This window comes from Paenibacillus contaminans (assembly GCF_003285015.1).
Taxonomy (GTDB): Bacteria; Bacillota; Bacilli; order Paenibacillales; family NBRC-103111; genus Paenibacillus_V; species Paenibacillus_V contaminans.
In genome coordinates this window covers 1-57,671 of the sequence record NZ_QMFB01000015.1, presented here as the reverse complement: position 1 = coordinate 57,671, position 57,671 = coordinate 1, and the positions used below count along the sequence as shown (strand labels likewise).

The 57,671-nt window shown below is 52.1% G+C and carries 50 protein-coding genes and 1 pseudogene; 7 read left to right on the top strand and 44 right to left on the bottom strand.

The window, feature by feature from the left end; translation table 11 throughout:
- Positions 1-68: 68 nt before the first annotated feature.
- Complete coding sequence (locus DQG23_RS23585; protein ID WP_113033345.1) at positions 69-266, top strand: hypothetical protein; 198 nt, start codon at positions 69-71, stop codon at positions 264-266.
- A 58-nt stretch (positions 267-324) separates the two neighbouring features.
- Positions 325-648: a cyclic-phosphate processing receiver domain-containing protein gene (locus DQG23_RS23580; protein WP_113033344.1), complete on the top strand. Its 324-nt coding sequence runs from the start codon at positions 325-327 to the stop codon at positions 646-648.
- Positions 649-765: 117 nt separating this feature from the next.
- On the opposite strand, the gene DQG23_RS23575 is transcribed toward DQG23_RS23580, so the two are convergent.
- The 16 genes and pseudogenes from DQG23_RS23575 to DQG23_RS23500 all read right to left on the bottom strand — a co-directional run bounded on the left by DQG23_RS23575 (position 766) and on the right by DQG23_RS23500 (position 18,330).
- Entirely contained in the window at positions 766-966 is a 201-nt protein-coding gene (locus DQG23_RS23575; protein ID WP_146762362.1) for a hypothetical protein, read from the bottom strand.
- 251 nt (positions 967-1,217) lie between these two features.
- On the bottom strand, positions 1,218-2,165 hold the full coding sequence (locus tag DQG23_RS23570; protein ID WP_113033342.1) for a dihydrodipicolinate synthase family protein: 948 nt from the start codon (positions 2,163-2,165) through the stop codon (positions 1,218-1,220).
- An 84-nt stretch (positions 2,166-2,249) separates the two neighbouring features.
- Positions 2,250-2,690 carry a NanQ anomerase/TabA/YiaL family protein gene (locus DQG23_RS23565; protein WP_113033341.1) on the bottom strand — a complete coding sequence of 147 codons (441 nt, stop codon included), beginning with the start codon at positions 2,688-2,690 and terminating at the stop codon, positions 2,250-2,252.
- Positions 2,687-3,817: a Gfo/Idh/MocA family protein gene (locus DQG23_RS23560; protein ID WP_113033340.1), complete on the bottom strand. Its 1,131-nt coding sequence runs from the start codon at positions 3,815-3,817 to the stop codon at positions 2,687-2,689. Before DQG23_RS23560 ends, DQG23_RS23565 begins: the two co-directional genes overlap by 4 nt.
- A 36-nt stretch (positions 3,818-3,853) precedes the next feature.
- Entirely contained in the window at positions 3,854-4,687 is an 834-nt protein-coding gene (locus DQG23_RS23555; RefSeq protein WP_202865949.1) for a carbohydrate ABC transporter permease, read from the bottom strand.
- Positions 4,687-5,586, bottom strand: a complete 900-nt coding sequence (locus tag DQG23_RS23550; RefSeq protein WP_113033338.1) for a carbohydrate ABC transporter permease — start codon at positions 5,584-5,586, stop codon at positions 4,687-4,689. Before DQG23_RS23550 ends, DQG23_RS23555 begins: the two co-directional genes overlap by 1 nt.
- Positions 5,587-5,647: 61 nt before the next feature.
- Positions 5,648-7,003 (bottom strand): ABC transporter substrate-binding protein, encoded by a 1,356-nt coding sequence (locus tag DQG23_RS23545; protein WP_202865947.1) that lies wholly within the window; start codon positions 7,001-7,003, stop codon positions 5,648-5,650.
- Positions 7,004-7,260: 257 nt separating this feature from the next.
- Positions 7,261-8,100, bottom strand: coding sequence for an AraC family transcriptional regulator (locus tag DQG23_RS23540; protein ID WP_113033337.1), 840 nt, complete (start codon positions 8,098-8,100; stop codon positions 7,261-7,263).
- A gap of 179 nt (positions 8,101-8,279) precedes the next feature.
- Positions 8,280-9,386, bottom strand: a complete 1,107-nt coding sequence (locus tag DQG23_RS23535; protein ID WP_113033336.1) for a WD40 repeat domain-containing protein — start codon at positions 9,384-9,386, stop codon at positions 8,280-8,282.
- Positions 9,387-9,632: 246 nt separating this feature from the next.
- Positions 9,633-11,234, bottom strand: a complete 1,602-nt coding sequence (locus tag DQG23_RS23530; RefSeq protein ID WP_238178001.1) for a helix-turn-helix domain-containing protein — start codon at positions 11,232-11,234, stop codon at positions 9,633-9,635.
- Between the two features lie 108 nt (positions 11,235-11,342).
- Positions 11,343-12,368: an ABC transporter substrate-binding protein gene (locus tag DQG23_RS23525; RefSeq protein WP_113033335.1), complete on the bottom strand. Its 1,026-nt coding sequence runs from the start codon at positions 12,366-12,368 to the stop codon at positions 11,343-11,345.
- A 211-nt stretch (positions 12,369-12,579) separates the two neighbouring features.
- Positions 12,580-14,076, bottom strand: coding sequence for an MFS transporter (locus DQG23_RS23520; protein WP_238178000.1), 1,497 nt, complete (start codon positions 14,074-14,076; stop codon positions 12,580-12,582).
- Between the two features lie 22 nt (positions 14,077-14,098).
- Positions 14,099-14,872 (bottom strand): ABC transporter ATP-binding protein, encoded by a 774-nt coding sequence (locus tag DQG23_RS23515; protein ID WP_113033334.1) that lies wholly within the window; start codon positions 14,870-14,872, stop codon positions 14,099-14,101.
- 1 nt (position 14,873) lies between these two features.
- A pseudogene (locus tag DQG23_RS23510) lies at positions 14,874-15,887 on the bottom strand (FecCD family ABC transporter permease).
- Between the two features lie 107 nt (positions 15,888-15,994).
- On the bottom strand, positions 15,995-17,029 hold the full coding sequence (locus DQG23_RS23505) for an ABC transporter substrate-binding protein (RefSeq protein WP_113033333.1): 1,035 nt from the start codon (positions 17,027-17,029) through the stop codon (positions 15,995-15,997).
- Positions 17,030-17,250: 221 nt separating this feature from the next.
- A complete protein-coding gene (locus tag DQG23_RS23500) occupies positions 17,251-18,330 on the bottom strand; it encodes an AraC family transcriptional regulator (protein WP_238177999.1) in 1,080 nt (359 codons plus the stop codon).
- Between the two features lie 164 nt (positions 18,331-18,494).
- On the opposite strand from DQG23_RS23500, the gene DQG23_RS23495 reads away from it, so the two are divergent.
- A complete protein-coding gene (locus DQG23_RS23495) occupies positions 18,495-18,920 on the top strand; it encodes a VOC family protein (protein WP_113033331.1) in 426 nt (141 codons plus the stop codon).
- Between the two features lie 224 nt (positions 18,921-19,144).
- Here the strand turns inward: DQG23_RS23495 and DQG23_RS23490 are convergent, their stop codons facing one another.
- The 8 genes from DQG23_RS23490 to DQG23_RS41875 all read right to left on the bottom strand — a co-directional run bounded on the left by DQG23_RS23490 (position 19,145) and on the right by DQG23_RS41875 (position 25,361).
- On the bottom strand, positions 19,145-19,441 hold the full coding sequence (locus DQG23_RS23490) for a hypothetical protein (protein WP_238177998.1): 297 nt from the start codon (positions 19,439-19,441) through the stop codon (positions 19,145-19,147).
- A 128-nt stretch (positions 19,442-19,569) separates the two neighbouring features.
- Entirely contained in the window at positions 19,570-19,773 is a 204-nt protein-coding gene (locus DQG23_RS23485) for a CLC_0170 family protein (protein WP_113033330.1), read from the bottom strand.
- A gap of 46 nt (positions 19,774-19,819) precedes the next feature.
- Positions 19,820-21,061 (bottom strand): Ger(x)C family spore germination protein, encoded by a 1,242-nt coding sequence (locus DQG23_RS23480; RefSeq protein ID WP_113033329.1) that lies wholly within the window; start codon positions 21,059-21,061, stop codon positions 19,820-19,822.
- Positions 21,062-21,113: 52 nt separating this feature from the next.
- Complete coding sequence (locus DQG23_RS23475) at positions 21,114-22,229, bottom strand: GerAB/ArcD/ProY family transporter (RefSeq protein WP_113033328.1); 1,116 nt, start codon at positions 22,227-22,229, stop codon at positions 21,114-21,116.
- The gene (locus DQG23_RS23470; protein WP_113033327.1) at positions 22,177-23,874 is read right to left on the bottom strand and encodes a spore germination protein; all 1,698 of its coding nucleotides are present in this window, start codon (positions 23,872-23,874) and stop codon (positions 22,177-22,179) included. Before DQG23_RS23470 ends, DQG23_RS23475 begins: the two co-directional genes overlap by 53 nt.
- Before the next feature lie 167 nt (positions 23,875-24,041).
- Positions 24,042-24,350 (bottom strand): hypothetical protein, encoded by a 309-nt coding sequence (locus tag DQG23_RS23465; protein WP_113033326.1) that lies wholly within the window; start codon positions 24,348-24,350, stop codon positions 24,042-24,044.
- 296 nt (positions 24,351-24,646) lie between these two features.
- Positions 24,647-25,117, bottom strand: coding sequence for a hypothetical protein (locus tag DQG23_RS23460; RefSeq protein ID WP_113033325.1), 471 nt, complete (start codon positions 25,115-25,117; stop codon positions 24,647-24,649).
- 28 nt (positions 25,118-25,145) lie between these two features.
- Positions 25,146-25,361, bottom strand: coding sequence for a hypothetical protein (locus tag DQG23_RS41875; RefSeq protein ID WP_146762361.1), 216 nt, complete (start codon positions 25,359-25,361; stop codon positions 25,146-25,148).
- A gap of 250 nt (positions 25,362-25,611) precedes the next feature.
- Here DQG23_RS41875 and DQG23_RS23450 point away from each other — a divergent pair, with 250 nt between their 5' ends.
- Together DQG23_RS23450 and DQG23_RS23445 are read left to right on the top strand one after the other, a co-directional pair.
- Complete coding sequence (locus tag DQG23_RS23450) at positions 25,612-27,762, top strand: YhgE/Pip domain-containing protein (RefSeq protein ID WP_113033323.1); 2,151 nt, start codon at positions 25,612-25,614, stop codon at positions 27,760-27,762.
- Between the two features lie 121 nt (positions 27,763-27,883).
- Positions 27,884-28,309: a universal stress protein gene (locus DQG23_RS23445; RefSeq protein ID WP_113033322.1), complete on the top strand. Its 426-nt coding sequence runs from the start codon at positions 27,884-27,886 to the stop codon at positions 28,307-28,309.
- Positions 28,310-28,380: 71 nt separating this feature from the next.
- On the opposite strand, the gene DQG23_RS23440 is transcribed toward DQG23_RS23445, so the two are convergent.
- From DQG23_RS23440 to DQG23_RS23425, 3 genes are all read right to left on the bottom strand, one after another.
- The gene (locus tag DQG23_RS23440; protein ID WP_113033321.1) at positions 28,381-29,223 is read right to left on the bottom strand and encodes a prohibitin family protein; all 843 of its coding nucleotides are present in this window, start codon (positions 29,221-29,223) and stop codon (positions 28,381-28,383) included.
- 411 nt (positions 29,224-29,634) lie between these two features.
- The gene (locus DQG23_RS42235) at positions 29,635-29,862 is read right to left on the bottom strand and encodes a hypothetical protein (RefSeq protein WP_158560661.1); all 228 of its coding nucleotides are present in this window, start codon (positions 29,860-29,862) and stop codon (positions 29,635-29,637) included.
- 631 nt (positions 29,863-30,493) lie between these two features.
- Positions 30,494-31,666, bottom strand: coding sequence for a PQQ-dependent sugar dehydrogenase (locus tag DQG23_RS23425; protein WP_113033319.1), 1,173 nt, complete (start codon positions 31,664-31,666; stop codon positions 30,494-30,496).
- Between the two features lie 172 nt (positions 31,667-31,838).
- Here DQG23_RS23425 and DQG23_RS23420 point away from each other — a divergent pair, with 172 nt between their 5' ends.
- Entirely contained in the window at positions 31,839-32,297 is a 459-nt protein-coding gene (locus DQG23_RS23420) for a hypothetical protein (RefSeq protein WP_113033318.1), read from the top strand.
- 10 nt (positions 32,298-32,307) lie between these two features.
- Here DQG23_RS23420 and DQG23_RS23415 read toward each other — a convergent pair whose 3' ends face one another.
- From DQG23_RS23415 to DQG23_RS23370, 7 genes are all read right to left on the bottom strand, one after another.
- Positions 32,308-33,078 carry an NUDIX hydrolase gene (locus tag DQG23_RS23415; RefSeq protein ID WP_238177997.1) on the bottom strand — a complete coding sequence of 257 codons (771 nt, stop codon included), beginning with the start codon at positions 33,076-33,078 and terminating at the stop codon, positions 32,308-32,310.
- 87 nt (positions 33,079-33,165) lie between these two features.
- On the bottom strand, positions 33,166-33,414 hold the full coding sequence (locus DQG23_RS23410) for a hypothetical protein (protein ID WP_113033317.1): 249 nt from the start codon (positions 33,412-33,414) through the stop codon (positions 33,166-33,168).
- Positions 33,415-33,659: 245 nt separating this feature from the next.
- A complete protein-coding gene (locus tag DQG23_RS23405; protein ID WP_420330254.1) occupies positions 33,660-34,637 on the bottom strand; it encodes a glutaminase in 978 nt (325 codons plus the stop codon).
- A gap of 219 nt (positions 34,638-34,856) precedes the next feature.
- Positions 34,857-35,339, bottom strand: a complete 483-nt coding sequence (locus DQG23_RS23400) for a YhjD family protein (protein WP_113033316.1) — start codon at positions 35,337-35,339, stop codon at positions 34,857-34,859.
- On the bottom strand, positions 35,336-36,595 hold the full coding sequence (locus DQG23_RS23395; RefSeq protein ID WP_238177996.1) for a DNA polymerase IV: 1,260 nt from the start codon (positions 36,593-36,595) through the stop codon (positions 35,336-35,338). Before DQG23_RS23395 ends, DQG23_RS23400 begins: the two co-directional genes overlap by 4 nt.
- A gap of 1,008 nt (positions 36,596-37,603) precedes the next feature.
- The gene (locus tag DQG23_RS23380) at positions 37,604-38,431 is read right to left on the bottom strand and encodes a DUF2935 domain-containing protein (protein WP_192894624.1); all 828 of its coding nucleotides are present in this window, start codon (positions 38,429-38,431) and stop codon (positions 37,604-37,606) included.
- Between the two features lie 977 nt (positions 38,432-39,408).
- Positions 39,409-39,822 (bottom strand): MarR family winged helix-turn-helix transcriptional regulator, encoded by a 414-nt coding sequence (locus DQG23_RS23370; protein WP_113033312.1) that lies wholly within the window; start codon positions 39,820-39,822, stop codon positions 39,409-39,411.
- Positions 39,823-40,117: 295 nt separating this feature from the next.
- On the opposite strand from DQG23_RS23370, the gene DQG23_RS42620 reads away from it, so the two are divergent.
- Entirely contained in the window at positions 40,118-40,288 is a 171-nt protein-coding gene (locus tag DQG23_RS42620; RefSeq protein WP_192894623.1) for a hypothetical protein, read from the top strand.
- A 76-nt stretch (positions 40,289-40,364) separates the two neighbouring features.
- Here DQG23_RS42620 and gyrA read toward each other — a convergent pair whose 3' ends face one another.
- The 10 genes from gyrA to DQG23_RS23315 form a co-directional block, all read right to left on the bottom strand.
- Positions 40,365-42,800 carry a DNA gyrase subunit A gene (gene gyrA / locus DQG23_RS23365; RefSeq protein ID WP_113033311.1) on the bottom strand — a complete coding sequence of 812 codons (2,436 nt, stop codon included), beginning with the start codon at positions 42,798-42,800 and terminating at the stop codon, positions 40,365-40,367.
- Between the two features lie 30 nt (positions 42,801-42,830).
- Positions 42,831-44,819 carry a DNA topoisomerase IV subunit B gene (gene parE / locus DQG23_RS23360; protein ID WP_113033310.1) on the bottom strand — a complete coding sequence of 663 codons (1,989 nt, stop codon included), beginning with the start codon at positions 44,817-44,819 and terminating at the stop codon, positions 42,831-42,833.
- 246 nt (positions 44,820-45,065) lie between these two features.
- The gene (locus DQG23_RS23350; protein ID WP_113033308.1) at positions 45,066-46,058 is read right to left on the bottom strand and encodes an ABC transporter permease; all 993 of its coding nucleotides are present in this window, start codon (positions 46,056-46,058) and stop codon (positions 45,066-45,068) included.
- The gene (locus DQG23_RS23345) at positions 46,051-47,058 is read right to left on the bottom strand and encodes an ABC transporter ATP-binding protein (RefSeq protein WP_113033307.1); all 1,008 of its coding nucleotides are present in this window, start codon (positions 47,056-47,058) and stop codon (positions 46,051-46,053) included. The genes DQG23_RS23350 and DQG23_RS23345 overlap by 8 nt, the downstream gene beginning before the upstream one ends.
- Before the next feature lie 20 nt (positions 47,059-47,078).
- A complete protein-coding gene (locus tag DQG23_RS23340; RefSeq protein ID WP_113033306.1) occupies positions 47,079-47,966 on the bottom strand; it encodes a GDSL-type esterase/lipase family protein in 888 nt (295 codons plus the stop codon).
- 588 nt (positions 47,967-48,554) lie between these two features.
- Positions 48,555-49,835, bottom strand: coding sequence for a glycoside hydrolase family 18 protein (locus tag DQG23_RS23335; RefSeq protein ID WP_113033305.1), 1,281 nt, complete (start codon positions 49,833-49,835; stop codon positions 48,555-48,557).
- Between the two features lie 198 nt (positions 49,836-50,033).
- Positions 50,034-50,798 (bottom strand): sugar phosphate isomerase/epimerase family protein, encoded by a 765-nt coding sequence (locus tag DQG23_RS23330; protein ID WP_113033304.1) that lies wholly within the window; start codon positions 50,796-50,798, stop codon positions 50,034-50,036.
- 146 nt (positions 50,799-50,944) lie between these two features.
- Complete coding sequence (locus DQG23_RS23325) at positions 50,945-52,774, bottom strand: ABC transporter ATP-binding protein (protein WP_113033541.1); 1,830 nt, start codon at positions 52,772-52,774, stop codon at positions 50,945-50,947.
- Positions 52,775-52,842: 68 nt separating this feature from the next.
- Positions 52,843-54,675, bottom strand: coding sequence for an ABC transporter ATP-binding protein (locus DQG23_RS23320; RefSeq protein WP_113033303.1), 1,833 nt, complete (start codon positions 54,673-54,675; stop codon positions 52,843-52,845).
- Positions 54,676-55,661: 986 nt separating this feature from the next.
- A partial coding sequence (locus DQG23_RS23315) for a dynamin family protein (RefSeq protein WP_192894622.1) occupies positions 55,662-57,671 on the bottom strand: 2,010 nt, incomplete at its 5' end.

The following is a 57,671-nucleotide window of genomic DNA, read 5'->3' as shown; positions in this document are numbered from 1 at the left end:
GCATACAATGGTCATTAGGTTTACAGTCAAATGTCTTTGAGTAAAATGACGGTGAGGAGGAATACCCGATGGGTTATGATTATGTTGGTGGCTATGGCGGTGGCGGTGGCTATGGCGGTGGCTGCGGCTGCGGCGGATTCGTTTCCCCCGTTGCGGAAGCCCCGGTAGTAGCTCCAATCTCAAGCGGCTGCGGCGGATTTACTACAGTAGGCGTTATCCTAGTACTCTTCATCTTACTCGTTATCGTATCGCGGGCATTCGTTTAATGCCGCTCCCCCGCAAGGGGGATACATACGCCGATACTCCAAACAAGGATGTGAGAACATGATCAATGTATACTTAGACGATTTGCGTCCGCGTCCGAAAGGGTTCAAGCTGGCCAGAACAGTCAAGCAATGCCTGCGGCTAATCAAGCGAAACAAAGTAAACATCCTGTCTCTAGATTATGATTTAGGCTTCGGTAGTCCTTCAGGCTTCGAAGTTGTAGCGTACATGATACGGACAAGAAGATTTCCCAAAATAATCATTTTGCATACCGCGAATCCGTTCGGCCGGGTAAGAATGTACAGCGCACTGAAGCAAAACAAACCCGAAAAAGTGCCTCTGCTCGTCCGCCCGGAACGCATTTACTTGAACTTCTTCAATTGAAACCTGTTATTCTCCAAAATGAAGCTCCGATTTCACCAAACATTTTATCTGAATTCATCTTTGCATTCCCGCTCCCGCTCCATCATTCATCCTTCAACGCACTCCGCCGCAGCCGCGTCACCCCCTTCTTCGGCGTTTAAGAATGTATGAATTTTCATTTTCCTTCGCCGCCAGTTCCCAGCCCTGTTCGCCTAGTATGTTTAACGTTCGCGTAAGCGAGATATCGTTGTAGGAAGGCAGCGGCGCTTCATCGATAAAATATTTTACGCCATACTGATCCGGCCGTCTTACGAGCATGATATATTCATATTTGAGCAAATCCGTTCGAGCTCCCCCCGTCGATGATTGGCACTTTTCCATACAAGTGGTAACCAAGGCGTTCTCCTGCTATTTGGCGGAGTCGACACGCACGTTCGCCTCTAGTCAATCATTATACTATAATATGGAAAAAGATACACGATAAAGAACCTCTATTCCCACTTAACTAGTGGAAACGGAGGTTCTTCAGCGTACATATGGGCAGCCTCGTTCGTGCGAACGCTTCCGGCACAGTCCATTTTGACGGTTAACTAACGGACTATTTCATCGGACCGCAAATCCGGCTCGATCACGATTTCGGTGACGGCTTCGATCTCCCGGTTCAGCTCCGCCAAGGAATCGCGGTACGCTTCTCCGACCGGCAGCAGCGGCAGCCGGGGTTGACCCGTTTCGACGCCTCTGAGCGCCAATATCGCCTTGCACGCGCCGTATAAAGACGGATAACCCAGCAGCTTTTTAATAATCCGGTTGATCTTGAATTGCAGCGATTTCGCCTCCTCCAGCTTGCCTTCGGCATAATAACGGTCCAGCGCGCAGAACAACTCCGGCATGACGCCGTAGGTCCCCCCGATCCCGCCGTCGGCGCCCATCGCCCTGCCGCCCAAAAACTGCTCGTCAGGACCGTTAAACACGAGAAAATCGTCTCCGCCCGCATCCTTGAATTGCTGTAGCTCGAAGGTGCTTTCGCCGGACATTTTTACCCCGATCACTTTGTCCTGCTTGGCCATCCGCTCGAACAACGGCATGGACAGGTGAAACCCCGTCGTCTGCGGAATATTGTATATGATAAACGGCAGCGACGTGCTGTCGATCATCTGCTGCCAATGGTTTTCTACCGCTTTCTCCGACAGCCTGTAATAGATCGACGGAACGGCGGAAATGACATCGGCGCCGCAATGCTCCGCGTGTTTGGACAGCTCGACGCTCTCGCGGGTGGCGTTCGCTCCGACGTGAACAAGGATTTTCAGTTCCCCTTTCACTTCCTCCACGACCGCCTCCAAAACCCGTTTGCGCTCTTCAACCGTCTGCAGCATGCCTTCGCCGGAGCTTCCGCCTACATACAATCCCTTAATGCCGGTGCCGGCATAATAACGCGCCAGCTTTTTTACCCGCTCGCCGTCTACATTCCCCGCTTCGTCATAAGCGGAATACATCGCTACGTATATGCCTTCAAATTCGGAAATCCTGCCGGTTGTCATCGTATACTTACCCCTATTCTCCATTCAGATACGGGACCCGCGCCTGCATAAAAAGCACATGCCCCTGATTCTATCGCTTTCCTACTATACGGCGATTTTATAGACGATTTTCGTTACCTGCGACACTTCCGCTTCATGCGTTCCTACCAAATGCGCATCTTCCGGAAAACAAACGAGAAAATACCCCGCCTGCAAATAACCGCCGAATGTCGCCGGTGCAGCCGCATCACCAAACAAAATATCCCGCTCGCTGTCGTATCCGGTAACGTTCGTCAAATTGTCCGCATGCGTGACTTCGACGTATTCCCTGCCTTCCAGCACGATATGGATGTCGATATATTTCCGGTGCGCTTCAAATCTTTTTTCGGCTTTGAAGACCGTCTCAAAGCTGATTGTGTTTTTGGCAAAGTCGCCGTTATCCTCCGCCTCGCCCTGAAGATTGGTCATAATATCCGCCACGCAGCTTGCCAATCTCGGATTGCGGAACGCGTATTGCGGCATGTTGGTTATTTTATCGTAAATCATGATACCGCCGCTCCTTCGGTTGCCTCCGTAATTTCGACTACGTTCACCTTGCGGTCCTCCCGAAGCGATTTCGTAAGAGCGTCCGCAGTCGCAATGGAAGCTCTTGCCGCCGTCCCGTCAAGCAGCGGCTTGAATTCCGCTTCCACTTCCTCACCTTGCATGATGCTGTGGAAATAAATCATCTCTTTCTTCATAATGCTGCCCAGCCACAGCGGCGGCGTGGCATTCGGCTTGCCGTACATGATGGCGCCGTCGATCTCCAGTCCCTTGTAAATGAAAGTCCGGTCGTCATCCTCTTCCTGCGATTCGTGAAGCAGGTATTTTTCTTCGCCGTACGGCGTTTTGAGCACCACCTTCACATCCTGCAAATCTATTAAAATAGCACCTTTCGTGCCTTGAATTTTCACATAATGATCGCTCCAACGGAAAGCTGAGCCATACTGAAGAGTCGCGAAACGATTGCCCGCAAACTCCAGCGTAATGAACAGCATGTCCTCCTCATCGCCGTATTGCTCTCCCTGATGGGCGACATTACCGCCCGACATGCACACTCTTTGTGCCGGTCCCATCAGAAACTGAATGAAATCAAGCTCGTGAATATGATGGTACAAATGACCGCCCGAAATCGTTCTTTTCTTCTTCCAACTGACCTCGGCCTGCGCTTCCTCCCAGCCGTTGCGTTCGGCGTGGCAAAATAAAATGTCGCCGATCTTCCCCTCGTTGATCAGCCGCTTGGCCGTTCGAACCCCGTTCATAAAATTCATGACATGACCGGCCATAAAAATAAGTCCTTTATCCTTCGTGCGCCGAATCATCTCGCTGCAGTCTCCGTACGACAATGCAATCGGCTTCTCGCAAAAGACGTGCTTCCCATGTTCCGCCGCACACAATACAGGGTCCTTATGATAACCGTTCGGAGAAGCGACTATGACGGCATGCACATCGGATCTTCCGCACAAGGCTTCGATGCTTGGCTCCGCATCGCAATTCAACTCCTTCGAAACGGCGTCCGCATTCTCGGGGTCATAAACGGCGACAACCTTCGCGCCCTCCAGACCGTTAATGATCCGGGCCAAGCCCGCTCCGAAATATCCGGTACCTACTACAGCATAGTTGACAGTATTCATCTCTATGACTCCTCCACGTTTGCATGAAATGTAAGGTTATTTGACGGAACCGTCCGCCAAGCCTCCGGCTATCTTCTTCTGGATAAGCATGAAGAACAATACGGAAGGCAGAATGACAATGACGGAAGCCGCCATCATTTCGCCCCAGTCGAGAATTTCCGAACCCGTCAAGGAATACAGGGCTACGGAAATCGGCATTTTTCCCGAGCTATTGATTAGTAAGAGCGCGAACAAAAACTCGTTCCATGAATTGATAAACGTATAAATCGCCGTGGCGACAACCCCAGGTGCGACTACCGGCAGAACGATCTGCACGAACACCCTCAACTTGCCGGCACCGTCCACACGAGCAGCTTCTTCAATTTCCAGCGGAACAGTCTGAAAGAAACCGATCAGCATCCAGATCGCGTAGGGGATCGAAAACGACAGATACGTGATGACAAGTCCGGTCCATGTATTGACAAGACCCATCTTGATGATGATGATGGAGTACGGAACGGCCAGTAAAATCGGCGGAAACATATACGTCGTAATGAGCAGCTTCGTCATCTTTTTGCCCGCATTCGGGAAAAACCGCACGACACCGTACGCCCCAAGCGCGGAAACGACAATCGTAATGATTGTCGTCGCTAAAGAAACGACTGCGCTGTTTTTGATATTGACGGTAAACTTCAAATTGTTCAGTACGCGGACGTAATATTCGAATGTAAAGGTTTCAGGAAAAAAGGCCAGCGGCCGGCTGGCCATTTCGCCGGACGTTTTGAACGAAGACAATATGATCCAGAGCAAGGGAAAGACCGCCGCCAGCACCGCCAGGGAAAGGAAAACATACAATAAAAGAAGCGTCGTTTTGTTTCTCGTATGGCCCATTACCGATCCTCCCTTTCCCATTTATTGAGCAGCCGGAAATACAAGAAGCAGATGCAGAGCAGGAACAGCAGCAAAATGACGGTAATGGCCGAGGCGACTCCCAGCTGCTTCAAGCCCCAGCCCGCTTTATATGCGAATATCGGCAATGTCGTCGTTAAATCCGAAGGTCCTCCGCCTGTCATCAGGTAAAGAAGATCGAAGTTATTGAAGATCCAAATCGTCCGCAGCACGAGCAGCAAACCGATCACGCCCCGTATATGGCGAACCGTAATGGACCAGAACGACTGCCAAGCCGTAGCCCCATCCATAACCGCCGCTTCGTATTGCTCGGACGGTATCGTTTTGAGCGCGGACAAAATATTGACCATAAACATGGGCGCCCCGAACCAAATGTTGATGCACACGACGGTCCAGAATACGAAGGACGGATCGGCGAGGAAGTTAATATTATGATCCGTTATGCCAAGCTTGGATAATAAATTGGGCAGAAACCCGTATACGTCGTTCAGGATCCACTTCCAGGAAAAGGCGATGACAATGGCAGGAAACGCCCAAGGGATAATTAACAAGGTGCGGAACAAGCCGGAAAATCGCGGAATCTTATTCAAAGCCAGCGCCGTGGCGAAGCCTGCCAGCAGCTGCCCTGCGATGGACAACACCGTCCATTTTACGGAATTCAGAAATGCGCGATAAAAATCCGGATTCGTTAATACAAACTTGAAGTTGTCGAACCACACCCAGGAATAGCTCGCTTTGATTAAATGCTTTGACGTAAAGCTGAAATAAATGCTCGAAAAAATCGGGTAAATCAACAACAGGAAAACGATTAATACGGCAGGCAAAATAAACAACATTCCCGTTATATTAAACTTTTTTGCCGCTATACGATCCCCTCTCATCCGTCTCACTCCCTTCTAGAACCGCCGTTGAACAATGTTTGGAGGGGGAAGCCCCCTCCGCTTATCTTTGCGCTGCGGCGAACAGCTCATTTAGCTCTTTCTCCGCTTGCTTGGCGGCGGCTTCGACCGGTTCGTTCTTCAGGACGATGTTCTGGAACATTTTCTCGATGACGCCCTGGCTTGTAATGATGCCCGATTGAATGGTCGGTCCGTTCTCCATGCCGATCGCGGTTCCTTTATTCACGGCATTGCTGATTACTTTCACCGTCTCGCTGAATTTCTGAATCGTCGGATTGTTGAGGAAAGCCGGATCTTCGGCAATATCCTTCATAGCCGGCAGCATGCCGGCAGGGACGGAGTGCAGGAATTTGATGTACCGCTCTTTCTGGTACAAGCTTTCGACGAACGCTTTGGCAATTTCGGGATGCTTGCTCTTCTTCCACACGACCATCGGCACGTTGGAGGTTTCAATCCCATTGTCCGGATCACCTGCATTCACCTTCGGAATCGGAGCCGCTGCGATCTGGTCGACCAGATTCGGCGAGTTCGTTTCGACGCCGCCGATTTGGAAGCCGCTGTTGAAGTCGAAGGCCGTTTTGCCTTGATAATAAAGCGTCGCTTGATCCAGTACTTTAAAGTTGACGGAGCCCGACGGCGAAGTCGTTTTGTACATGTTCACCCAGTAATTAATGCCGTCGATGGCCGCCTTGCTCGTCAGATTGGCTTTGCCGTCCTTCGTAATGAGCGTTTCCCCCGCCGAGCGGACGTAAAGATTCAGGAACCGGGTAGCCATCATATCCCCTTGTCCCATCGGAACGGAGAGACCGTACACGCCGGGCGGGTTGTTGATTTTTTTCGCCGCTTCAAACAGCTCGTTCCAAGTTTTCGGCACTTCCAAATTCGCTTGCTGCAGCAAGTCTTTGCGGTACCACATGACTTGCGCGTGCGAATACAGCGGAATGGAATAGTTTTGGCCGTCTATGGTGCCCTCTTTGAGCGGCGCTTCATAAAACCGGCTCCGGCCGATCTTGTCGATCACGTCGTTAAGCGGGACAAGCGCTTCCGCGTCAAGCATCTCTACGACGTGGTTCGGCAGCGCCGTGCTCACATCCGGTACTTGTCCGGCCGCTAGGCCCGTCGTCCACTTCGTATAAAACTCCGGCCATGCGAACGTTTCTATTTTGATTTTCACGTCCGGATGTTCCGCCATGAAGGCGTCGGCCGCCTCTTTCATAAAATCGTTTCGCGCTCCTTGCGTAAACGAATGCCAAAGGACGATTTCGCCTTTCATGCTGCCCGGATCCGTTTTGCCCGCTTCGCCGGACGTCTTCGGTTCTTCCGAACCGCCGCCATTGCCGCAAGCGGATGCGAATACCATCATGGATGCGATAGCTGCCAGCATGGATGTTTTTTTCATTGCTTCGACCCCTTCCTTATTATGACTAGAATAATATCGCGGATGCTTCTTCATGCTTAATCAAAAAATGCTACACTGGACTCGACTTCCATACGGCTCGTCTTCGCCTGCCGTCCCTAACGGACCTGCACCCCCTGTACCAGTATGCGCTTTCAACATTTCCTACGCCTTTAACGATATCGAAAAACGAAACGTTCTTGAATATAGCAAACCAATCAATACTAGCACAAATCGCTCATCTCAAAAATTTGTCGGCTTCAGTCTCTCGCCAGCTGCCGGTATGCGAACGGGGTGACCCCGAAATGCTTTTTGAACATTCTCGAGAAATAATTGGGGTCTTCAATTCCGACATGATAGGCGATATCCGAAATCCGTTCATCGGTTTCCAAAATTTTGCGCGCGGCCACCACCATCTTCAGCTCCGTCAAAAACTCGCTCGGCGACTTGCCCGTATGCAGCTTGAACAGCCTGCGCAGCGACGAGGAGCTGATATGAACCATAGCGCTCATTTCTTCGATGCTGATATTCTTGCTGAAGTTGTTCATCATATAATCCAGCACGATTTGAACTCTGTTATCATGTTTATTGTCCGCTTTCACGGTAATCGGCTTCTGGGCGCGCTCCGGTTGACCGGCTCCCGAACGGTCGATCATGTAGCCGACGATCAGCTCCAAATATCCTCTCAGCCAAAAATACTTGCCTTTGCTTGCGGCATTTTTCTCCTTGACGATGCATTGAAAATAATCGTTCACCTGCGGGTCGTCACAGCTAACTTTCGTATCGAAGCCGAGAATCTCCGACCATACCTCGCGGTCTCGCAGCGGTACAGCCGCCGTAAACCGGATACTGATAAACGTAAAATCGTCCGTTTGCGCTTCGCAAACCAGCTTGCTGCCTTGCGGAATGTATACGATATCGTTCTCTTCCAGCTGATACGCCGTTTCGTCAATAACAAAAGTAGCTTTCCCTTTTTGAATAAATCGAATCATCGAATAAGGGATTGCCGTCTCGTAGTAGCTCCATGTTTTCGGAAAAACATATTTCTCGGCGTAGAGAAAATTCAGACGGATCGCTTGCAGCAAACCTTGATCGGACATTTCGTTCACTCCCCGGCTAGTATCAAAAAAGGATGCCTCTCGGCAAGCGATCTTGGTAGACCGGCTTCACAAAGAGTACATCCCCATACTTTTTTGTACACGTATTTTATCAAAAATGAAACGGAATGCAAAGGTCAGCAGCATAACGCCTGCATGTTAGTCCGCTGCGCTCCAATCGTTCAACGCAAAGCATACAGACTGACGCAGCCATAATCCGTATAAACCGCAAGGTAATCCTTCGTAAAAGCGAGATTGCAGTTTTTCACAACATGCTCGACTTCGAACGAAAACGTCCGCCTCATCGTTTCGATGTCGTACAGCTGCACTTTGCCGTTATAGTATACCGCTATCAGATTCCCATTTTCCTGAATCGCATAGCTTTTGATCTCGCCCGTCTTCCACTTCTCGCGGCTTGTCAGGGATTCCAACACATAACATTCCAACGCCCATGAGCCGTACTCCTCCTGCGTAAACAAAAACCGGCCGTCCGGCGAGAACGCCATCCCCGCTGTCATCGCGCTTTTCGCCTTGGCAATCGTTCGCTCTAGTCCCATCGCTAGATCGACAAAAACGACCTCGCCGCTTTGCTCGCAAAATGCGAGCAAGCTTCCGTCATGCGACACTGCGGCACAAAGCTGCGGACTATGTCCTCCGTAAAGCTCGCAGTTCACTTTTCTCGTATAACGTACGACGTTCGTTTCCAGATCATATACGACGAGGTTGGGATGATCGTGCCATACCGCCAGTGTACCCGAGAGAGATAGCGTGCTTGCAGGGATCTTCATATGAGCGGTGTATTCTCGGATCTCTCCATTGCTGACGCAAAGGCCGGCAATTTGATGGTCACGATTCATAAGCAGTTCGTTCTTTGCGGGACAGTAGCTCAACTCGTAGATCATCCGTTCACCGGGCAATTCGTACGTTGAACGTATTTCTCCTTGTTCGTCTATGAGGTAAATTTCTTCTTTTTCGAATTGATTGACCACATAGCTGCAATAAAACGTATTCGTGCCGTTGACAGGCGCAAGAGGCATCGAACCGGTATAACCGCCTCCGATGTACCGGTGCAGAACAGGCCGTCCGGCGCCCGCCTTCGGGTTATTCAGCACAAGCCCTTTTTTCAGCCTGCTCCACGTTTCCTTTTGCACATGCTTCGCCGCTTGCTCCGGCTCTTCGAAAACCTTTTCCTTCGCCTTGCCTCCGTTGCTCGCTGTAATAACGCGATTCCCGATTTGTTGAATGGACCATGTTTTTTGATTCTGCTTGTCCGTCAAAATGGTTTCCATAGCATCCTCCCTTGCATTGCCTGAACGGATTCGAAAATCTTGCAATGAAGTTGATTGCGGCCTTCCGCTTGCGCAGCCGCCTCCTATTACAATTATAGGTTGTCGGGAAGAGCGATTCTGCGGTCCTTTTTCCTAATTGTCCGGGACGGTCGCGGGATTTTACGGAATCGTTCACACAAATAAACCACCCGCAGCAACCTATCGCGGCTAAGCCTTGACAGGATCTTACGGGTGATTTTTCGCTGCTTAACCGAGTACCTTCAGCACATCATCGATCTTCCTGTTGTGGGAAAGCACGCCGTAATTCATCCAGGCGAGAAAATCCACTTCATAAACCCGTTTACTCCGAACGGCCTTCAGCTCCTTCCAAATCGGAGTATCCAGCAGGTCTCTTCCCTCTCCGTCCTCTTTGTCGAAGGTGATGAACAAATGGTCCGCATCCAGCCGGGCAAGTCCTTCCATAGTCAAACTGATCCGGCGCTCGTCCCGGGCGAGCTCCCGGACAAGATCGGGCTGAGCCAGTCCGAGGTTTCCGTACAGCAGCGGTCCCGTGTAGCCCCGCGAGCTTCCGCCGTACAAGTAGACCGCCCTGGACGATATGCGCAGAACGGCAACCGTATCGTTTCGCACCGTTCTCGCCAAGCGCTCTCTCGCTTCCGCAATTTTGCTTTCATGCTTTTCGATGGCCAGCGCAGCCTTATCTTTGCGTCCCAAAATACTTCCGAAGGTTTGGAGCGTAATCCTCCAATCCTCTCCTGAATAGGGCATCTTGAAAACCGGGGATATCCGGCTGCATTTATCCAGATTCCAGCGATGATAGCCGTCGTCGAGAATGATGAATTCCGGCTTGTGCCGCGACAAAGCCGTCCAGTCGCCGGTTGTGACGTCGAAATCGGGCACCTCCCGCAGTCCGAGATATTCTTGCCTACCCCATCGCTTGTGGGTGAATTGCAAGACCGGCATGATGTCCAGCGCAAGCAAATAATCCTCAAGAAACGGAGCGAATATTCGCGTACTGCTCTCGTAGCTGCTGCGGTATTGTCCAGGCGTCACCCCGACCGTCTGCTTGAATTTCCGGTTAAAATAATACTCGTTGCTATAGCCGACAGCCTGAGCGATATCATAAAGTTTGTCCCGGGTCATCATCAGCAGCTGCTGTGCTTTATCGATACGAACCGTATTCAGGAAGTCGATCGGAATTTGTCCGGTCATTTCTTTGAAAACCTGCGTATAGCGCCAGCGGCTGGTTGCCGTCATGGCGGCGAGCTGCTCGATCGTGATCGGCTGGTCGTAATGCTCCTTTACATAGTCGACGGAGCGCTGCACCTCCTGCCGCAAGCCGTTCTCGCTGCCTCCCAGACGATACTGCTTGAGGACAAAAAGCAGCAGCGTCTGGAAGCGGATCTGATTTTCCAGCAGCTCCAGTTCGTCTTGCTCCGCTTGATGCCGATAAAGCGTTTCTACGAGCAGCATGCAGGAGGAGAAGGAACCGCAAGTCATGACGGTTTTGCTCAACAGCTCGTCAAATGACGGCTGGCCCGTGAGGGCGGAGCTTTGCTCCGGACGTCCCGTCACCTCGAAGCGGATCCGGTAGAAAATCATCCCTTCTTCGCCGACCTCAAACAGGCCCGACATCCCCGGAGACAGCAGCAGGCACGTCCCGCGCTGCACGCGCGCTCCTCCGCTGCTCAGCGTAATTTTGCCGTCGCCTTCCGTAACCAGAAGCATGGTGTATGCCGACGAGGTCGTATTCATTTGCGCCCGGCAGGCAACCTCTCTGACAAGCTCGATCTCCATGAATCTATATGAAACGGCAGATGCCTCCGTCTGTTGAGTAAAGTTTTCCATCATAAGGCCCTCCGAATACCGAGAATGATTATCATTACTTAGTAGTGTAAAGGAAAAAGGAAAGCTCTTCAATAAATAATTGAAAAGCTTTCCCTATCGGCATGGCGTTTATTTCACCATATATTTGAGCAAATCGTCTAGCTTCATGGAGTTGGCCGTAATCGCGCCCGACTGCCAGTGGGTGCGCTCCACCTTGTACACATGGCCGTTCGCGAAAGCCGGCACCGACTTCCATAGCGGGCTGTCCAGCAGTTTGAACGCCTCTTGGTTTTCTTTCGACCCCCAATCCCCGTTGGAAGGGAACACGATAATATGGTCGGCATTAAGTGACGGGAACGCTTCTTCCGACAGGACTTGCTGGAACTCCTCCATCTTCGCGGCCAGCGGATGCGGCTCCAATCCGAATGTCCTGTAAATCTCACCGGCGTAACGGTTTTTCAACCCGAACAGCGCGATCGTCTTATCACCCGTATTGACTCGGATGACGGCAACCGTTTGCTTGCCTACCGATTTCTCTAATTTGGTCTTCGCATCCGCCATTTTTGCTTCATAATCGGCAAGCGCTTTGCTTGCTTTCTCCGGAATGTTCAATACGTCGGCGATCGTTTTGAGCATTTCCTCCGAGCTCTGAAGCACCTTCTCCGGAAGCCGGTAAGTAGGCGCGATCTTGGAGTACTGCTCGTACTTCGCTTTGTCGACGACACCGTCCACGATGATCAGATCGGGATCCTGCGCAAGAAGCGCTTCTATACTGCCGGTAATATCGAACTGCGGCACATCCAGCTGCAAGTAATCCTGTTTGCCCCAAGTAGGATGATACCATTGAACGACAGGCGTAACACCCAGCACCTTTAAGTAATCTTCAACATAAACGCCTACCACGCGTTTCGGATGAGCCGGAATCGTCACTTCGCCGAATTCGTCCTTCACTACCCGCGTTTCTCCGTCCTTCTTGTCAGCCTCATTCCCGGCTTCTTGCTTCTGTGCCGCCGGGCTCGGGCTTGTGCTTGCCCCGTTCGCCGTTTGTCCGGCCGCTCCCTCTTGTTTGCCCTCCCCGTCACCGCAAGCTGCCACTACAGTCGCCATCATAACAGCGACCGCCGCCGCCAAGACTCTTTTTGCCAATCCAGCCATCAGATCCCCACTCCTGCACTCCGAATTATCACTGATATTCATTCTCAGTTGATATCAACTATAGTAGCCTATGGAGTTGCGCGGAGACAATGCACTTTCTTTTTCTATTTTTTATACATACGGGCAAACGGTTGACGGCGGCGAATAAAACGATAAGGCGGGAACATTCCACGACGCCGTTTAGCATCGAAGTATGCAGGTATAGTGAAATTCATGCTCCCTCTTCTCGTAAAAAACAAAGCAGAATTCCCCCTGCCAAAGCAATCCCTCCGCTAGCGGATATGGAGATTGAAAAAGCCCTTACATAATCGGCCGGCTCCGCTTCGATCAGCGTATGACCCAGCCAATGAGAAAACATCATCCCGCTGAATGCCACTCCCAGCGCGCTGGCAAAGTACATGCTTGTCGAAAATAATCCCGCACCCGTACCGGCATCTTGTTGAGGCACCGTCCCCAGAACCAGGTTGGCGAGCGGTGTCGTTGCCATACCGAGTCCGCATCCGTACCCAAACAAGATAAGAACGTGTCGATTATGAAATAAATGAATCGCATCGGCATGAAGCGCCTGTATAAGAAGAACGCTGCATAATCCCATCATGACCGTTCCTATTTGCAAGATCGCCCTTCTCTTCCTCGTAAAGCGGGAAGTCAGCAAGGAAGCTAGAAAGAACCCGCCGCCCAACGGAAGAAAAACAAAGCTTGAAGATCGAATCGTATAATGAAGGCCTGCTTGCACGTAATAATTTAATAAAACGAAGAAAGAAAACATGCTCAAATAAATAAGCATGACAGCGGCTATTCCCGTGCTGAACAGCCGGCTTCTAAAAATGTCGAAGTCAATCAAAAAGGACTTCCCTTGTTTCTTCCTCGACAACTGTTTCAATGTAAAAGCAGCCAAAATCAAAACTGCCGTCGCCAGACTCCCCCATGTCGCTCCCGACCATCCCCGATGCTGTCCTTCCGTCAACTGATAGAGGAGAAGGGCCAGCCCGCTTAGCAGCAACAGTCCGCCAAACCAATCGACAGGCGCACGGAGCGGCTTCGTAAGAAGGTGGTCAACTGTATGACGCTGTCGTTTCTCGTTGCCTTCCTGTTCAGGGACGATCGGCAGAAGCAGCAGCACCAGCATACCAATCGGAACATTGACAAAGAAGACGGTGCGCCAGCCAAGTCCAAACCAATTCCAGTCGATAAGCAATCCGCCCAGCGTCAGACCAAGAATAAACCCGACTCCGATCACCGCTCCGTAAATGCCGAAAGCAAGCCCTCTTTCTTTCGGATGAAAGCTGTTCCGCATGATCGACAATACCTGGGGCTGAACGATCGCTGCAGCCATCCCTTGTATAATGCGGGTAACCGTCAGTGCTCCTGCATGGGATAAAACGCCGCCTACAGCCGCCGTTATCGTGAACCCTAAAACGCCGACAACCAACATGCGTTTCCGCCCGTAAATGTCGCCGAGCCTCCCGCCCAATATTAGCGCAGCTGCCAATCCAAGCGAATAGCTGGATAACAGGAACTGAGCCTCCGAAAAATCGGCATGCAGACTGGTTTGCATAAACGGCAGGGCGATCTGGACCATATAACTGTTTAATGGGATTAACAATGCAGGGAGCATGAGAAGGGCAAACGCCTGCCAGCGGCGCGGCGCAGCCTGCCGTTCCACCTCGTCATCCTGCTTGATCGGCATCTCCTTTTCCTGCAGCATAGCCCCTACCTCCTTGCGTCGCTTAATGATCTGCCAGCGGAAGGTATGCGATTGCCAGTCCGCCTGTGACCGGATTCACGTAAATCTCGCATTCGATTTCATACACCCTGCCAATCAACTCTTTGCTCAACACTTCGCCTGGAGTTCCATGTGCCGCTACTTGACCGTCTTTCATCACATAGAGAACGTCGCAATAGGTCGCAGCAAGCGACAGATCATGCAGAGCCGCCAAGACGGGCACCTTGAGAGACTTCACAATGGACAGTATTTGCAGTTGGTATTTCATATCCAAATGATTCGTCGGTTCATCCAGGATGAGCAGCTTCGGCTGCTGCGCAATAGCTCGCGCCAATATAACCCGCTGTTTCTCGCCTCCGGACAAAGTGCTGTAGACTCTGTCCGAATAAGCGAGCAAATCCGTCTTTTTCAACGCTTCTTGAACGATGGCATAATCGATTTCACGATCGGGTTCAAGCGCATGCTTATGAGGGGTTCTGCCCAGCATCACCATTTCAAACACGGTAAAATCGAAGCTCATATCGTTAAACTGAGCCACCACAGCCATTTTCTGAGCAATGACTTTGGCGCTCGATGCCGCAACATTTCTTTCATTCAAGAGCACGGTTCCTTTAGTCGGCTTAATGACTTTGTAGATACTTTTCAGCAATGTCGACTTCCCGCATCCGTTTGGGCCAATAATCCCGACAAACGCCCCGTTTTCTACATGCAGCGTAATGTCTTTCACGATATCGATACCCGAAAGGGAAACGGAGAGACGGTTCACGGTTAGTTCCACGCTATTTTCCTCCAAAGCCGTATTTTTTCGTTATGAGCATATACATGAACATGGGTGCGCCGAACAATGCCGTAACGATACCGATCGGCAGCTCGCCGTTCGGTATGATCGTTCTGGCCAGCACATCCGCCCATATCAGAAATATTGCGCTAAAAAGAACAGCCGCCGGCAAAAGACGTCTATGATCGGAGCCGACCATACCTCGTACAATATGAGGAATGAGTAAACCGACGAATCCGATAATGCCGCAAGCCGCTACCATCGTTCCGGTTAAGATCGAGGAAATCGCCATAAATATCCGTCGATAAGCATTCAGATTGATTCCCAAAGTCACCGCTGTTTCTTCACCTGTCAGCATCGTGTTCAAAACCCTGGCCTGAAAGATACAGTAGATTGCAGCAGCTCCAACCATGACGGCCAGCAGCGGCAGCTTGTCCCATTTGGCCGAGGCAAAGCTTCCCATGGTCCAGAAGGTGACCGAACGAATGCCTTCCGCATTTTTGGCAGCTTAAATGATGAAATTGGAAAATGCGCCGCATAAAACATTGATCACGGTCCCGGCCAGAACCAGCTTGACGGAGGACATCTTGCCGCCCAGACTCGCTAGAACGAGCACCATAACAGCCGCCCCCAGCGCGCCGATAAACGCCCACATGGCAACCCCCAAGCTTGCCATTATCCCCGCAGTCCCAAACCCGAGCATAATGGAAAGGGTCGCGCCGAGCGAAGCCCCTGACGAGATGCCCAGTAAGTAGGGGTCTGCCAGCGGATTTTGCACGGAAGCCTGCATCACCGTTCCGCACAGGGCCAACCCCATGCCGACAATCATCGCCAGCAGCACTCGCGGAAAGCGAATGTGCCATATGATATCCGAAATGCTTCCTGAAGAAAGCTCATTCAGATCGCCAAACGAGATCCCCGTCGCCTTGTTAAGCACGATCAGCAAGGAATCTGCGAAAGGTACGGGCACCTGTCCGATCGAGAGGGAAATTCCAACGGAGAATACCAGCGCCATGATTAATAAAATCATCATCCCTATAAATAGCAAACGTCGTTTTAAAACAGATCCCACAGTTGTCGAACCGCCGTTTAGGGCGCCTCTTTTCGGTAAAGACGTCATCATTATTTTCCTCCGAATAACTCGGGATGAATAAACGCCGCCACATCCTCATACAGATCGGCAAGCTGAAGACCGCCATTTATTGCACTCGTATATTCGGCCACCATCACATTCCCTGTTTTTATAGCACTGACATTTTGAAGACTGTCGTTTGAAAGCAGCTTCTTTTTAGTCGCTTCCCTATCGGACTGCTGAAATTCCGTAATAATGATTTTTTCCGGGTTAGCGGCAATAATCGATTCGGTTGATAATTCGATATAGCCGTCCTTCGACAACTTCATATACTCCCCGCCTGCCCCTTCAATCATCTCGTCAATCATGCACCAGGACGGCGGGTAGTAGTAATACGTATCGCGTGCTCCCCCGATAAACAGCACCTTTGGCGTTTTCTCAGCCCCTTCAGCAGTTTTCTTCACCTTATCGATTCTATCGTTCTGCCCTTTTATATAGGCATCCGTCTTCTCTTCAACGTTAAAAGTAACTCCGAAATTGTCGATTTCCTTAAAATATTCATCGATACTGCGGCCGACTGTAAAATTAACGGCCGATACTACCGGAATTCCCCGGTCATTCCAAAAAGAAATATCCCCCAATAACTCTTCCTTAAAAGCCGAAGAAATGGAATAAATGATGTCGGGCTTTAATGCGAGCACAGCTTCCTTGGATGGCCATGATTTTGTTATAAGCGGCAATTCGGCAATTTGTTCGGCATATTTCGAAAAGGACTGGTCGGGGTATCCTAGACCGGAAACTTTATCCTTCTGCCCGAACTCGATCATAAGCTCCGCTATGGCCGATCCGATAACGACAACCTTTTGAGGTTCTTGTTCAATCGTTTGCATCGTCTCTTTCCCTTCATTCGTATACATCTTGATCGAGACCGGATAATGATCGTCTCCTCCGCTATGGGGCTGCTGAGCCTCGATTTGCTCTTCCCCGGCGCGTTCCGTCCCCCTTCTCGTATCGGATGTTGTCTTTGCGCAAGCCGAGCAAAACAAACTCATCGTCACTAGCAAAATGATCCCGCTTCTTTTCATACAGAACGCTCCTCATGTTGTATTTATTCCACCCAGCCGATTGATCCGCTTTGGATGAATGATTTATGATAATGATTATCATTTACATCGTTATTTTTCTCTACCTGCCTGGGGAGGTTTTTCCCTTGCAAAGGGAGCAAAACAAAAAAACTTCAAGTATGCGGAACGTATCGTTCGCTAAGGAACCATACTTTCCACACGCTTGAAGCCTTCTGCTTCCGTTACTCCAACCCGTACCGCAGCTTGCTGCGCTCCGGATTCAGCTGATCGATGCGCCTTAAATATTCGCTGGGACTGCAGCCGTAATGCTTCCGAAAGGTCGTCGTGAAATTGCTGGCATTGCTATAGCCGACCGAGGCAGCCGTTTCCCCCACATTCAAACGCTCTACCTCCATATGCCAGAGCGCCTTCTCCATCCGTTTTTGACGCACAAGCTCGAAGATTGTTTTGCCGAACAATTCGCGGAATCCCTTCTTCAGTTTGAATTCATTCATGCCAACCCGCCTGGCCAACTCGCGGATGGACAACGGCTGCTCGAAATGACTTTGCACCAGCTCGTGCACTTGCTTCAGTATCGTAATATCGTCACGGCGAAGCAGCATCTTTCCGCCTACCGTACCGTATTCGTCGGCCTCGCCGAACAATGCGATAAATTCAAGCGCCTTGCTTTCCATATACAGCCGTTTCATGGTTCCTTGATGCGTACAATGGATCATCTCGGAAACACATCGCTGGATCGCCGAAGTATCCGGGTAACGATCGATATTCCCCCGATGACGGTTAAGCCACGTTTCCATTTGCCGTTTCTCCGTCAAATCTCCGGCATAATGCAGCAGTTCGTTCGGCGTTAGTCTAATTTCAAGCAGTTGATTCCTGATGCCTGCCTTCTTCTCTTCATAAACCTGAACATCCTCCAGGAAAAGGACATTGCCCGTTTGGTTGACAGTATGGCTTTCCTTGCCGTTCCATTCGCAATTAATTTCACCGCTTACGCAATAGCTTAGCTCGAACAATTGACAATTTTCCTGAATGCGAAGCTTCATATCTTGTTTGAATGTAATATCCGTGATCATAATTTCCATCCCCGGACGAATCCGGGTCCGTGTAACGCTTCCCTCGCCGATATGCGACGGAACGGTAAGCCGCTGCTCCCACGCGTTTTGCTGAACGCGCCCGTCTACCCGTCTAGTCATCTGATCGAAAAGATCATGAATTTGCGTAATCGTTAACGTCATCCTGCACCTTACCTTCTTACCTGCCGTTACTTGGAACTCCGGAATATCATGCAATTCTCGATGCATGTGTGCCTCTCAACTACCATTATAAGCTTCCCGCAATAGAGAATGCTACTTCGGCCATCCCTTTGCTTTACCGTTCATTTTTGTGATCGGACAAGTACGTGATATAATGTTGAAGGACAATCATTTAGCGATGATTTCCCATTCGAAGCCGAGGAGTGTTGTACATGTCAGTTGATATTTACATTAATTTCAACGGGAATTGTCGTGAAGCGGTTGAGTATTACGCTCAGGTTTTTGGAACGGAGAAACCGAGAATTATGAGCTTCGGCGATGCGCCTCCTAACCCGGAATATCCTCTGCCGGAGGAAGCCAAAAATCTGGTTATGCACTCGCGCCTCAACATTGTGGGAAGCAACGTCATGTTTTCCGATGTTTTCCCCGGCATGCCTTTCAATGCGGGAAATAACATCAGTCTATCTATCGTTCATAAGAACCTGGACGAGTTGAAATCGTATTTCCATGGCTTGAAAGAAGGCGGCACTGTACGCATGGAGCTGCAAGAAACATTTTGGAGCAAATGCTACGGCAGCTTAATCGATAAATTCGGAATCGAGTGGCAGTTCAATTTAGACAGCGGGGAAACGTTCTGATTTCGTTTCGCCGATACCCCGGCTGCAGCGTTAAGCGCGGCTCATATGACAGCTTATCATCGCATAGCAATCGTTTAAAGGCGCCCCTGAGGCGTCTTTTTGCTTTTGCAAATTGCAAACAAAGTCCGATTATTGAACGCAAAAAGCACGGTGCCTCCCTGCATACTTCGGAAGATTCACCATGCTTTGGCTTCGTAACTTTCCTATTTATAGATTCATAGTCATTATGCGCTTTGTAATATTTTCATTTGGAGGTTGGATCTGATCCATCTGATTCTTTCTTTCACGTAGAAGTCGTAAGCGGCGCCGCGCAGCTCATTCAAGGAAACGCGCTGCTCCGTATTATTATCGAAAATCTCGAGCGTCCCGTTGTCATAAAATTTAAAGGTCAAATCGTCCCAGAGGGTACCGGCTTGATCAAGAATTTTCTCGATTTGATGCTCCGTCATAAACTCGCTATTATCGATCATCAGCTTTCTGAAATAATCTCTTTCAATGAATCTGATTTTGTTTGCCGGCATATTGTTTGCACCCCTCTCAAAATAGGAACGTTTGTTCTATAACTCTATTATAGCAAACATTTGTTCGCAGTCAATATTTTACAACCTATATTCGCGAAAAAAATTTCACGCGCCCCTCTTCGCCCGAATTACCAAAACCATTTCTGAAAAGCCCAATCCGCCGTAAACAGCGATGCGCCAAGTATTAGATTGCCCCATGCCAGCAGCCGGGTCAATTTCTTCTCTTTGTTCAAGCCTTGTCGGTCGTATTCCTTTACGTCGATGCGTAATGTCAGCGCTCCTGTCGCCGCCAGCAGCAATATGAAATAATAGAAATAACCGGTAGCGTTCATATGCATACCTCCTACCCCCTCGTACCGGAAGCCCGGCAGCTCGGGTTTACCTGGTCTTCATCCCGATTCGCCGAATGTGTATTTTCACGCTTACGTCTACGGGAACATCCTTATAGATTTCCTGCCATTTTTCTTTCGTTTTTATATTACGGTCCCAATAATGCGGCTCTTTGGCGCGGATATGCTCGCCGAAGCCGAATATATCGGAGCCTTCCTCTTTCATTTTGTCGATAAACGCTCTGTACATCTTGCCCGCAGCCTGCCGATCCGCCTGTTCGATTTCCCGGATGATGTCCGGATTATCGATGAATATGCGTTCGTTCGTTTTCTCCTCCAGGTTGACCTCAAGCTGTACCGAAACGTTGATATGCGGTCTGCCGTTCCGTATTTCCGCTTCGATTTTCGACTTGCGGTACGTTGCATTAAGGTTAACGGCGCCATCTTTTCCGTCTACAGGGACAAACCCCCGGTATCCGGCCGGATTCCAGCCCTTGATCGACATGAATGCGGCAATTTCGAACGGCTTCGTCACTCCGTTCATTTTGTCGCCTTTAAAAAAAGCGAGCCCCTTGATTTCAACGTTGCTGTCCTTCTTCAGCTCAACGTAAGGAAGATAGGCTTCCTGGCCTTTCTTCGAGGAATCGCTCCAGAAGGAGCCGAGAAAATTATTCGGAAACTTGCCCATCTTGACGGCCTGATCCATTGTCGTAATCAAATACAGCGTCGGCAGCCGCCCCAATTTCGGCGCCGCCGTCATCAAATCTTTGGCTTTCCCTTCCGAAATCAGCATCCAGGTCGTTCTTCTCACCTCGGAATTACGGCGGAAATAATCGTTCAAATTTTGCAAGCCCTTCTGCGCCACCGCTTCCGACACGACGATAATTCGCAAATGCCCGAAAAAAAGTCTGGACGAAATCTGCTGCTGCAAATTCATCAGCGCATCGTCAACCGTATGACCCGTCACTTCGATCGGCCACACGGTTTGCTTCGCATCGACCCCGCCGCCTTCCCCCGGCCCAAGCGGAATTCGGCCAGGCAATGCGATTTGTGCGGTAAGGCGAATCATATCGTTTTTCGGAGCGGGAAATTTTCCCTTGAGATGCGAAACCTCGCTCTCCTCCTCAGCGGCTCCCGAATCCGCCTCATCGACCGAAATGCCCAAAACGACCGCCCGCTTATCGAGTTCAAGACTGTCCCAGCATCCCGAAAGCATAGGAACCATGAGGAGAACGACGCCGATTATCCGAACCGGAACCGGAACCGGAAGCGTCCGCTTTCCGATTTTCATGGCAGCTCCCTCCTTTTCCTGCATAAAGCTGCTTGGCCTTCCGCAGTTGATCTTATTGCTCCAGTTTGTGCTTCGGATCGCGCAAGCCCTTCTTTTTACGGAGCCATGCGATGACAAGCAGGACGAAAGGATAAGCGATCGTTATCCACAACCCGATACGGCCTACGTTTTCGATAATGACGTACAGCTGAATGATGTTTTGCGGCTGCATGGCCAATAAAAAAATAAACGGCAGAAGAAATAGCGAGAACATTTTGTGATCGCGTAATCGAAACAGCTTGCTCATGGAATGAATGGTCAAAAAATAACTGGAATAAAGCGTAGTAAAGACGGCGGTTACCCAAACGGCCAAAAAAGCGGCGTCCAGCCGTTCCAAAATATTACCCGGCAACGACGTCGTTTTGGCAAGCTCGAGCGTCGGCCATAACAGCAGCTTCGTCTCCTCGGCGCCAAAGACGCCGACAGTTGCCGCGACGATCAAAAAATAAAGCCCTCCCGATACGACAATCCCCCACAAGCTTGCCCGCATCGCCTTCTCCGGCCGGCACATCGCCGGAATGACAAGCGTTATAATGAACGAACCCTGAAACAAAGCGGCAATAATCAAAACGCCGGACAGCATCCCCGCCGGTTCGTTCCCCCAAATCGGCTGCAAATTGATCACATTGGCATTTTTCAAGGAAAGCGCGACGATCAATAAACCGGGACCGAGGATGAGGGGCAAATAAAAATAATGAATATACGCAAACTTGGCGATGTCCTTCCGCGTGGTAACGGCTGCCAGCAGCAGCATGACGATAACGGTAACCTCCAGCGGGGTTCGCTTTAATACGGACGTTACGACCACTTCCCCAAACTCGCGCGCGGCAAGCGAAGTGAGGACGGCAAAAAAGCAAATGATGCATGCGCTGCCGATCCGGGCGATCCATTTGCCCACGATATCCTCGCTGTATTGAATGATCGATTGTGACGGAAAACGCATGCCAAGCATCGTGATGAACAGCAGACCGGCAAAAGCGACGAGAATGCCGAGCAGCGTAACCAGCGGAGCGCCGGCCCCGGTTGCCCGAACGGCAAAAAGCGGTAGAGGCAGCACGCCGACGCCGATAATCGTGCTAATGAGGATTGCCGCTGCTTGAATCGCCGTGATCTGGCGCGCGTCCTGCATGGGCTGCAGTCCCCCTTTCATTTCTTAGGTCAGACGAATCGTTCGAACGGTCAGGCTTCGGATTAAACGACCCGCCGGCGCCGCCGCCTAAACGATTTTGATTTTGCGGGTTAAGAAGAGCGGGCCTCTTTTTCATCGACCATAACGGTCCGCGGATTAGCGTGTCCTTCATCCCCTCAATATTGCCGGGAATAATCGGACTCATATAAGGGACGCCGAACGATTTTAAGGAAAGAAGATGGTTCGCGATCAGAATCAAACCGATCATGACGCCGTACAGCCCGAATATTCCTGCAAGTATAAACAAGGGGAACCGCAGAAGCCGCAAAGCCAAAGCCGCATTATAGGCCGGCGTAGCGAAGGAGCCGATCGTCGTCAAGGCGATGACGACTACCGTAACCGGACTCGCAAAGCCCGCTGCCACGGCAGCCTGTCCGATGACAAGCACGCCGACGATCGAAAGCGCTCCCCCTACCTGCTGCGGCAAGCGGAGCGTCGCTTCTCGCAATACCTCCATCGATATTTCGATTACGAGAACCTCTATTACGGAGGGAAACGGCACGCCCGCTCTTCCGCCCGCCACGGCAACGGCAAATTCCGTCGGGATGAGCTCCGGATTGAAGGAAATAACCGAAACGTATAAGGCCGGAAAGACCAGCGAAAATATTAACGCGACAAGACGGGTCAAGCGAATAGCGCTCATCAGCAGAAATCTTTCGGAGTAATCCTCCGTCGTTTGATAGAACTGGCTGAACACCGTCGGCACGATCAATGCAAAGGGAGAACCGTCGACGAAAATGATAACCTTGCCCTCAAGCAAATTAGCGACCGCTTTGTCGGGACGCTCCGTGTTCTGAACTTGCGGAAACGGGGAAAAATGATTGTCCTCGATAAATTGCTCAAGATAGCCGGCATCAAGCACCCCGTCGATATCGATGGCGGAAAGCCGCCGTTCCGCTTCTTTCACATGCGCGGGATCGGCGATCCCTTCGATATGGCATACGGCGACCTTCGATTTTGTCAATCTGCCGATCTTCATCGTTTTGACGCGGAAATCGGCCGTTTGCAGCCGGTAGCGCAGAAGCGCGATATTCGTCCCCAGCGGTTCGATAAAGCCTTCGCGCGGACCCCGGATGACCTGCTCGGTTGCCGGCTGGTCGACGGCGCGTTTTTCTACATTGCGCGTGCCGATCAAAAAAGCTTCATCCAGCCCTTCGACCGCCACAACCGTCTCTCCGCGCAATATGGCCTCGACCACCTTGATCAGCCGGCTTTCCAGCATGCCTTCGCTGTGATAGAGCGTATCGTTATATAACACTTCTTTCAGCCGGTGAGGCTCCGTGCCCTTGCCTTCCAAATGAGGAGGACGGTACATAAACGGTTTCAGAATATCCGTATTGATAAGGCCCTGGTCGATCAAGTTGGAGAAATACAGCATCACGGCAGGATATTGTCCGAAAACGTGGAAGCGCCGCATCGCAAAATCGTCATTTTCGCCTAATAAGCTATGTATGAACGCTATCGTTTCCTCTAGATTGCCGGTTATTTTCTCGTTAAGACTCTCTTCCAGAAGTTGATTCGGGACTTTGGCGACGGGTCTGTTTCGGTTTTTCGCCTTCCTGGCGAGCCATTGAAAAATCGGCATGTTACCGCCTCTCAATCCTTCTATTCTCGTACGCGCTCATACTTCAATCATTAGCCTATTTTCCAGCCGCTAGTCATTACAATTATTTACAGCCCGCACAACAACAAAAAAAACAGCGTCCGCGAGGAACGCCGCTTTCCCTTGATATCCCTATGAAAAAAAGCCAATTATTCCATCTTCTCCGCTGTAAATACGGTATCCAATTTCCCGCCGAGCCGTTTCTTCAAAGGCACCTTAATATCTTTTCCCAATTCTTTGAAAAATGCATCCATATCGCAATTTACGTTGGACACCGACACTTTCAGCGCACCCGCTTCGGAAATGGACGGATTCAGCTCATGCGGCACCGAAACGACGATATCGTACTTTTTGGTCAGCGTATTCGCATACCGCTTGAATATTTCCAACAATTCATCGTTCGTAAAATGTCCGATCGCCGTTTTCCCGTTATTCGTAAACTTTAAGTTCACATTCATTTCAAACTCCCCTTTTCTATTAACCATTTATTTTTGGACAAAGGTTAGCAAACTGGTTGCCCCGGTTCTTCTAAGAAAAGGTTCTATTTGGATGTATACGCCCTCTTGCTCCTTTCGCGCACCTTACTTGTATACATAAACCTGCAAATAACCTCTACCAACATACTAATTATACCCGCAAACACCCGGCAATAACAAAGGAAATTGACCGACAACCGAATAAAACCGAATTCCGCGTTCATCTTTCCCCATATTTAGAACATCATTCCAAAAAAACACGCATGAAAGCTCCGGCATCACGCCCGTGAAAACCCTTCTTCTTCCAAATATTCCTCGGCCTCTTCACGGGTTTCGAACGCCGATTCCAAATTGCCGCCGGCATATACGAACCATAAGTCGTTTTCATATATTAGATCAAGCTGCTGGCCTTCCGGCCCTGTCCAGCTTTGCTTCTTGTCATTTCCATCCGCACTTGACGGCCGGCCGGATTCCCCCGACAAAAAATCGATCGATTTGACGACGATATCGCGAAGCTTTTCCTCCGTATAATCGCGGATATTCACAAGCCCCTTCTCATCGGCATCATAGCCCGGAAGCTGGCCGACATAAACAAAGCCGTTCCCGTTCGGATGCAAGTGGTATGCCACGGTTTTTTTCTCATAAACGCTTTCTTCATAATGAAAATTAACGCGTCCCAAGGATACGTTCTTGCGTTGTAGTACGGGGAATGATTCCAAAATAGCGAGTTTTTCTTCGAAACTGAGCATATACGCCTCCGTTATTATGTTTACTTTCTTACGCCTTCCGGTAGTCCGTGTGCCGAATAAACCAGTGCTCCATCTCCGGGTGGGCAATGGCCTCGACGCCGAATTCGCCGTCCGCCGATTCGAAATCGTACCAATCCGTAACGATAACCGACTGACCGATTTCAAACGGATGATCGTTCGTGTTTGCAATGATGATGATCGTGTCTCCCGCCTGCGCTTTGGCCCCGCTTATAGGCTCATTCATTTCATAACGCTCCCTTACCGTTCTGTTAAGCAATTCGTAAGCCCTGCAATCGATGCCCTGCGTTTTCTTTGTACTTTTTGTTTTGCAGCAGCCGATACGATCATTATACTCGCAAGCAGCGGATAATAACAAAATAACAATTCAGCGTGCTCGCCTGCTCGCCTTCATTCATCAAACTATTTTTCAAATTTTGGGTTTCCGGCTATACTACATAAGGCGATAACCTATTTATCATCATGAGGAGATGAACATGAAGAAGATCGGACTTATTTATTTCGGCGATATGCAGAGGCTTACCAAAAACTGGGTAGCGCTGATCATTATCGGAGGACTCGTGTGCCTCCCTTCCCTGTACGCCTGGTTCAACATCAAGGCTTCCTGGGATCCTTACGGGCAAACGTCCGGCATTGCGATTGCGGTCACCAACGAAGATCGGGGCGCTACGCTGCGCGACAAGCCGGTTAACATCGGAGACGAGGTCGTAGCCTCCTTGCAAAAGAACGCCCAGATGGGCTGGTCGTTCGTCGATCGGACCAAAGCGCTGGACGGCGTCAATCACGGCGATTATTACGCGGCCATTACGATTCCCGCCGATTTTTCGGATAAAATCGCTACGGTACTGACCGACAATCCGCAAAAGGCGGAAATTTTATATGACGTCAACGAGAAAATTAATGCGATCTCTCCGAAAATAACGTCCAAGGGCGCTTCGGGCATTACGGAGGAAATAACCCGCAACTTCATCAAAACGGCGAACGGCGCGATTTTTCAACTGTTCAACGAAGTCGGCGTCGAATTGGAGAACGAGCTGCCGACAATCGAGAAGGTCAAGGACGTCGTCTTCAAGCTTGAAGCGGCTTTCCCCGAAATCAACGGCGCGGTCGGCACGGCCGCCAAAGATATCGCCGCGGCGAACGAGCTTATCGGCAAGGTGCAGGCGCGCATCCCCGAGGTGGCGAAAATTGCCGAGGAAGGTAAACAATTAACGCAAGGGGTGTCCCAATATATCGACAAGGGCACGGAAGCCGTCGAGGCGATTGCGCCGAACATCAAACAAGACTTGCTGCTGCTGCAGCAGGCCGCCATTTATACGGAGCAATTGACCGGCATGCTGCTGGGTTCGGACTTTGATCCGAATAAGGCGAAAGCCTCGCTTGATGCCGCTTCGCGCAGACTCGCCACAGCTGTTGACGTAACGGATAAGACGATCGCATTATTCGAGAAGCTGAACGCTCTTACCTCCGGCAACCGGCTTTCGCCTGCGATCGCCAGACTGCAGTCGGTCAAGGACCGGTTTCAGCGGCAGCTGACCGTAGTTAACAAGCTGCAGGATGCCCTCGCCAAAGGCGAGAAGCCCGCCGAAGAGCTCGTCAACGAGCTGAATCGGCTGTCCAAGGAAACGTCCGGCGAGCTCGGGGACATCATCAATCGTTATGACAGCGAAATTTTGCCCGCCGTCCTGCAAGGCTTGACCGCAGCCAAAAAATCGCTCGCGACGGCGCAATCGGTGCTTGCGGAAGCGGGCAGCAGCATGCCTGACGTGAAGCGGATCGCAGACGATGCGGCAAAGGGCATCGCCGTCGGCAGCAAGGAATTCGAAGCGATTCGTCAGGAGCTGCCGGCCGTCGAAGCGAAAATTACGCAGCTGGCGGATCGTTTCAGAGCGTTCGAAACGGAAGGCGACATCAAGCAAATTATCGACCTGCTCAAAAACAATTTCGAGAAGGAAAGCGAATTTTTCGCCGAACCCGTTCTGCTGAAGGAAAACAAGCTGTTTCCGATTCCGAATTACGGCTCCGGCATGTCGCCGTTTTTCTCCACCCTTTCGCTTTGGGTAGGCGCCTTGCTGCTTGTATCCCTTTTGACGGTCGAGGTTCACGATCATGCCGCCGGCTTCAGAAGCTATCACATTTATTTCGGACGATTCTTCACCTTCCTAACGTTATCGCTGCTTCAATCTCTGCTGGTAACGACGGGTGATATATACCTGCTGGGCACATACGTGGCTGAGAAGCTGCCGTTCGTTTTGTTCGGACTGTTTATCGGCTCCGTCTTTATGCTGATCGTGTATACGCTTGTTTCCGTTTTCGGCAACGTAGGCAAGGCGCTCGCGATCGTTCTGCTTGTGCTGCAGCTTGCCGGCTCGGGAGGCACATTCCCGATTCAGGTGACGCCGCCGTTCTTTCAAGCGATTCACCCTTTCCTGCCGTTCACCTATGCGATCAGCATGATGCGCGAAGCGGTCGGAGGCATTCTGTGGGATATCGTCGTACGCGATATGATCATGCTTGCTGTCTTTGCCGGCATAGCGCTCGTCATCGGTCTTGCGCTCAAAAAAGTGATCAACCGCGCGAGCGCAAGCTTCGTCAGCAAAGCCAAAGAAAGCGGGCTAATTCATTAAATGCTGTTTATTTACAGGTTCAATGAGGAATACTTGTTGCATGGAGCTATAGAAGGCGAACGACTGCAACGTCAAGCAAAACCGCCTTTCTATAGCTATAGACCGGAAAGGACGATTCCCGATGTTCTCACGCATTCTTTTGGCTTACGACGGCTCGGCGTTATCGAAAAAGGCGCTGGAGTATGCATGCAGGCTCGCCGAAGACAACCGGGCAAAGCTGGAGGTCGTTCACGTTCTGCATAATCCCGTCGCGGTTATCGGCGAAGCCATCTTCAATCCGTCGGCGGAATACGAGAAGGCATACATAAACCGCACCGAAAGCATGATCGAAGACCTGAACCGGCAATTATCCGGGCTCCCCGACGCAAGAGCGACCATGCTGATCGGAAACCCGGTGGCGGCGATTTTGGACTATGCGAAGGAAATGTCCGCGGATATCGTCATTGTCGGCAGCAGAGGGTTATCCGAGATGCAGGAGCTGTTCCTCGGTAGCGTAAGCCACAATATCGTTCAGCACGCCTCCATTCCCGTTCTCGTCGTCAAATAAGGCGGATAACGAAAAAGCTTTCAAATCCGCTTTTTTGGATTTGAAAGCTTCTTTTTCATTCCGGGGACCGTTTATTTATTGATAAACGAATCCACCTCGATAAACGGTGTCGCCCCTCCGGTGACCGAAGGCAAGCGACCGTCCCATTTCTCCAGCGCTTTCTCCTGCACCTCGATCTGCTTCAGCTGTACGAGATCGGGCGTTATTTCCTGCTTCTTCAGCTTGAGCGACTCCGCTTCCGCTTGAGCCTGCGCGACCTTCTGCTTCGCCTCGATTTCCACGCGCTTCAGGTCATTCTCTGCTTTAAGCGCCTGCTGCTGCGCGACCTGCTTGGCCTCGATCGACTGATTGAACGCATCGGAAAATTTGAAATTGACGATATTGATATCATTCACGATCAGATCGTATTTGGCCAGACGTTTCGTAAGCAGATCGCTTACCTCGTTCGCTACGACATCCCGCTTCGCGATCAAATCCTCGGCCGGATATTTGGCCGTCACTTCCTTGACGATTTCCTGAATGGCCGGTGCGATGATGATGGAATCATAAGCGCCTCCGATATTGTTCATTAGATGATACACGGCTTCCTTATTTACCGAATAGTTGACGGCGACATGCGTCGAAACCGGCTGCAAATCTTTGGAAGACGCCGACGTATCCGCCTCCGACTTCGTCACCTGCGTATTGACCTGGATAACCGTTTGCACGAAGGGGATTCTAACATGCACGCCCGGCGCGAGCACATTGTCGCTTAGCTTGCCGAACGTTTTATACAGCCCTACGTGTCCGTACTGCACGGTAGCAAAGCTGTTCATGCCCAAAATGACGACCACTAGGCCAAGCACGACCAGATTGATGACCGCTTTGACGCCGTTATTCTTCTGGGGCTTCAGGTTGTGAACTTCCGCATTCATGACACGACCTCCCGATGTTTAATTTTGGTTGCTAACCGGTAATACGTTCCAACCCCTGCAGCCGTTCCGTTTCATGTCCTTGTCCCTTAACAGAAATGTAACAGAAACGAAATACTTTCTTCATCTCCCTTTAATGATCGTCGCCTATACTAAGAGTCGACCCCCCTTTTTGATATATAATCTCTTTAGACCCGCGGCCCGTTGCTTGCGGGTCTCTTTTTTTGTTTTTGCCGATGGACGAAGGATAGCCGAATGGGGACTAGCCGTTAGGCAACCGTACAAGCTAAGACCACCAACTTCCATATACTGTATTACTTCTTTAAGAAAGGTGCTGATTGACCTGTCCTGCAAACCTTTTTGCCCGACTAGAACGGTTGTCGATCCCCCTGTCCAAATCGTGAGGGATATTTTTCATCCGCAAATTGTCGAGGTCGTGCATCCGATCCAAGTCGTGAACCGCCACCACTGCTGCCCCGTCCCTCGCCACACTTTTACGTGGAACGTCATCGACGTGCCGGCGGATGAGGCGGACGCCGTCGATCCGATCGACCGCTCCGGCCGCTCCTGCCGTTCCGATCGGCGCAGCAGATCCGGCAGATCCAACCGCTCTAATCGGTCAAACCGCTCCAACCGCTCCAATAGGTCGGGCAGATCCGGCAGATCTTGTTTGAACGGACGCTGCAGATAATACGTCTCTTATTGCATACCGCTTCAAGGCGCGCTCGATGAACAAGCAGGTTCAGCCGCACGCTGTGCTGCGTTCAACCATGCCCAAAAAGGCACACTCGGCCTACAATTGCCGCCGAGTGTGCCTTTTTGGCGTTCGGGAGCGGCTTTTTCTCCGCTGGACGAACGTACCGGAATTGGGGATAAGCCGCTAGGCTCCAATCCATGCCCTTTCCGCAATGCCCCATATACTGTACTACTTCACAAGAAAGGGTTGATGCACATGTCTTGCCATCCAAAACCTGCCTGCCCGACATGCCCGACAAAAACCGTTTATGATCCGCCTGTTCAAGTTTTTAGAGACATTTATCATCCGCAAATCGTGGAGATCGTTCATCAGGTCGAAATCGTAAACCGCCACCACTGCTGCCCGGTTCCCCGTCATGTTCACACGTACAGAACGGTAGATGATTTCTCCGGCATGAATAATCCGTATTTGCGGACCGAAAGATCGGCCAGCACTTCTCCAAGATACGGAAGATAAAGCCGAATGTAATGCTCGCTGCCGGACGGCCTTTGCAGCCCGCCCGCTAACGGACGATTCTTATTTAGCCGTTTCCGGCACGAGCCGTATGATTTTATCGTCCCCTTCCTTCGGGGCTCCGCGTCCGTCGCGGTTATTCGTCAACACATACAGCGAGCCGTCCGGCCCTTCGTAAACGTCCCTGATACGGCCGAGCTGTCCCTTGAACAAAAACTGCTTGCCGGACACCTTCCTTAAACCGCCGCTTTCCGACAGCTCGAAACGAATCATTTGCTCGCCGCGTAAATTCGCTGCGAGCAGACTGCCTTTCCAGGGTCCCCGGGTGACGAACGTCATGCCCGAGGGGGCCCATGTCGTCGTGCCGCTGTGCGCAATCGGCGTTATCATTTGGGGCGCGGTTTCGTCCCCTTCGATATTCGGCCAGCCGTAATTTGCTCCGCCTTCGATCACATTCAGCTCGTCATGCGCGCTTTGTCCGTGCTCGGAGGCGAACAGCTTGCCGGTCCCAGGCTGCCAAGCAAGCCCCTGAGGGTTGCGGTGGCCGTAACTGTAGACGGCCGAACCGGGGAACGGATTATCCGCCGGAATCGAGCCGTCGGACCGGATGCGCAAAATTTTGCCGCCCAAGCTTTTCGTATCCTGCGCAAGCGGCGGTTCGTATCGGTCGCCTGCCGTTATGTACAAATAGCCGTCCGGCCCGAATTTGATCCGGCCTCCGTTATGATTCGTACTTCCGGGCAAGCCCTCGATCAGCACTTTATCGAGCGTCGCTTTATCGTTCCGCTCGACGAGCCGCAGCACGCGGTTTTTGGTCTGTCCCTTCTCCTCATACGTGTGATACACATACATATAGCGATTGTCCGCAAATTTCGGATCTAGCGCCAAGCCCAACAGCCCGCCTTCGCCTTTGCTGACGAACGGGGACGGCATCGCGATGACGGGTTCCTTGACAAGCTTGCCCTCGCGGATGACGCGCACGACGCCCGGACGTTCGGTAAAAAAAATTGTGCCGTCCGGCGCGATCTCGATCGCCCACGGGACGTCGAGCCGATCGGCAACAACCTCCTGCCGGTAAGGCAAAGCTTCTCCCCGCCCCGCCGCCTCAGGCGAAGACGATACGGCGGTCTGGTCGTCGCCTTTCCTTTTTTTCATATCGTCCGCAAGCGAACATCCTCCCGCAGCGAGCGCTAACGCTAGTATGCCGACTGCGGAACGGAATCTTTTGGCCCCCATCGTTTCCCTTCCTTTCTATTGTTATTTCCATGTATCATCGGTGAACGCTCAAGGATAAACGCCTTCCCGCGTCTTTGACCCGGGGCGTTTACCGTAGGTTTAGAAGCCGCTTCTATGATATACTTTGCTGATAACGGAAGAAGCGCGAAGCGATGACGGAGGTGATGCCTATATGAATAAGCGGAGGATCGTTTGTGCGCTGGTTCTGGTGCTCGCCGCTTTGGCGGCAAGCGGCTGCAGCGTTACCCATAAGGTGACTGCCGATGCTGCCGAAGCGTGGAGAAAAGAACTGCTGGATTCGTCCGATATCGTCAAAAACGTCCGCATCACGTTCACCCGTCCGAATCTGACCTGCCATATTACGATGACGGAGGAGCCTCCGCCCGAGCTGATCGATTCCATACTCGCGAGCGCACGCACCTTCGCGACCGTCGATCACATGAACGAAATCGCGAAAAGCCTCAAATGGGGACTCGACATTTCCGAAATCCGCCTGACGATCGACTCGGATCGCGATGCGAAAACGATCGAGCACGCCTATTATGCGCGCTACTTCAAAACCTTCGATGCCAGCGACAATTCCGAGGCCAACATCGAAGCTTATTCCATATGGTACGAGGATAACCATTAAATTTTCTGAATCATGACTCCTCTTCCCAATCAACTTCCGCTCGACGAGCCGGCACGACGCAGTCATTTTCGTTCAACGTTCCGAACAATTTGTCGTAATACGCTTTAGGCTGGGGGACGATGTCGTCCCTCTTTATCGTTCTCCGGATTCGCGCCCGTTTCTCATCGCGTTCCCCAACTACTACGACCCCTTCCGCCTCTATCGACTCCCGGGCGCCGTAAACCAATCGTTTAAACTCGTTAAGACCGACTTCAAAAAGCCCGGAAATTTCGCTGAGCTGGAACGAATATTCCTCTACAGCTTTCTCGCATTCGTATATGAAAATATGATTGAACTCGCGATCGGTCAATTGCGGGGTAACGACCGTTTCCTGCGGAACGATTCCGCAATACAAAAGCTCATGGAAGGAAATCGTCAGGCCGAGCTCCTCCTCCAGCTCGCGGACGCCATCCTCGACGGTTTCTCCCGTCAGCAGATGACCGGCGCATGAAATATCGAGCATCCCCGGAAACGTATCTTTATCCTTATGGCGCAATTGCAGCAGCAAGCTCGCTCCGCCCTCCGCCGCTCTCTTGACAACCCAGCAGTGAAAGGTTTGATGCCATAGTCCTTGGGCGTGCACATCCTTCCGGCTGGCTTGCCCGATCTTCCTCATTCGTTCATCGAAAACATCGAATATTTCATGCTGCGACATATGATTCTCCCATCCGCACGATTTCATATCGATCTGATCCGTGCGTTTCCGTTCGCCGGTATTTTCCTTCAGGCTTTGCCGATTCACGTTCGTCCGGCTTCATCTATTTTACCATATCTTTCATCGCCCCCGCACGTGCCGCAGCCGAACGGCCCGCCCCCAATCTTACGTTTCCTAAGCTTCCCACTCCCTGACAAAGCCGCATTCCTCCTCCAGCTCTCCTGCCAGCTCGGCAGCACCGCGAAATAGGCTTGTCAGCGCCGCTACGTTGGCTAACGTGTACGGAATCAGCCAGGTTTTGCCGCCGGGATTCCAGCGTCTTCCGGGAACGCTTCGAATCCTGTCTACATAATCCGCCCGATACGGGAAACTTACCGACACGTATTGCTCGGAATATTTGCTTATAACGACTGCGTCACGCATCCACTCCATCCTCCTTCTCGATTCGGGTACAAGGATAAACGGCTTCGCTGTCCTAAACGCTTTCAAAGAAAGCGACTTCGTAAGCATTAGCTTAGGACAGGCGCGTTTACCGGGAAATCGAACAATCAGCGGAGAATATACTTTCTGAGATTTCAAAAAAAGAGACCCTCCGCGCTCTTATTGAGAACGCTGGATGCCTCCGATGCTTTCGAAGCGTTTCGCTTTATTTCCCTGCTCTTATCCCTTTAGAAAATACCCAAATCCCATTCCTCTGCGAGATGCTGCAGCAGCAAACCCCCAGCCTTGCTGTTGCCCACCTCGTCGATTGCCGGGCCGTACAAGCCGATGCCGCAGCCGTCCGCGCATGGCGTTCCGGCAGGCCGGACTCGCGGCGGCACCGCCGTCATGATCCCCCCGGAAACGCCGCTTTTGGCGGGAACGCCGACGAAGGCGGCGAACTTTCCCGAGGCGTTGTACATGCCGCAGGTGAGCATAAGCGCCTTGGCTATACGGACAACCTGCTTCGGCAGCAGCTGTTCGCGTTGAAGCGGATGATAACCGTCGTGCGCCAGCACAAGTCCGATCATCGCGATATCCTCGGTCGTCACCTCAATCGCGCACTGCTTTAAATACACCTCGATCGCGTCCTCCACGTCGCAGGCGAGGAAGCCCGTTTCTTTCAAATAATAGGCAAGCGACCGATTCCGGTAAGCCGTCCCCCATTCCGACTGGAATACGTCTTCGTTCACGCGAGCCTGCTTGCCCGTCAGCCGCTCGATCAAACGGATGATCGCCGCCAGCTTCTGCGCAGGCGTTTCGCCCGGCAATATCGAGGCCGTCGTTATCGCCCCTGCATTGATAAGCGGATTGAACGGCCTGCCGGGCTTATGCATTTCAAGCCGGACGATCGAATTGAACGGATCGCCGGTCGGCTCCACATCCACCCTCTCCAGCACGTACGGAATGCCGCGGGCCACGCATACGGCTATAAAACTGAGCACCTTGGAAATGCTCTGCAGCGTAAAGGGAACATCCCAGTTGCCCGCCCTCCAGATCGTTCCGTCCGGCTGAATGACGGTAATGCCGAGATGCGACGGCTCCGCGTTCGCCAGCGCCGGAATGTACGATGCGCACTTGCCTTCGGCTGCGTACGGACGGAACCGCTCGATGAGCTCGTTAAGCTGCGTATTTGCCGCCTGTTCCTCGTTATATGCGTTTGTCACGGTCGGTGCCCCCATCGCTTTCATAAGATGTCGAATCCTGCTGTCCCCATTTTACAATGAAGCATGCGGCGCCGACAATAAGATACGGCATTACGGCCCTCGCAGGATGCACCGCCGGTTGCTTCCCTACTTTTACCGAAACGAAACGTATCGATTTAAAAGAAAAAGCAATTTTTCCGCAGTCCGGCAAAGCCTGCACGGATTGGGGCGGCTCGACTGTCAGTTTAAGCTTTTTGGGGCGTTCACTCGGCCAATCAATTCTTTAAAATACTTTGACAAGCGAATGCTGATTTCCGAGCGCATAACATCCCGAACCATTCCGAAGCGGTCTTCGTATCCCCTGCAAATAAAACGGTGATAGATAACCATATCCGCTTGTTCGTCATTCGTAATTTTAATATTACGCTTCGACAATTCGCGCCGGACACTGTACATATCCGCGCTTATTTGCTTCATTACCGCCTGGTCTGCCGTCACATAAAGCTGCTTTAGAAGGTTGGATTGGTTACCCGTATCTTCGATGTTCTTTTGCACCATGCTTAACATGTAAGGAAGCAAAATGTAGTCACGAATCATTTTGAACTCATCCGCTGTAGGCCGGTTACGGGAATTCTTGATGTCGCGGCGGTTTTCATATTGCTCTTGATGTTCGGTAAGCAGCATTTTGGATTTCCACCGTTCATTGCCGTCCAATTTGCTCATATATAATGACCTCCAATCTGTTCCGCCCTCTCGCGGGCCACTCCGGACTGCAATAATGAGGATGCTCGCACAATCGCGGCGCTCCCATATTTATCCTTGATTTCATCGGTTGCTCTTTCCAAATCGTATGCTTTCATCCGGTCATCGAATAAAGCAAGCTGGATGACGCTATCGTCGGTCAGCTGGGTTAACCCGACATACAGGTGGCTAACAGGCATACCGCTCCAATACTTACGGAAAATCCCGATAGCCGCCGCCGCGACTTCATGCGAAAGTGACGTCGCTTGTTCGAGCGTTACCTGCCGGTTAAACGATGCCGAGCGCTGACCGTCCGTTTCCGCCGCCCCGACGTTCACGACCCGCCCGATATACCCGAATCTCCTGCTGCGGCGGCAGACCTCCACCACTAATTCCAACAACACAACCTCGATGTCTTCTAGTTTCTGGTAAATACTGCTTCTGAGCGCCTTGCCGTGACTTACCGATTTCAATTTATTTCGAATACTTGCCACGACGGGGCTAGGGTCGATCCCTCGTGCCGTTTGCCAGTAATATTCCGCTTGAATATCGCTTTGCTTGCCCATTTCTTTACGCATGCGTTTTTTAAAATCCCCCAGTTCCAGACGAGCGATATCCCCAATCGTATAAAGACCCATACGCGTGAAATGACGAGTCATCCGCGAGGCAACCATGAACATTTGATGCACCGGCAGCGGCCATAATGCGGACTCCAAATTGTCGAAGTCAAGTTTGAAGATACCGCTGGACATCTTTTTAGCGAAATTGTCCGTAGCCATTTTGGCCAGTATCTTTGAAGGTCCGATTCCGCACCGGCTCCAAACTCCTGTCGATAAATGAACACGCATCTGGATCTCGCGGGCGATCTCCTCCGGGGCCCCGAAATAACCGATAGAGCCCGTAACGTCGAGGAACTGCTCGTCGATGGAATAGGGTTCAACCTGGTCTGTAAAGGACTCGAATATCTCGGTAATGAACAAGGATACGGTGATGTATGTTTGCATTCGGGGTCGTATGACGACCAAGTCGGAGCATTTCGCTAGCGCCTCGCCCACTCTTGAAGCAGTCGTTACGCCGCGTGATTTGGCAATCGGACAAGCGGCCAGGATGATGCCTGATTTTCTAGAGGGATCGCCTACGGCTACCGGCTTATTCTCCAAGTCCGGCCGGGCCGCTTTTTCAATTGAAGCGTAGAATGACTGTCCGTCAATTAACATAACGGTTCGCTCTTGAGGCACGACATTCACTCCTGTATAGTCGCAATTCGAAAGATACGTCTAACGCTTTCACCCATGTGAGCATCCTCGCAACAAGAACATTCATTCTTATCATATACGGAACATACGTTCTTGATGCAACGAAAATAATTGAAAAACAAAAAACGCGAACTGCCTTTTCGGCCGAAGCGTAAAAGGATCGGCAGTCCGCGAGAAAAATCATTCGCTGTTTTGTTGCGCGCATAAGCAACCCTCCGACAAATCACTGATTATATTCTTTATTATTACCGAACATTTGTTCGTTATGCAAGTGGGAAAATGTGACTCAGGAGTTATTCGACAAAACCTTCCAGCATGTCGTTTTTTAGGAAACTTAGTTTGCATGGCGAGAAAAAGGTCGATTGCGCTTGCGTTCATCTCAGCACGCAAAAAAAGCGAACCGCCGGATGCGTTCGCTTATTATTTTCAGTATGCTTTTCATTCTAATACAATAACAAGGGATACCCCGGCACTATGTATGTTTCGATTGGGATCCGGGCTGACGCGCCGGCTCCCAATCGAAAGCATGATATTGTAGCTCGCTGCTCAAGTTATCCGCACTCTACATTCCTTAAAGCAGACCGCTGCGGTTGCTGCGGTTGCTACGGTTGCTCCGATTGCTACGGTTGCTACGGTTGCTACGGTTACTCCGGTTGCTCCGGTTACTCCGGTTGCTCCGGTTGCTACGGTTGCTCCGGTTGCTCCGGTTGCTCCGGTTGCTCCGGTTGCTCCGGTTGCTCCGGTTGCTGTGTTCACCCATGGTTTCTATACCTTCTGACATCTATAAGCCACCTCCGTCTAGCGAGATATTTTATAGTATGCTAGAGTTATAGATTGGAATGGACACTTTCAATCCAATTACACAGATGGGTAAAACGTACCCGCCTGTTTTCAGGAAAATCACATGTTTTCCCGTCGGCTAATGCGGTGCCTCAAGCGGCAGTTCACCGTCCGCACACGTAATGACATTCAAAGATGTCCACGCCGCGCCTATTGCTGCGGTACCTTAGCGCCGGTCAGGCTCCGCTCGAACATATCGATGATAAACAAAAACCGTTCCGCTTCCCGGAATACATGATCGGCAAGCAAAGGATGGATGATGCTCTTGATCCGGCAAGCCTCGATCAAATCGCGTGCCGTCTTTTTGAAATCGCGCAGCGATTTCACCGAGACTCTGTTCTCGTCGAGGAATTGGTCGAGAAGAGGAATCGTTTGGGATTGCGGGCGCATGGACTCCAAATCGACGGCTTGAAACAACAGCGTATCGAAATCGTTACTGAAGCTCCGCGCTTGCTCTACGAGCTGACGTTCAGACGGATCGAGCAGATGCCCAATAAATTTGGCGTGATCGGCCATGATGCGCAAGAAAAACACGTTCTCGTCGATGATCGCATCGGGCAAAGGCTCCAACCGCCCCGTATTCAGCTCGACCAGACGATTCCGGAAATAATTCGCTTCTCTGCTCGTGTGATCGACCAGCAAGGGAAAATTGTTTGCGCCCGGCATCTTGCACTGTAAAATCAAACCCAGCACCTTTCGCTTGAACGCCCAAATATGAGAAGCCGCGGTGTAAACCTCTTCATTGAAAGCTTTAACAACCTGGGGATCGGTTTCCAGTGTAAAAGAATGAGACTTCACCTCGATCGCTTCAAAAACGGCATAAAATTGATTCGCCTCATTGATCAGCTGAGTGTCCTCGCATCGAAAGCCCAGCTTCAAAAACAGCGAATGCTCCTTCATGATTCGGGACCAGAATCGTATTTCATCCAACGAACGCGTTACGAAAGCATCCGTCAACCTAATCCCTCCCCTGTGCATAATCCGTCAAAATACCCTATGTGCCTTCGATTCGCAATATGCTCAATTCTTCGACACATCGCTTAAACGAAATCCTGCGAGGGCTGCCCCTTGCCATCGCCATACAGAGCCGCAGCGCGCGAGAACGCCTGCCAAATCCAAGGATAAACGGTTTCGCCGTCCTAAACGCTTTCAAAGAAAGCGACTTCGTAAGCATAAGCTAAGGACAGGCGCGTTTACCGATGAAATATCAGGCTTAAGTAATTGTGAAACATACAAATTCTGATATTTTGAGAAAACCGCCTTCCGGCGGCTTTTGTGCTCGATATACGTTTGTTCATTGGCGAGGCAATGGGTATAGGCTTTCCACTCTTGAAATCGCGTTACTTTGGCCCATAGCGAAGCTCCTTTGCTGGCCCCCGTACCATTACCACTTGTTCGTCTTTTGTGCTTTCTGTCACGTCTTTGACATTTACCGGTCCTCCAGCCGGTATTCCTACCCGCTTCCCCTCCTCGCTCGTGCTTGCATGTGCTGCAGTCCGAGTTTGCCCACTTGGAATCGAGTACGGCTACCTTTCCCCGCCTGTAGCCCGAAAACGCCTGCTTGCAGCGGGCATTTAACTCGGCTCACCGAAGATTCCGTTCTCCAAGCCGGCAAAATCGGACTCCAGCGTAAAGCGAACCTCGATTCCTTGCTCCAAGCGGGCTATTTCGTACTACAGCATATCGATGAGCCTTAATGGCAGGGTAAGCCATAACCTTTACCTCTTGAAACGAGCCCATCCACCTTGCGTCCTGCCTCTTTTTCGCATACCGTCTCGTAAGTCTCTGCACGATGTACCAGTCCAACTTTGCCAGCAACCCGAACGAACCATTCACATATTCCGCCGGCTTACTCTCGATTACAACGCAAAAAAACAAGGAAAAGCCGCGGAGCAGCGTTCCCTTGTTTATCGAATGAATGACTTATCGTACAACCGGCATGTCTTCCCGCATGCTCACAGATTGGCTACCTTCCCGAGCAAATAAACGAGCACCTGCTGGTTATGGGCGGAAATCCGATTCAAATATCCGTCGAGGAATTGCTGTCTGAGCGAAACGCCGCGCCGGCATTCCTGCTTCCCGGTATCGGTGACGACAACCCAAACGATACGGCGGTCTTTATCATCCCGTTCCCTGACGATAAGATTCGCTCTTTCCATCCTGTCGAGCAATGTTGTAATAGCTGCGGGCGTTGTGGACAAATAATCGACCAGGTCGGAAGGTTTCATCTTCACGTCTTCGCGGGCGAGCAAATATTCCAGCACGTACAACTGGCCTTCCGTTAGCGAGGGTGCAAGCTGCCCCTCCATAAATAGCTTCATGTCCTTCGAAAGCTTGAACCAAAGCTTGGCAAACTCCTGCGAGTACACGGCAACTACCCCTTCCGTTTCCAGCTTGTCCTGTCGTTGCGTCCATACGAGACCGAGGCCGACTAGCCCTAGGCCAGCGTGATGACGTCCATGTTCGTTAGTTACAGTATACCATCACTCCGGCTTCTTTTAAAGGTTAGTACCGTTAATATTTTAAGACATTAAACGATAAAAAACGACGGTACCGTTTGACGTCATTCAACATATACTAACGGGTGTAGGCGCATATACCCCACAGCCGGACTCTGAACCGCTCAAGCTGCAGGGAATGAAGCAACATCGGGAGGGCTCAAGCATGGATGAACAACACAAACGGGATATCGTGAACCGGGCGATTCGGGAGGGCATAATAAACGACCCGTACTGGCTGGAACAGTTCAACGAACCGCTGCCGGCATGGGCCGTTCTGGAAATCGTACTTAAGCTGTTGGATCGCCTGGAGCCGCCATACGACAGCTATGATTGACTCGCCCCGCATACCGGCGGGCATCGCACGCCTCGGAATAGGTCGGCTCGGATACAGGCAAAACCATTGCGCAATGCTAGGTCAGCTTGACCATGTCGGCGATAACATCGCCTTTTTGAATCGGGACAAGCAATTTGCCGGTCGCTTTACGTTCCTCGATCGGTGCGGACTCCGTTGAGAACGTATGCTTCTCCCCGTTCGCGGTAACCGCCATAACATTGTACGCGTCTTTGACGGAAAACGCTCGTACGAGCTCGGAGCCGTTCGGTCTGACCCGCTTGCCTTCCTTGAACTCGAACGTAATGATGCCTTTGCCGCCGCGTCCTTGGACAGGATAATCCATGAGCAGCGAAGACTTGCCGTAGCCGATATCCGATACGACCATAATTTCGCCTTCGTCTCCGTTTACCCATAGCGAGGAGACGATTTCGTCGTCCTCCTTCAGCTGGATGCCGCGGACGCCGCCTGCCGCGCGTCCCATCGAGCTGACTTCCATCTCACGGAAGCGTATGCTCATCCCCAACTTCGATACGAGCAAAATGTCGCGAAGATTGTCGCTTGTCTGTACCGCGATCACCTCATCGTCGTCGGCCACCTTGCAGGCGGCGATCGCGCCGGACCGGCTCGTCTCGTATTCGGCGAGATCCGTCCGCTTCACTTGCCCGCGCTTGGTCACGAAGACGAGCGATTTGCCCGGCTCCTTGAAGTCTTTGACCGGAATAATGCTGACGATGCGGTCTTCCTTCGTAATCGGAATGACATTAACGATCGCGGTGCCGTTGTCCTTCCATTTGAATTCGGGAATCTGATGGACGGGAAGCAGGAAGAACTGGCCCTTTTGCGTGAAAATAAGCAGGCTTTCGATCGTATTGACCTCAAGCAAATGCCGCACGTAGTCCCCTTCCTTGAGGCCCGTGTTGCCGATCTCGCCGCCGGAGCGTGTAAACGACAGCATGCTCGTACGCTTGATGTATCCTTCGCCCGAGAACGACACCAGCACGTCCTCCGGCGTTACCATGACCTCAAGATTAACCTTGATCTCCTCGACCTCGCCTTGAATATCGGAGCGGCGGTCGATCCCGTATTTTTTGCGGATCTCGTTAAGCTCGCCCTTGATAACGCCGAGGAGCTTCGACTGGCTGCCCAATATTCCGCGCAAAGTATCGATCGTTTTTTGCAGATCCTTCAATTCTTTCTCAAGAGAAGTGATCTCAAGGTTCGTCAACCGGTACAGCTGCAAAACCAAAATCGCGTCGGCTTGCCGCTCGGTGAAGCCGAATTTGGCGACCAAGTTGTTTTGCGCGTCTTGACGGTTTTTGGAAGCCTTGATCGTCGCGATGACGTCGTCGAGAATATTAAGCGCCTTGACAAGACCTTCGACCACATGCGCGCGATCTTCGGCTTTCTCCAGATCGTACTGCGTGCGGTAAGTGACGACTTCCTTCTGATGCTCGACGTACGCATGCAGCATCTGCTTCAAGCCGAGCTGGCGCGGCGCCTTGTTGACGATCGCAACCATATTGAAGTTATAGGTCACCTGCAGATCCGTTTTCTTCAGCAGGTAGGCAAGAATGCCCTGCGCGTCGGCGTCCTTCTTCAGCTCGACGACGATACGCAAGCCGTTGCGGCCGCTTTCGTCGCGCACCTCGGCGATGCCCTCGACCTTTTTCTCCAGACGGATGTTCTCCATCGCCGTTACAAGCCGCACTTTGACGACCTGATAAGGAATTTCGGTTATGACGATCTGCTGGCGGCCGCCCCGCATATCTTCGATCGCGGTTTTGGCCCGAATGTAGATGCGTCCTTTGCCGGTCTCATAAGCCTCGCGGATACCCTCGCCGCCCATAATAATGCCGCCTGTCGGGAAATCCGGCCCTTTGATGATTTGCATGAGATCGTCGAGCGGCATCTCCGGCTTGTCCATAAGCGCGACGCACGCATCGATAACCTCGCGGAGGCTATGCGGCGGAACCTCCGTCGCGAAACCGGATGAAATACCGCTGACGCCGTTCACAAGCAAATTCGGATAACGCGAAGGAAGCACGACCGGCTCCTTCGTCGTATTGTCGAAATTGTCGCGGAACGGCACGGTCCGTTTGTCGATGTCGCGAAGCAGCTCCAACGCGATTTCCGACAAACGCGCCTCCGTATAACGCATAGCCGCCGGCGGATCGTCGTCAAGCGAGCCCCAGTTGCCGTGGCCGTCGACCAGCACATGCCCCATTTTCCACGGCTGCGCCATCCGCACCATGCCGTCGTAAATCGACGAGTCGCCGTGGGGGTGATAGTTACCCATTACATCCCCGACTGTTTTCGCCGACTTGCGGTACGGCTTGTCCGGCGTATTGCCGGAATCGTACATCGCGTACAAAATGCGCCGCTGCACCGGCTTCAAGCCGTCGCGGACATCCGGTATCGCGCGGTCCTGAATAATATATTTGGAATAGCGGCCGAAACGGTCGCCGACCACATCCTCAAGAAACGCCGGTAAAAATTGCTCCAACATACTCATTTGTTGACCCCTTTACACATCAAATCGAGACTACTCCTCGTATTCGGTGAAATCGACGTTCTCGATAATCCAGCGCTTGCGCGGGTCGACCTTGTCGCCCATCAGCGTCGTAACGCGCCGCTCCGCCTTGGCCGCATCCTCGATCTGAACCTGAAACAGCTTCCGCGTTACCGGATCCATCGTAGTCTCCCATAACTGATCGGGATTCATTTCGCCGAGACCCTTAAACCGCTGCAGCTCCACTTGCTTGCCCATTTCTTTCATGACGGCCTGCAAATCGTCTTCCGAATACGCATATTTGATTGCGGTATTTTTGCCGCTTTTCTTGCTGGCTTTGAACAGCGGCGGCTGCGCGATAAACACGCGGCCGGTATCGATCAGCGGCTTCATGTACCGGTAAAAAAACGTCAGCAGCAGCACCTGAATATGCGCCCCGTCCGTATCCGCGTCCGTCATGATGATGATTTTGCCGTAATTGCTTTCCTCCGGATCGAACTCGGAGCCGACTCCGGCGCCGATCGCCGAAATGATCGCCTTATATTCGTCGTTCTTCATAATGTCAATGAGCTTTGCCTTCTCAGGGTTCATCGGCTTGCCTTTGAGCGGTAAAATCGCCTGGTGCTTCGAGTCTCGGCCTTGCTTGGCAGAGCCGCCCGCAGAGTCTCCTTCGACGATAAACAGCTCGTTACTCGCATGATCCTTCGATTGCGCCGGCGTCAGCTTGCCGTTCAGGTTCGAGCTTTCGCTCTTGCCCTTCTTGCCGCTGCGAACCTCTTCACGGGCTTTGCGGGCCGCCTCGCGCGCTTTGGACGCCTGCACCGCTTTTTTGAGAAGCTGCTGCGCCACCTGCGGGTTTTCCTCAAGGAAAACCGCCATTTTATCCGCCACGACCGAATCGACCGCTCCGCGCGCCGATTGACTGCCGAGTTGATCCTTCGTCTGTCCGACGAATTCGACGTCGCCCATCTTGATGTTGATTACGGCCATCATGCCTTCGCGCAGGTCGGTGCCGTCGAGGTTTTTATCCTTTTCCTTCAGGATAGCAATCTTGCGGGCATAATCGTTCATCACGCGGGTGAATGCCGTCTTGAAGCCCGTTTCATGCGTACCGCCGCCTCGCGTCGGAATCGAGTTGACGAACGAAGCGAGCGTTTCCGTGTAGCCGTCGTTATACTGAACGGCCACCTCGACCTCGATATCGTCCTTCTCCGCGCTGAAATGAATGACGTCGTGCAGAACCGTTTTCTCCTCGTTCAGAAAACGGACGAATTGGCTTGCGCCGCCTGCGTAGTCGAACGAATCCTGTCTTCCGGAACGCTCGTCCTTTAAATTGACCTTCAGCCCCGAGTTGAGAAATGCGATTTCCTGCAGCCGCTCGGAAAGCGTATCGTAATTAAGCGACGTCCCGCCGTGGAATACGCGCTTGTCCGGCTTAAACGTCACCTTCGTCCCGGTCCGGTTCGTGTTGCCGATTACCTCAAGCCCGGTCGTCGGTTCGCCGACATGCTCCTTGCCGCTATCGTCGACCCAGTATTCGAACCGCTGTTTATGTACTTTACCGTCGCGGTAAATTTCCACTTCCAGCCATTCGGACAAGGCGTTCGTCACCGAAGCGCCTACGCCGTGAAGTCCGCCCGATTTTTTATAGCCGGCGCCCCCGAATTTCCCCCCCGCATGAAGCATCGTAAAAACAACCTGCGAGGTCGGCACGCCCGTCTTATGCATGCCGGTAGGAATACCCCGGCCGTTGTCGCGAACCGTTACGGATTGATCCGTATGAATCGTCACATCGATCGTCGTGCAATATTTGGCCAGATGCTCATCGACCGCATTGTCGACGATTTCCCAGACCAAGTGATGCAGCCCGGAAGCGCCTGTGCTGCCGATGTACATACCCGGCCGCTTGCGCACGGCGACAAGCCCTTCCAGCACTTGTATGTCATCCGCGTCATAATCCGCCTTTTGCGGCGTTTGCTGCGGCATGGTTTCCATTCCAAACAAATCGACCTGTTCGGCCATTCAAAAGCCCCCTCCAAGGATAAACGCCTACAAGGCGTCCTAAACATTTTCGCGGAAAACGGCTTCGGAAGCAAGGCCTAATGTCTTGCATAACCCCGAAACGGCGGCAATCAGCGAAATATGATCGTAAATCTCGAAACGAACGGCAGCTTGCATGCCTGCTCGTCCGTAACGGCGGCGAAGCCGGACAAGCGTGCCGGCTATCCTTCCTGATCCGTTCCCTGCCAAATATGCCACTCTGCTATCTTAATTCAAAATATCACGTTTCGTAAATACGCGGAATGCCACAATCAAGGCGACAACCGCCCAAACCGCCAGCACGGTCAGCGAAAATGTGATCGTCATACCCGCTATAGGCGGCGGCGAGCCGACCAAATAACCGATCGTATCGATGTTGACCATGAAGAAATATTTGGCCGTTTCCCACGATGATACCATGTTTGCAAGAATCGTGCCCGCGATCAGCGTGGCAAGCATGATGCCGATGCCTGCCGCCGTGCTCCGTACAAGCACGGAAACCATGAGGGACATGCACGCGACGACGACGCCCGAAAACCAGGCGAGCCCGAACTCCATCAGCATAAACTGCCATTGCTCGATCGCATGCACGTTTGCCGTGCTTAATTCCCCGCCGATAAACTGATAACCCGTCAGAACCGGGGCCGTCCAGCCTCCGTAACCGAACACGAGTCCCGATATCAAATAGGCGAGCGCCCCCGTCGCCAGAGTAATAAGCGAAACGAACAGAATCAGCGTCAAAAACTTGCTCATGAGCACTTTCCAACGTCTGACGGGTCTCGTCAGCAATATTTTGATCGTGCCCGTCGATTGCTCGGACGACACGATATCCGCCGCCACGACCGCAATAAGCAGAGGGAGGAAAAGCGTCACCGAGTTTTTCATGAACTCGCGGGTGAACGTAACCCCGTTAGGACTGTTCGGATCGATATTTTTCTCCAGCGCATATTGCGATTTTCTAAGCTCGACGCGCAGCGTCTTTTTCCATTCCTCGGTAACCCGGCCGCTGGAGAGGCGGTTCGTGATGTCGGATATTTTTTGCTGCTCGGTTACGCGCCAGTCGTCCGTGCCGAATTGCTTTCGCGTATTTTGCGCGACCTTCAATTGACCGTATGTAAACACCGGTATTAGGATGGCGACAATTAATATAACGACAAGAAAGCGCCGTTTTTTGAGCATTTTGACCGTTTCGTTCTGAACAAGCGGCAGCAGGCTAATCAATGGTCTCACCCTCCGTCAGGCGCAGGAACAAGTCCTCCAGCGTCGGATTTTGCACCGTAATCGCATAAACGTCGACTTCCGCCTCCACCATGAGACGGTTCACGCGGGCAACCTCGTCCTGCGGCATGTCGGCGTCGATCGTGCCGATTTGCGCCGCCGGAGCCAACACCGCCCCCGCACGCTGCGTCACAGCGGCTCCGGACGGGCGTACGGCCGGCTCCGGGTCGGAATCGGCATCGCGAACCGTTCCGTGCCAGCCGCTTTCGCGCAAAACCGCAAGCGCCCGCTCGGCGGGCGCCGCACGCCAAACGACAGTCGTCTCCGACCGTCTCAGCAGCTCGGACACCTCGCCGACGGCGATGACGCTGCCGTGGCTAATGATCGCAACCCGATCGCACATCAGCTGAATTTCGCTAAGTAAATGGCTAGAGACGAATACGCTCAAGCCCGCTTTCGCAAGATTACGTATAAACACGCGCATTTCTTTGATCCCTTGGGGATCGAGACCATTCGTCGGCTCGTCGAGAATAAGCAGCCGCGGCCTGCCCAGCAGCGCCTGCGCGATGCCGAGCCGCTGCCGCATGCCCAGCGAATAGGTGCGGACCTTGTCGTATATGCGGTTGTCCATGCCGACGATGGCCACCACTTCGCGAATACGCGCCTCATCGACATCAGGCAGCATCCTGGCGAAATGCTCGAGATTTTCCCAGCCGGACAAATAGCTGTACAGCTCCGGGTTTTCGACGATACAGCCGACGTTCTGCAGCGCATCGTTAGGCCGCTCGCCGACAGGCACGCCGCAAATCGCGATCGAGCCGGATGTCGGCTTGATCAGATCGACGAGCATGCGGATCGTCGTCGTCTTGCCGGCCCCGTTGGGACCGAGGAAACCGAACACTTCGCCTGCATAAACGTCGAAAGATATGCCTTTAATGATTTGCTTGTTTTTGATCGTTTTCGTAATGTCCCGAACGGACAAAACCGTCGTAACACCGCTCATATGGCCCCTCTCCCTTCGCTCTATTCAAGCACCTGCAGCACGCGATCCGCCATCCGTTTGTAGCCGAGCGAATTCGGATGGAAATGGTCGGCGGCCAAATATCGCGTCTGCTCCCGCTCGAACAAATCGTAGGTCGGTACGACCGATACGTTCGCAAACTTGTTCGCGGAGACGAACGCCTTCGCGTTCCACTCTAGAATAACGGGCGAGCCGTTACGGTCCGGATCGTAATCGAGATAAGGATGATAAAGTCCGACATAAACGATGCGGGCTTTCGGATTCAGCTCGGCGAGCTTCGCCAAAATAACGGCGAGCTTGTCCGCCGCCGCCGGAAGCTGCTTGCGCAGCGAATCGAAATCGATTTGGATCGTCTCCGGCGAAGCGGGGCCGGAGGTTGCTTTAGGCGTCGCTGACGGCGAGGGTGCAGCGGACGCGTTAGGTACGGGAGAAGAGGAAGAGGCGATAATGTTCGCCGCACGGTTCAGGTCGTTGCCGCCGATCGTCAGCAAAATGACGTTGGCTTGCTTGACGAAGCCGGGAAGCTGGCTGTCCGCCGCCTGCAGCTGTGTCAGCAGCTGCTCCGCAATCTGGCCGTTTACTGCATAATTCCAAACGAAGACGGGCTTTTCATACATCGCCTCAAGGCCTTTCTTCACTTTGCCGACATATCCTTCGCCGCTTTGATCCCCTGTTCCTTTCGTCAGAGAGTCGCCGAGCGCAAGAATGTTGATTTTATCTTGTGAGAGCAAATTATCCTGTTGCTCAGGCGTCTGAATGCCGTTAAAGCCGCCATCCGCCGACGGATACAAAATATCCTTAACCGCATAGCCGAATCCGAAAACAAACAGTAAAGTGGCGAGCAGACCGGCAATTCCCGCGACTTTCCACAACCTACGCGTCGACTTCATGAATGGGCCCTCCCTAAGGATAAACGTTCATGGCCTCTCGGCCGCTGGCTATGATGAACACTCAGCCCCATGAACGTGCATTTTCGTAATAAACGACTGGCGGCGTCTGTTGACGCCTTGCGCTAACCATTGATTATAAGCTCTTGTAATAAGAAACCTATGAATTCATAGCGTTTAAAAACATCCGTTTCGCAGTTGCACCGCTCAAAGGCAAGTCCTTGACGCAGCGGAACCATTCCGCAAGAAATCGCTTTCGTCAGCCTAGGCACGTACAATAAGATTAAATGTTCGCTCCAAATTTTGCAACTGATCCGGAATAATCTCCGGCAGCAAACCGATTTTTCAAGTCAACGGCGGTTTCCGAAAGCATAGCTGGCCGTAAACCTTATTCGCTCAAATTCCCAGGTGTTGGAACTGTAACGAACTCCAGTGTATCTATTAGCAGCTATAGATTAGGTCCGCAAAAAAAATTTCACAGCGCTCTTAAGGACATTATGGGGTTCATTAGCCGGGAAATCCTTACAGGAAGAACGGCTTTTACGACAAACTTTGCAGCAAAAAAAGCGGCCGCTTGGACCGCTCCCTCTGTTATCTGTACGATTTGATTTTAAAATTGCTTTCCAGCAGCACCCAATTTGCCGTAAACGGCTTGCCGAGCACCCAATAGCTGATGCCACGAAGACCATACTCCTTGATCAAATTGAATTTGGCCTGCATGCTGCGCGCATCCTCGAACCAGACGACATGCTCCTTCCCGTCCCGGTCGAAATACGAGTAGTGGGGCGCCTGCGACGTATAATCGTATTGAATCGCCGCATTGACGCGAGCCGCTTGTGCTACGGCCTCGTCTATGCCGAGCGTGCGGGCAAATTTGCCGCCCTTAACATAAGGTAGCGTCCAATCGTAGCCGTAAAGCGGCGCTCCCATCATTATTTTTTGCGGCGGAATGACGGTCAGGGCATATTCGAGCACGCGGCGAACCTGCGGAATCGGTGCGACGGCCATCGGAGGCCCACCTGACCAGCCCCATTCATACGTCATAATAATGACGAAATCGACGATACGGCCGTGCGCGGCGTAATCATGCGCTTCATACCACTGACCCGCCTGTGCGGCGCTCGTTTTCGGAGCAAGCGCCGTAGATACCAAATGCCCTTCCAAATGCGCTTGCCGCGTGATTTCTCTCAAAAAATCGTTATACCTCTCGCGATCCTCCGGATACAGATGCTCGAAATCGATATTAAGCGCGTAATACCCCTTATCCTTCATCACGTTCAGTACGTTGCGAATCAGATTGCTTCTAACCGACTCGTTCCGCAAAACGGCGGCGCCGATGTCGCCCGAGAACGTTCCTTCTTCAAAATTCGTCAGCACCATCATCGGTACCGCTCGCGTATCCTTCATCGCCGCCAGCGCCTGATCGACGCGCGGGGCGATCAAATCCCCTTCTCGCGTCACCCGGTAGCTGAACATGCTGATGTACGTCGAATGCGGCGCCGCTTCCTTCACGCGTGCCGCATCTTGCTCCGAGCCGGTCGGCTGTAAGTACGAGTTGACTTCGATCGTCGTTCTCGGCGGCGAAGGGATGCGGATGACCATCCCGGGCTGCAGCTGAGCGAAATTGATTTGCGGATTCAACTCGCGAATGTCCTGCTCCGACACCCCGTACAACCGCGCAATCGACCAAAGGCTTTCCCCGGGCCGAACTGTATGAAAAGAGCCGACCGTCGGCACGAGAAGCGCCTGGCCGATAACGAGACGCTGCGGGTTGTCTATGCCGTTCGCCTCCATAATCGAGGCCGGCGTCACGCCGTAACGACGGGCGATCGCCCAAACCGAATCGCCGGGTCTTACAACTTCGATATGCATGTGAACCCTCCTGCATCAACAATATGAATCGTCATGATCAGCCTATTCGGCTTTTGCCCATTCGGTGACAGTGCAAACAACGCCTCGGATACGAAAAAAACCTTCAAAACCGCTAAATAGGGGTTTTGAAGGTTTTTGCATTTTACGGCCTGACCTGGCAGTAACAGCCGCTTTGCCTATTGCATGAGCTGCCGGTTATTACTTCGCCAGTTGATCCGCAAGCTTATTCAAATTGTTCAAACTGATTTGCATGCTGTCCATCGGATTGCCCGGACACACGTCCTGCTCGACGCAGTACCATTCGATGCCGTTCCGCTCGCCCCAAGTCAAAATCGGCGCAAAATCGATGACGCCCGTGCCGATTTCGGCGTAGGTTTGCCGTTCGTCATTCGTCATATCCTTCAAATGAATGATCGGCATGCGGTTTGCATAAGGAGTGATGAACGAAACCGGGTCGCCGCCGCCTTTTTTCACCCAGTACACGTCGATTTCCGCGAGCAGTGCATTGTCCGCTACCGGCTCCAGCAAATACTCGAGCGCCGATTTGCCGTCGATCACCGTATCGAACTCCCAAGCATGGTTATGATAGCTGATCCGGTAGCCTTGGGGAGCAAGCTTGCGGGCAATTTCGTTCATTTCGCTGCGAATCGCCTTATACCCTTCTTCGTTGCGCACCGACTCGGGAAGCCCCGGCAAAATCAGATCCTTCGTGTTAAAAAGACGCGCTTCCTCGAGAACCGTGTCAAGCTCTCCCCGAAAACGGTCGATACCGATATGCATGCCCGCCGTGCCAAGCCCCGTTTCTTTCAACACCGATGCGATTTCTTCCGCGCTGTAGCCTCTGAGACCGGAAATTTGCACGCCTGCCCAGCCCATTTTTTTCAGCTCGCGAAGCACGCCCGGAAAATCTTTCTCCAGCTCGTCGCGAAGCGTGTACAGTTGTGCGGCAAATTTGTTTTTCATCGGTTAAACACTCCTTAGGATAAATGATTTATATTGATTGTTCACGTTAACATTAAGTGTAAAAGAAAACCTCCGGAAAGGCAACATGAAAATGGACTTGCGTTTTTCATATTGCCTTAACCCCGGAGGGATAATCGGAAAGACTGTTAGCTGGCTTCGCTGAGAAAACGATATTGCGCCTGAATAAGGCCGTAATAAATGCCTTGATGCTCCATCAATTGATCGTGGTTGCCGGTTTCCATAATGCGGCCGTGATCCAGCACGACAATGTTGTCGCAGCTGCGGATCGTCGACAGCCTGTGCGCGATAATAAAGGAGGTGCGGCCTTGCAGCAGCGTTTTGAGCGCCTCCTGAATTTTGAGCTCGGTTTCCGTATCGATGCTGGCCGTCGCCTCGTCGAGAATGAGTACGCGCGGATCGGCAAGCAGCGCGCGGGCGAACGAGAGCAGCTGCCGCTGTCCCATCGAAAGCACGTTGCCCCGCTCCTGCACCTCGGTGTCATAACCTTGCGGCAGATTGACGATAAAGTCATGCGCATGAACGGCTTTAGCGGCTGCTTCCACTTCCTCGTCGGTCGCATTCAGTTTACCGAAACGGATATTGTCGCGAATCGTTCCCGAGAAAATGAACGTATCCTGGAGAACGATCCCCACCTGCGAACGCAGGCTCTCGATTGTGACGTCGCGAATATCGTGCCCGTCGAGAATAACGCTTCCCTGCACCGGATCGTAGAACCGGCACAGCAGGTTGATAATTGTACTTTTACCCGAGCCGGTATGTCCGACAAGCGCGACCGACTGCCCAGCCCGCACCTTCAGATTGATGCCGCGGAGCGCCGGACGGTCCTTCTCGTATTCGAACACGATGTCTTCGAAATGAATGTTCCCTTTGATCGCCGGCAGCTTTACCGCATGATTCGCTTCCGCGACATTCGGCTTCTCGTCCATGAATTCGAAAATACGCTCGGACGATGCCATGGCGATCAAGAGCTGCGAGTACATTTGGCCGAGCCGGTTGATCGGCTCCCAGAAGTTCCCGATGTACGTCGCGAAGCCGAAAAGCACGCCGATCGTTACTGCGCCGCTCTGCACGAGCGAAGCGCCGTACCAGAACAAGATGCAGTAGCCGATTGCCCCCGTAACCTCGATAATCGGACCGAAGCTCTGGTTTAACGCAGTAGCGTTGTTCCAGGACTTCCGGTTTACATCGTTCATACCGTCGAAATAGTCGATATTTTCCTTCTCTTGCGTGAATGCCTGCGTTACTTTAATTCCCTGAATCGACTCGTTCAAGTGAGAGTTGATGCGAGCCTGCTTCGTCCGCACGTCCTGCCACGCTCTGCGAATCCGTTTGCGCAGCGATGTCGATACGAGAAACATAAGCGGAACGGTAACGATAATGGCGAGTCCGAGCTTTACGTTCAGGCTGAGCAAAATAATGATGATGCCGAGCAGCTGCACCAAGTCGATCAGCACGTTCACAACGCCGTTCGTAAATAGATCCTGCATCGAGTTGACGTCGTTCGTTACCCGAACGAGCACCGAACCGGCCGGCCGCTTGTCGAAAAAGCGGAACGACAGCTGTTGAATATGGCTGAACAAATCATTGCGCAGATCGTAAATAACCTTCTGCCCGATGTTGTTCATGTACCGGATCCGGTAGTTGTTGGCCAGCCATTGGACGATGTACACGCCGGCCATAATGCAAACGATCGTGATCAGTTTTTTGCTGTTTCCGGCAATGAGCGCGTCGTCGATGGCGAGCGTAATCAGGAACGGGATCGCCAGCTTTGTCAAAGTTCCAAGCACCATCGTAATAATGATGATCGGCAGCATTTGCCGCGTGTACGGCTTCAAATAATGCGACAGCCGGCGCAGCTGCCCCCAGTCGAACGGCTTCTCCATCACTTCGTCGTCCTGGTACGTAAAACGCTCGTTGTTTGGCTTAGCCTTATTGTCGTCGGTAATGTTCTTCATAGCTTCAGTTTCGGCTTGAGTGGCGTTATCCGCTCTTTCCTGCCGACTTCGTTCTTCCTGCTGTCCGCTCACTGCGCCAGCCTCCTCTCAAGGCGAATAACTTCCGCCAGCTTGGCGCGTTCCTCTTGCCCTTCGGCGCCGGCTTCATCCGCCGATACGCCGTCTTCCTGCGGGCGATCCGCATATTGAATGTTGTACGTATCGAGATACGGACCCTTCTGCTTGAGCAGCTCCTGGTGCGAGCCGCGCTGCACGGTATGCCCCTTATCCAGCACGATAATTTCGTCCGCATGGCGGAGCGATGAAATCCGGTGCGCGATAATGAATGTCGTGCGCCCTTGCATCAGCTGTTTGAAGCCGGCTTGAATTTCGTGCTCGGTTTCCATGTCGACTGCGCTCGTCGCGTCGTCGAGAATTAATATTTTCGGATCCTTGAGCAGAGCTCTTGCTATCGCGATCCGCTGTTTCTGCCCGCCGGACAAGCCGAGTCCGCGCTCGCCGACGATCGTGTCGTACCCAAGCGGAAGCTCCATAATAAAGTCATGCGCCTTGGCGAGCTTCGAGGCTTCGATAATTTGTTCCATCGAAACGTCGCGATTGCCGTAGGAAATGTTGTTCCGGATCGAAGCCGAGAACAGGAACGTTTCCTGGAAAACAAGCGCCGTCTGCTCGCGCAGGCTTTGCAGCTGAATATCGGCTATGTTGCGGCCGTCCAGCGTAATTTTGCCTTCTTTGATGTTATAAGCTCTTAGCAGCAGTTGAATCACGGTCGATTTGCCCGATCCCGTCCCGCCAAGCAATCCGATGACGCTGCCCGGAGGCGCATCCAGGGTGAAGTCGACCAGCGACGGCTTCGAATCAGGGTAGGAGAAGGTGACGTTCTCGTAACGAACATGCCCTTTCACTTGATCAGCCTGCAGCTTCGCCGCATTTTCCTTGTCTTTGACATGGACGTATTGATGCAAAATTTCAAGCACGCGCTCACCTGAAGCTTTGGATTGCGTATAGTTGTTAATATGGAAGCCTATGCCCCACATCGGACCGATAATGTACCAGATAAGGCTGAAAAATGCGACAAGCTCGCCGATCGTCATCGACTTTTCGATAACCAGGTAACCGCCGGCGCCGAGAAGTACGACCACGCTCAAGTTCGCAAACAGCTCCATAACCGGAAAATATTTCGCCCAAATGTTCGAAGTTTTGATGCTCGTATCTTTATAAGCCGTGCTGCGTTCGGAAAACTTGTCGATTTCGTACGGCTCGCGGGCGAACGATTTGACTGTGCGCACGCCGGTAATATTTTCTTGAACCGCCGTCGTCAGATCGCTCATCGATTTGCGGATGCTGCGGAAAGCGGGATGAATGTTTTTCTCGAATTTCATTGCGGTAAATACGAGAAACGGCATCGTCACAAACGTGATGAGCGTCAGCTTCCAGTTCAGCGAGAACATCATGGCCGAGCCGAAAACGACCATAAGCACGACGTTCAAAATTTGCGCGAAGCCGAAGCCGATAAACTGGCGAATCGCCTCCAAGTCGGCTGTCAGCCTTGACATCAAGTCGCCTGTCCGAGCTTTGTCATAATACTGGAAGGACAAAAATTGCAGCTTCTCGTACAGCGCCCCTCTCATATTGTAAGCGACTTTATTGCCAAGCCGGCCGCCGGACAAACCGTGAAGGTACTGGAAAAGCCCCTTGATCGAGACGACAAGAACGACTGCAATCGCCAACCGCGGAACAAGCCCATATTCCTCTTTCGTAATGACATCGTCGATCAAATAGCGCAGCAGGTTCGGATACACGAGCCCGAGCGCTGTGGCCAGCACAAGACATCCGATCGATACGAACAATAGCCTTCGGTCCGGCCAATAAAATTCTTTCAATTGCTTAAATACGTTCACAGTGAGAACCCCCTAAAAGTTTTCCGTCAGGAAAACTACTTCCGAAAGCGTAGGTTATTTTTCATGATTAGGCGCTTCAAAAGGATCAATTTGTACCTTCGAAAGCGTGAACTCGGTCTCCCGCCGGGAAACGGTTTTGAAAGCCTCTTTCAAATCTTGAAAACACGCGTTAACCCTTTCCGTCATGGAAAGGTACTGCTGCTCGCATAGTGCCGTTTTCCTAAGAAAACGCAGCTTTTGTGCACGTCCCTATGAAAAAATCCCGCTTAGCGGCCGTGCATCGGATTTGCCCCGCAAATCGTAAGATTTTTGCAGCAAAATTCCTCCTCTTAACGTTGTGATTTCAGATTCTCAAGCGTACGGGCCGGCGTGCTCTGGAAAAGCTGGAATAGAAAGCGATTTACAACTTTTAAGGCCCGTAATACGTTGAATGTTAGCACCATATGAAATATACGGCAACGAGTGGAATACCTCATATAAGCGCTTATACTTACATATCATGTTGAAAAACAAACACAATCCAACGTATTCTCTTAAATCGTGCAATTCCGGGCTATTGATAGCGCTTTCGTGAAAAATAGAAAAAGCCTATGCTCCATTATTTCCCACGGCTCCCATAACCGTACGAAACCCGCTCTCGCGCAGGCGAATATTGTTCTATTTACGCGAAAATAGTTCAAATCGGGGAAAAATCGATATAGTCAAAAAATCCGGGAATTCCGCAGAAATAAACGGATGTGCCGTTGAAATCAAATTCCTGCGAAACCGGAATCTCCTCGACAAAGTGTCATTCGCATTCTCCAAAGCCGTTTGGCCATTTTAAAAAAAAGAAGCCTCCAACCAGCTGCCTAAGCAGGTTTGAAGGCTTCTTTTTCTTATTCTATTTTGAACATGCAAGAAGCGCTTTCGGAATGATCCCATCTCCTCATCCCATTCTGCCGCTGCAGCGTCCAAGGAATTCCAACTTCTCTTCTATATGGCGTTCCTTAGACGTTAATGGCGGACTCCTCGGCATACAGCTTTTCAAGCTGCAACTGCATATGTTTCAGCAGCTCGAAATCGACCTTCATCTCCAGCGCATCGCGGATACCCGAGACATGCTCCGCGGCCGCATCGAGCAAGGCGCTCCTTCTGTCCAGAAGAAGCCGCTCGTACTGGCTGCCGTAAACGTCCGCAATCATGCTGCGGTGTTTTTCCAAATAAGCGGCAATCGGATCGGCAAGCCTCGCTTCAAGCGCAGCGCGCAGCTTCTGCTTGCCCTCCCCTTCAAAGAAATGCTTCCCGTTTTTGAAAAAGCCGTACAGCCATTTCTCGTCCGCTTCGCCGATCTCAAGCGTTTCCTCCACCTCCGGCGTAACGAAGGCCGCCTTCTCGAACGGCTCGTTCTCGAAAGCCGGCATCCGCTGCCGGATTCCTTCCGCCTTATCCTCCAGCATGGCGGAAGCGCGCCGGTTCATGAACTGCTCAATGCGAAGCGTCGTGGCGAGCACCTCCTGCGAGAAATCGTAGGAGAGCAGCCGCTGAAGTTCAAGCCACGCAGATCGAAGCAGTTTCCGGATATCGCCGCCGTCTTCGCGAAGGGAAGCCGGGTTAAACGCCATCTGATAAAAATCGCCGAAGCGGAATGTCGCCCTCTGTTTCACGTAATAGAGAAGCTCCTGCGATTCCTGCCCCATGTCCTGCAAGTAACTGGCGGAAAGCGGAGCCTGCAGCTCCGTTTGCACGGCGGCGAACGCCGCATCCAGCGCGCGAAGCCTCTCCATGCGTTCCGCTTGGCCCTGTTTTGCGCTTGTCATCCATTCCTGCAGCAGCGCCGAAGCGCGCTTCATTTCATGCTTCGCTGCACGAACCGTTATTCCGGTCAGCTCTTCGAACGTGAACTGCATAAAGTCTCGTTCGAAAGGCTCTATGCCCGAGTCCGCCAATAGCTTGCCGTCGGACTGCATTTTGCCTTCCACGGCAAGCTTGCTCGAAACCGGATAGATCCGGGGATTGCGAATGCCGTGCTTAAGCAGGTTATCTTCCACATGGGCGACGACCTGCCGAAGCTCCTCGCCGTCTTCCGCCAAATCCGACGCGTTAACGATGAAGAACATTTTATCCATCTCGAAGCTGTCCTTGACGCGTCCTAGCTGCAGCAAAAATTCGCGGTCGGCTTGCGAGAATGCATGATTGTAATAGGTGACGAACAATATCGCGTCCGCGTTTTTTATATAGTTGAAAGCGACTCCGGTATGTCTTGCATTGATCGAGTCGGCGCCGGGCGTATCGACGAACACGACGCCCTGATCCGTCAGCTTGTTCGCGTAATGGAGCGCAATGGTTTCGACGAAGCACGACTTCCGTTCTTCCGCCACATAGGCCGCGAACTGTTCGAAGCCTGCCGTCAGCTCCTGGCCGAATATCCCGCGAGCTTCGCCGAAGCCATTCGCGACCGCCTTCAGGAACGTATAATGCGCTTTGCCGCCCGCATTGACCTGTTCCGGCGCGATCGACTCGATTTTCGCGAGCGCGTCGTCCCAGCCGGAGCATGCCAAGCCGAGCACGCGAAGCGAGTAGCGAACTTCTTCAAGCACGGCTTCCTCTTGCTTCATCTTTACGCGTACGGTACCGTGCGGATGCTCGGCGGTCGCCGGCACGATCGTGTTGATCGCAGCGGTCGTCGGATTCGGCGATACCGGCAGCACGCTTTCGCCCAGCAGGGCATTGGCGAAAGACGACTTGCCGGCGCTGAACGCTCCGAACAGCGCGATCGTGAAACGATTGCCGGCCAGCCGCTCGGCTTTCTCGCGCATCGAGCGGGCGATCGAGCCGAGCGCCGGAATGCCGCCGACCAGCTCGGCGGCGCTGCGCAGCTGCGCGGCCGTCTCCCGCAGCCTGGCGGCATGCGCGCCTTCGGCCGCTGCGCCTGCTTGCGGCGCTTGCGCCGGCGCGGCCACAGCGGCAGCGGCTTCGCTGCTGCTTGCGGCACGCTCGCCGCCAGGCGCTGCGCTTGG

Coding starts and splice junctions, on each gene's coding strand:
- DQG23_RS23450 (WP_113033323.1), top strand. CDS start 25,612: ATGAAGAAGATCGGACTTATTTATTTCGGCGATATGCAGAGGCTTACC.
- DQG23_RS23480 (WP_113033329.1), bottom strand. CDS start 21,061: ATGAAAATCGGAAAGCGGACGCTTCCGGTTCCGGTTCCGGTTCGGATA.
- DQG23_RS23545 (WP_202865947.1), bottom strand. CDS start 7,003: ATGAAAAAAACATCCATGCTGGCAGCTATCGCATCCATGATGGTATTC.
- DQG23_RS23550 (WP_113033338.1), bottom strand. CDS start 5,586: ATGAGAGGGGATCGTATAGCGGCAAAAAAGTTTAATATAACGGGAATG.
- DQG23_RS23520 (WP_238178000.1), bottom strand. CDS start 14,076: ATGCTGCAGGAAAAGGAGATGCCGATCAAGCAGGATGACGAGGTGGAA.
- DQG23_RS23540 (WP_113033337.1), bottom strand. CDS start 8,100: ATGTCCGATCAAGGTTTGCTGCAAGCGATCCGTCTGAATTTTCTCTAC.
- DQG23_RS23555 (WP_202865949.1), bottom strand. CDS start 4,687: ATGGGCCATACGAGAAACAAAACGACGCTTCTTTTATTGTATGTTTTC.
- parE (WP_113033310.1), bottom strand. CDS start 44,819: ATGGCCGAACAGGTCGATTTGTTTGGAATGGAAACCATGCCGCAGCAA.
- DQG23_RS23525 (WP_113033335.1), bottom strand. CDS start 12,368: ATGGCTGGATTGGCAAAAAGAGTCTTGGCGGCGGCGGTCGCTGTTATG.
- DQG23_RS23470 (WP_113033327.1), bottom strand. CDS start 23,874: ATGCCGATTTTTCAATGGCTCGCCAGGAAGGCGAAAAACCGAAACAGA.
- DQG23_RS23500 (WP_238177999.1), bottom strand. CDS start 18,330: ATGCATCGAGAATTGCATGATATTCCGGAGTTCCAAGTAACGGCAGGT.
- DQG23_RS23380 (WP_192894624.1), bottom strand. CDS start 38,431: ATGCACAGGGGAGGGATTAGGTTGACGGATGCTTTCGTAACGCGTTCG.
- DQG23_RS23505 (WP_113033333.1), bottom strand. CDS start 17,029: ATGAAAAGAAGCGGGATCATTTTGCTAGTGACGATGAGTTTGTTTTGC.
- DQG23_RS23330 (WP_113033304.1), bottom strand. CDS start 50,798: ATGAAAAACAAATTTGCCGCACAACTGTACACGCTTCGCGACGAGCTG.
- DQG23_RS23340 (WP_113033306.1), bottom strand. CDS start 47,966: ATGAAGTCGACGCGTAGGTTGTGGAAAGTCGCGGGAATTGCCGGTCTG.
- DQG23_RS23585 (WP_113033345.1), top strand. CDS start 69: ATGGGTTATGATTATGTTGGTGGCTATGGCGGTGGCGGTGGCTATGGC.
- DQG23_RS23580 (WP_113033344.1), top strand. CDS start 325: ATGATCAATGTATACTTAGACGATTTGCGTCCGCGTCCGAAAGGGTTC.
- DQG23_RS23490 (WP_238177998.1), bottom strand. CDS start 19,441: ATGCCGGCAAACAAAATCAGATTCATTGAAAGAGATTATTTCAGAAAG.
- DQG23_RS23560 (WP_113033340.1), bottom strand. CDS start 3,817: ATGAATACTGTCAACTATGCTGTAGTAGGTACCGGATATTTCGGAGCG.
- DQG23_RS23425 (WP_113033319.1), bottom strand. CDS start 31,666: ATGGGGGCCAAAAGATTCCGTTCCGCAGTCGGCATACTAGCGTTAGCG.
- gyrA (WP_113033311.1), bottom strand. CDS start 42,800: ATGAGTATGTTGGAGCAATTTTTACCGGCGTTTCTTGAGGATGTGGTC.
- DQG23_RS23485 (WP_113033330.1), bottom strand. CDS start 19,773: ATGAACGCTACCGGTTATTTCTATTATTTCATATTGCTGCTGGCGGCG.
- DQG23_RS23445 (WP_113033322.1), top strand. CDS start 27,884: ATGTTCTCACGCATTCTTTTGGCTTACGACGGCTCGGCGTTATCGAAA.
- DQG23_RS23440 (WP_113033321.1), bottom strand. CDS start 29,223: ATGAATGCGGAAGTTCACAACCTGAAGCCCCAGAAGAATAACGGCGTC.
- DQG23_RS23570 (WP_113033342.1), bottom strand. CDS start 2,165: ATGACAACCGGCAGGATTTCCGAATTTGAAGGCATATACGTAGCGATG.
- DQG23_RS23495 (WP_113033331.1), top strand. CDS start 18,495: ATGTCAGTTGATATTTACATTAATTTCAACGGGAATTGTCGTGAAGCG.
- DQG23_RS42620 (WP_192894623.1), top strand. CDS start 40,118: ATGGATGAACAACACAAACGGGATATCGTGAACCGGGCGATTCGGGAG.
- DQG23_RS23460 (WP_113033325.1), bottom strand. CDS start 25,117: ATGCTCAGTTTCGAAGAAAAACTCGCTATTTTGGAATCATTCCCCGTA.
- DQG23_RS23335 (WP_113033305.1), bottom strand. CDS start 49,835: ATGCATATCGAAGTTGTAAGACCCGGCGATTCGGTTTGGGCGATCGCC.
- DQG23_RS23465 (WP_113033326.1), bottom strand. CDS start 24,350: ATGAATGTGAACTTAAAGTTTACGAATAACGGGAAAACGGCGATCGGA.
- DQG23_RS23400 (WP_113033316.1), bottom strand. CDS start 35,339: ATGAGCAAATTGGACGGCAATGAACGGTGGAAATCCAAAATGCTGCTT.
- DQG23_RS23535 (WP_113033336.1), bottom strand. CDS start 9,386: ATGGAAACCATTTTGACGGACAAGCAGAATCAAAAAACATGGTCCATT.
- DQG23_RS23345 (WP_113033307.1), bottom strand. CDS start 47,058: ATGAGCGGTGTTACGACGGTTTTGTCCGTTCGGGACATTACGAAAACG.
- DQG23_RS41875 (WP_146762361.1), bottom strand. CDS start 25,361: ATGAATGAGCCTATAAGCGGGGCCAAAGCGCAGGCGGGAGACACGATC.
- DQG23_RS23325 (WP_113033541.1), bottom strand. CDS start 52,774: ATGAAGAACATTACCGACGACAATAAGGCTAAGCCAAACAACGAGCGT.
- DQG23_RS23410 (WP_113033317.1), bottom strand. CDS start 33,414: ATGCGTGACGCAGTCGTTATAAGCAAATATTCCGAGCAATACGTGTCG.
- DQG23_RS23420 (WP_113033318.1), top strand. CDS start 31,839: ATGAATAAGCGGAGGATCGTTTGTGCGCTGGTTCTGGTGCTCGCCGCT.
- DQG23_RS23475 (WP_113033328.1), bottom strand. CDS start 22,229: ATGCAGGACGCGCGCCAGATCACGGCGATTCAAGCAGCGGCAATCCTC.
- DQG23_RS23530 (WP_238178001.1), bottom strand. CDS start 11,234: ATGGAAAACTTTACTCAACAGACGGAGGCATCTGCCGTTTCATATAGA.
- DQG23_RS23565 (WP_113033341.1), bottom strand. CDS start 2,690: ATGATTTACGATAAAATAACCAACATGCCGCAATACGCGTTCCGCAAT.